The 47,434-nt window shown below is 68.6% G+C and carries 46 protein-coding genes, 1 tRNA gene and 1 pseudogene (1 of these 48 running past the window's edge); 21 read left to right on the forward strand and 27 right to left on the reverse strand.

From position 1 onward, the window contains the following. Positions 1 to 1,508: the 5' end (the start) of a Hint domain-containing protein gene (locus BW949_RS16550; protein ID WP_083947738.1), read on the reverse strand. The gene continues 3,157 nt to the left of window position 1, outside the view; 1,508 of the gene's 4,665 nt are visible here — the first part of the coding sequence; its start codon is at positions 1,506 to 1,508; its stop codon lies beyond the left edge, outside the window. 1,041 nt (positions 1,509 to 2,549) lie between these two features. Here BW949_RS16550 and ilvD point away from each other — a divergent pair. Continuing rightward, positions 2,550 to 4,388, forward strand: a complete 1,839-nt coding sequence (gene ilvD / locus BW949_RS11490) for a dihydroxy-acid dehydratase (RefSeq protein ID WP_076366192.1) — start codon at positions 2,550 to 2,552, stop codon at positions 4,386 to 4,388. A gap of 222 nt (positions 4,389 to 4,610) precedes the next feature. Here ilvD and BW949_RS11495 read toward each other — a convergent pair whose 3' ends face one another. Then, entirely contained in the window at positions 4,611 to 5,150 is a 540-nt protein-coding gene (locus tag BW949_RS11495; protein WP_076366194.1) for a biotin transporter BioY, read from the reverse strand. Positions 5,151 to 5,267: 117 nt separating this feature from the next. Here BW949_RS11495 and BW949_RS11500 point away from each other — a divergent pair, with 117 nt between their 5' ends. Next, entirely contained in the window at positions 5,268 to 5,993 is a 726-nt protein-coding gene (locus tag BW949_RS11500; protein WP_083947739.1) for an SDR family NAD(P)-dependent oxidoreductase, read from the forward strand. Between the two features lie 192 nt (positions 5,994 to 6,185). Here BW949_RS11500 and BW949_RS11505 read toward each other — a convergent pair whose 3' ends face one another. From BW949_RS11505 to surE, 3 genes are read right to left on the reverse strand one after another with little or no spacing between them, the layout of a single operon-like run. Then, on the reverse strand, positions 6,186 to 7,418 hold the full coding sequence (locus BW949_RS11505; protein ID WP_083947740.1) for a peptidoglycan DD-metalloendopeptidase family protein: 1,233 nt from the start codon (positions 7,416 to 7,418) through the stop codon (positions 6,186 to 6,188). 54 nt (positions 7,419 to 7,472) lie between these two features. Beyond that, on the reverse strand, positions 7,473 to 8,165 hold the full coding sequence (locus tag BW949_RS11510) for a protein-L-isoaspartate(D-aspartate) O-methyltransferase (protein ID WP_076366196.1): 693 nt from the start codon (positions 8,163 to 8,165) through the stop codon (positions 7,473 to 7,475). Then, entirely contained in the window at positions 8,162 to 9,004 is an 843-nt protein-coding gene (surE, locus tag BW949_RS11515; protein ID WP_076366198.1) for a 5'/3'-nucleotidase SurE, read from the reverse strand. The genes BW949_RS11510 and surE overlap by 4 nt, the downstream gene beginning before the upstream one ends. Before the next feature lie 399 nt (positions 9,005 to 9,403). Here surE and eda point away from each other — a divergent pair, with 399 nt between their 5' ends. Continuing rightward, entirely contained in the window at positions 9,404 to 10,060 is a 657-nt protein-coding gene (gene eda / locus BW949_RS11520; RefSeq protein WP_235816284.1) for a bifunctional 4-hydroxy-2-oxoglutarate aldolase/2-dehydro-3-deoxy-phosphogluconate aldolase, read from the forward strand. A gap of 513 nt (positions 10,061 to 10,573) precedes the next feature. Then, complete coding sequence (locus tag BW949_RS11525; RefSeq protein WP_076366202.1) at positions 10,574 to 12,133, forward strand: 2-isopropylmalate synthase; 1,560 nt, start codon at positions 10,574 to 10,576, stop codon at positions 12,131 to 12,133. Positions 12,134 to 12,480: 347 nt separating this feature from the next. Here BW949_RS11525 and BW949_RS11530 read toward each other — a convergent pair whose 3' ends face one another. The 3 genes from BW949_RS11530 to BW949_RS11540 all read right to left on the reverse strand — a co-directional run bounded on the left by BW949_RS11530 (position 12,481) and on the right by BW949_RS11540 (position 15,665). Then, positions 12,481 to 13,875: a PucC family protein gene (locus BW949_RS11530; RefSeq protein ID WP_076366204.1), complete on the reverse strand. Its 1,395-nt coding sequence runs from the start codon at positions 13,873 to 13,875 to the stop codon at positions 12,481 to 12,483. A 294-nt stretch (positions 13,876 to 14,169) separates the two neighbouring features. Then, a complete protein-coding gene (locus BW949_RS11535; RefSeq protein ID WP_076366206.1) occupies positions 14,170 to 14,523 on the reverse strand; it encodes a cyclophilin-like fold protein in 354 nt (117 codons plus the stop codon). 293 nt (positions 14,524 to 14,816) lie between these two features. Next, on the reverse strand, positions 14,817 to 15,665 hold the full coding sequence (locus BW949_RS11540; protein WP_076366208.1) for an NAD(P)-dependent alcohol dehydrogenase: 849 nt from the start codon (positions 15,663 to 15,665) through the stop codon (positions 14,817 to 14,819). Positions 15,666 to 15,667: 2 nt separating this feature from the next. On the opposite strand from BW949_RS11540, the pseudogene BW949_RS11545 reads away from it, so the two are divergent. Beyond that, positions 15,668 to 15,946: pseudogene (locus BW949_RS11545) on the forward strand ((R)-mandelonitrile lyase); the annotation flags it as partial. A gap of 405 nt (positions 15,947 to 16,351) precedes the next feature. Here BW949_RS11545 and BW949_RS11550 read toward each other — a convergent pair. The 3 genes from BW949_RS11550 to BW949_RS11560 form a co-directional block, all read right to left on the reverse strand. Further along, positions 16,352 to 16,537 (reverse strand): light-harvesting protein, encoded by a 186-nt coding sequence (locus BW949_RS11550; RefSeq protein WP_076366210.1) that lies wholly within the window; start codon positions 16,535 to 16,537, stop codon positions 16,352 to 16,354. Positions 16,538 to 16,549: 12 nt separating this feature from the next. Beyond that, positions 16,550 to 16,705, reverse strand: a complete 156-nt coding sequence (locus BW949_RS11555; RefSeq protein ID WP_076365019.1) for a light-harvesting protein — start codon at positions 16,703 to 16,705, stop codon at positions 16,550 to 16,552. A gap of 463 nt (positions 16,706 to 17,168) precedes the next feature. Further along, a complete protein-coding gene (locus tag BW949_RS11560) occupies positions 17,169 to 18,161 on the reverse strand; it encodes a helix-turn-helix domain-containing protein (RefSeq protein WP_143524448.1) in 993 nt (330 codons plus the stop codon). Positions 18,162 to 18,444: 283 nt separating this feature from the next. Between BW949_RS11560 and BW949_RS11565 the strand changes: the two genes are divergently transcribed. Continuing rightward, positions 18,445 to 18,732, forward strand: a complete 288-nt coding sequence (locus BW949_RS11565; protein ID WP_076366214.1) for a hypothetical protein — start codon at positions 18,445 to 18,447, stop codon at positions 18,730 to 18,732. 137 nt (positions 18,733 to 18,869) lie between these two features. Here BW949_RS11565 and ilvN read toward each other — a convergent pair whose 3' ends face one another. Together ilvN and BW949_RS11575 are read right to left on the reverse strand one after the other, a co-directional pair. Next, positions 18,870 to 19,430: an acetolactate synthase small subunit gene (gene ilvN, locus BW949_RS11570; RefSeq protein ID WP_076366216.1), complete on the reverse strand. Its 561-nt coding sequence runs from the start codon at positions 19,428 to 19,430 to the stop codon at positions 18,870 to 18,872. 12 nt (positions 19,431 to 19,442) lie between these two features. Next, a complete protein-coding gene (locus tag BW949_RS11575; protein WP_076366318.1) occupies positions 19,443 to 21,188 on the reverse strand; it encodes an acetolactate synthase 3 large subunit in 1,746 nt (581 codons plus the stop codon). A gap of 515 nt (positions 21,189 to 21,703) precedes the next feature. On the opposite strand from BW949_RS11575, the gene BW949_RS11580 reads away from it, so the two are divergent. Next, a complete protein-coding gene (locus tag BW949_RS11580) occupies positions 21,704 to 22,288 on the forward strand; it encodes a TRAP transporter small permease subunit (protein ID WP_076366218.1) in 585 nt (194 codons plus the stop codon). After that, positions 22,285 to 24,162, forward strand: coding sequence for a TRAP transporter large permease (locus BW949_RS11585; RefSeq protein ID WP_076366220.1), 1,878 nt, complete (start codon positions 22,285 to 22,287; stop codon positions 24,160 to 24,162). The genes BW949_RS11580 and BW949_RS11585 overlap by 4 nt, the downstream gene beginning before the upstream one ends. Positions 24,163 to 24,293: 131 nt before the next feature. On the opposite strand, the gene BW949_RS11590 is transcribed toward BW949_RS11585, so the two are convergent. Continuing rightward, positions 24,294 to 24,722 carry a metallopeptidase family protein gene (locus BW949_RS11590; RefSeq protein WP_076366320.1) on the reverse strand — a complete coding sequence of 143 codons (429 nt, stop codon included), beginning with the start codon at positions 24,720 to 24,722 and terminating at the stop codon, positions 24,294 to 24,296. Between the two features lie 78 nt (positions 24,723 to 24,800). Between BW949_RS11590 and gltX the strand changes: the two genes are divergently transcribed. Then, positions 24,801 to 26,129, forward strand: coding sequence for a glutamate--tRNA ligase (gltX, locus tag BW949_RS11595; protein ID WP_076366222.1), 1,329 nt, complete (start codon positions 24,801 to 24,803; stop codon positions 26,127 to 26,129). 127 nt (positions 26,130 to 26,256) lie between these two features. After that, a complete protein-coding gene (locus tag BW949_RS11600) occupies positions 26,257 to 27,117 on the forward strand; it encodes a hypothetical protein (RefSeq protein ID WP_076366224.1) in 861 nt (286 codons plus the stop codon). A 14-nt stretch (positions 27,118 to 27,131) separates the two neighbouring features. On the opposite strand, the gene BW949_RS11605 is transcribed toward BW949_RS11600, so the two are convergent. The 4 genes from BW949_RS11605 to rpsD form a co-directional block, all read right to left on the reverse strand. Further along, a complete protein-coding gene (locus BW949_RS11605) occupies positions 27,132 to 27,932 on the reverse strand; it encodes an extensin-like domain-containing protein (RefSeq protein ID WP_083947742.1) in 801 nt (266 codons plus the stop codon). A 125-nt stretch (positions 27,933 to 28,057) separates the two neighbouring features. Further along, complete coding sequence (locus tag BW949_RS11610) at positions 28,058 to 29,011, reverse strand: prephenate/arogenate dehydrogenase family protein (protein ID WP_076366226.1); 954 nt, start codon at positions 29,009 to 29,011, stop codon at positions 28,058 to 28,060. Continuing rightward, positions 29,008 to 30,093 (reverse strand): histidinol-phosphate transaminase, encoded by a 1,086-nt coding sequence (gene hisC / locus BW949_RS11615; protein ID WP_076366324.1) that lies wholly within the window; start codon positions 30,091 to 30,093, stop codon positions 29,008 to 29,010. Before hisC ends, BW949_RS11610 begins: the two co-directional genes overlap by 4 nt. A gap of 247 nt (positions 30,094 to 30,340) precedes the next feature. Beyond that, complete coding sequence (rpsD, locus tag BW949_RS11620; RefSeq protein WP_076366228.1) at positions 30,341 to 30,961, reverse strand: 30S ribosomal protein S4; 621 nt, start codon at positions 30,959 to 30,961, stop codon at positions 30,341 to 30,343. Between the two features lie 348 nt (positions 30,962 to 31,309). Here rpsD and BW949_RS11625 point away from each other — a divergent pair, with 348 nt between their 5' ends. After that, on the forward strand, positions 31,310 to 32,146 hold the full coding sequence (locus tag BW949_RS11625; RefSeq protein WP_076366230.1) for an alpha/beta fold hydrolase: 837 nt from the start codon (positions 31,310 to 31,312) through the stop codon (positions 32,144 to 32,146). A 45-nt stretch (positions 32,147 to 32,191) separates the two neighbouring features. On the opposite strand, the gene mntR is transcribed toward BW949_RS11625, so the two are convergent. Further along, complete coding sequence (mntR, locus tag BW949_RS11630) at positions 32,192 to 32,686, reverse strand: manganese-binding transcriptional regulator MntR (RefSeq protein ID WP_083947743.1); 495 nt, start codon at positions 32,684 to 32,686, stop codon at positions 32,192 to 32,194. Positions 32,687 to 32,897: 211 nt separating this feature from the next. Between mntR and BW949_RS11635 the strand changes: the two genes are divergently transcribed. From BW949_RS11635 to BW949_RS17065, 8 genes are all read left to right on the forward strand, one after another. Further along, a complete protein-coding gene (locus BW949_RS11635) occupies positions 32,898 to 34,226 on the forward strand; it encodes an Nramp family divalent metal transporter (RefSeq protein ID WP_076366232.1) in 1,329 nt (442 codons plus the stop codon). A 309-nt stretch (positions 34,227 to 34,535) separates the two neighbouring features. Then, a complete protein-coding gene (locus BW949_RS11640; RefSeq protein ID WP_076366234.1) occupies positions 34,536 to 35,180 on the forward strand; it encodes a sulfotransferase family 2 domain-containing protein in 645 nt (214 codons plus the stop codon). Between the two features lie 317 nt (positions 35,181 to 35,497). Beyond that, positions 35,498 to 36,160 carry a Hint domain-containing protein gene (locus BW949_RS11645; protein ID WP_076366236.1) on the forward strand — a complete coding sequence of 221 codons (663 nt, stop codon included), beginning with the start codon at positions 35,498 to 35,500 and terminating at the stop codon, positions 36,158 to 36,160. Between the two features lie 304 nt (positions 36,161 to 36,464). Continuing rightward, entirely contained in the window at positions 36,465 to 38,192 is a 1,728-nt protein-coding gene (locus BW949_RS17660; RefSeq protein WP_076366238.1) for a pseudouridine synthase, read from the forward strand. A 294-nt stretch (positions 38,193 to 38,486) separates the two neighbouring features. Further along, positions 38,487 to 39,515: a 5-bromo-4-chloroindolyl phosphate hydrolysis family protein gene (locus BW949_RS11655; RefSeq protein ID WP_076366240.1), complete on the forward strand. Its 1,029-nt coding sequence runs from the start codon at positions 38,487 to 38,489 to the stop codon at positions 39,513 to 39,515. After that, entirely contained in the window at positions 39,512 to 40,714 is a 1,203-nt protein-coding gene (locus BW949_RS11660) for a toxic anion resistance protein (protein ID WP_076366242.1), read from the forward strand. Before BW949_RS11655 ends, BW949_RS11660 begins: the two co-directional genes overlap by 4 nt. A 64-nt stretch (positions 40,715 to 40,778) precedes the next feature. Next, positions 40,779 to 41,771, forward strand: coding sequence for a DUF2927 domain-containing protein (locus BW949_RS11665; RefSeq protein ID WP_235816285.1), 993 nt, complete (start codon positions 40,779 to 40,781; stop codon positions 41,769 to 41,771). A 241-nt stretch (positions 41,772 to 42,012) separates the two neighbouring features. Next, positions 42,013 to 42,189: a hypothetical protein gene (locus BW949_RS17065; protein ID WP_159440066.1), complete on the forward strand. Its 177-nt coding sequence runs from the start codon at positions 42,013 to 42,015 to the stop codon at positions 42,187 to 42,189. Between the two features lie 319 nt (positions 42,190 to 42,508). Here BW949_RS17065 and BW949_RS11670 read toward each other — a convergent pair whose 3' ends face one another. Further along, positions 42,509 to 42,700 carry a hypothetical protein gene (locus BW949_RS11670; RefSeq protein ID WP_076366244.1) on the reverse strand — a complete coding sequence of 64 codons (192 nt, stop codon included), beginning with the start codon at positions 42,698 to 42,700 and terminating at the stop codon, positions 42,509 to 42,511. Then, positions 42,697 to 43,458 carry a gamma-glutamyl-gamma-aminobutyrate hydrolase family protein gene (locus tag BW949_RS11675; protein ID WP_076366246.1) on the reverse strand — a complete coding sequence of 254 codons (762 nt, stop codon included), beginning with the start codon at positions 43,456 to 43,458 and terminating at the stop codon, positions 42,697 to 42,699. Before BW949_RS11675 ends, BW949_RS11670 begins: the two co-directional genes overlap by 4 nt. 159 nt (positions 43,459 to 43,617) lie before the next feature. On the opposite strand from BW949_RS11675, the gene BW949_RS11680 reads away from it, so the two are divergent. Next, positions 43,618 to 43,691 (forward strand) — tRNA-Cys (locus BW949_RS11680). A gap of 81 nt (positions 43,692 to 43,772) precedes the next feature. Here BW949_RS11680 and BW949_RS11685 read toward each other — a convergent pair. The 6 genes from BW949_RS11685 to BW949_RS11710 all read right to left on the reverse strand — a co-directional run bounded on the left by BW949_RS11685 (position 43,773) and on the right by BW949_RS11710 (position 46,505). Beyond that, positions 43,773 to 44,768 (reverse strand): site-specific integrase, encoded by a 996-nt coding sequence (locus BW949_RS11685; RefSeq protein ID WP_235816286.1) that lies wholly within the window; start codon positions 44,766 to 44,768, stop codon positions 43,773 to 43,775. Continuing rightward, a complete protein-coding gene (locus tag BW949_RS11690) occupies positions 44,765 to 44,974 on the reverse strand; it encodes a hypothetical protein (RefSeq protein ID WP_076366250.1) in 210 nt (69 codons plus the stop codon). Before BW949_RS11690 ends, BW949_RS11685 begins: the two co-directional genes overlap by 4 nt. 34 nt (positions 44,975 to 45,008) lie before the next feature. After that, the gene (locus BW949_RS11695; RefSeq protein ID WP_076366252.1) at positions 45,009 to 45,617 is read right to left on the reverse strand and encodes a hypothetical protein; all 609 of its coding nucleotides are present in this window, start codon (positions 45,615 to 45,617) and stop codon (positions 45,009 to 45,011) included. Positions 45,618 to 45,778: 161 nt separating this feature from the next. Beyond that, positions 45,779 to 46,063 carry a hypothetical protein gene (locus BW949_RS11700; RefSeq protein ID WP_076366254.1) on the reverse strand — a complete coding sequence of 95 codons (285 nt, stop codon included), beginning with the start codon at positions 46,061 to 46,063 and terminating at the stop codon, positions 45,779 to 45,781. Further along, positions 46,060 to 46,314: a hypothetical protein gene (locus tag BW949_RS11705; protein WP_076366256.1), complete on the reverse strand. Its 255-nt coding sequence runs from the start codon at positions 46,312 to 46,314 to the stop codon at positions 46,060 to 46,062. Before BW949_RS11705 ends, BW949_RS11700 begins: the two co-directional genes overlap by 4 nt. Continuing rightward, positions 46,311 to 46,505, reverse strand: a complete 195-nt coding sequence (locus BW949_RS11710; protein ID WP_076366258.1) for a hypothetical protein — start codon at positions 46,503 to 46,505, stop codon at positions 46,311 to 46,313. Before BW949_RS11710 ends, BW949_RS11705 begins: the two co-directional genes overlap by 4 nt. Positions 46,506 to 46,588: 83 nt before the next feature. Here BW949_RS11710 and BW949_RS11715 point away from each other — a divergent pair, with 83 nt between their 5' ends. Next, complete coding sequence (locus BW949_RS11715; RefSeq protein WP_076366260.1) at positions 46,589 to 46,813, forward strand: helix-turn-helix domain-containing protein; 225 nt, start codon at positions 46,589 to 46,591, stop codon at positions 46,811 to 46,813. Positions 46,814 to 47,434 lie beyond the last annotated feature (621 nt).

A 47,434-nucleotide genomic window follows, 5' to 3' on the forward strand; every position in this document is an offset into this window, starting at 1 on the left:
GAATAGCCCGCGGCCGACAGGATCACCTGTTCGGCGGTGGCGGTCTGGTCCAGATCGCCGAAGGTGGCGATCGAGGAAATGTCGATCGCTTGGCCGGTCGCCTGGTCATAGAATTCCAGGCGGAAGGTGGCCGATTTGCCCGCGTCGGAGGCATCGTTGTTGCCGTTGAGCAGGATCTCGGAGCCCGCGCCCCCGGTCAGGTCCACCGCAAGTCCGCTGTCGGCGTCAACCAGCACCAGCTTGGCCATGACGGTGCGGCCGTCCTCGGTGGTGGCCACGTTGAGATAGGTGGCGCTGTCACCGGCGCGCGCACAGCCGTCGGCGCCGGTCTGCGAGCCCGCCAGCACGTTCGAGGCCGACAGCACCAGGGGCGTGGCCGCATTCGGGTCGGTGGTCGTGCTTGCGCCGGCATTGCCGCCGTAGATCACGTCGTCGCCGGCCCCGCCCGAGATGGTGTCGTCGTCCGAGCCGCCATAGAGGCTGTCATCCCCACCGGCACCCGAGATCAGGTCATCGCCGCCGTTGCCGTGGAAGACGTTGGTGTAGACATCCGACGCGTCGGTGCCCTGATGGTCGAACCCGGTCAGCGTGTCGTCGTAATCCGAGCCGATCACGCCGTCGATGCCGCCCTCGATCACGTCGCCGGTGGCCTCGCCGCCCGACAGGGTGCCGGTCGACAGATCCACGTTCACGCCCGCGTCCGAGTTGGAATAATCGATCACGTCCAGACCGGCATTGCCCTGGAAGGTGTCGTTGCCGGCCCCGCCCAGAAGCGTGTCGTCGCCGGCCCCGCCGATCAGGTAATCGTCACCGTCGCCACCCGACAGGTAATCGTCGCCGTCCTCGCCGTGGATCTCGTCGTCGCCCGCGCCGGCCAGGACCGTGTCGTCGCCCGCGCCCGCCAGCACGATGTCATCGTCGGGGCCCTCGCCGGCCAGCACCGCATCGCCCGCGTCGATCATGTCGCCTTCGGGGTCGCCGGTATAGGCGGCGTCGATCAGGTCGTCGCCGGTCGTGCCCTCGACATAGCCGTCGCCGTCGTCATAGGTGGCCAGGGAATCATAGGGCACCGAGGGGCAATTGTAGGTGTAGGAGATGACCTCATAGATCACGCCGGGGGTCAGCGCCGCGCTGGAGACGATACCCACGACATCGTTGTCCGACATCTCGAAGGCATAGACGTTGATGAAATCACCGGGGTCGGTCGATCCCAAGGGGCGCACGACATAGGCATATTCGGGGGCCATGCGGCCGTCGGAGGGGGTGTAGCTGCTGCCTTCGAGGGTCTCGCTTGAATTCAGCGTCTGGCTGTTGTCGCCGTCGTTGAAAGAGGCGTCGTTGTCCCGAACGGTGATCTCGTTGACGCGGGCGCCCGTGGCGATGGTGAAGGTCTGCCCGCGCGGATCGGACATGCCCGTCGCGCTGTCACGAAAGAGGCTGCTCGAGGATGCGGAGATGTCCGACAGATCCCACGCGTAGATCGCGTAATCCTGATACGAATAGGTCATAGCAGCCTCTCATTGCACCACCCGGAGAGCTGTCCCCCCGGGGATTTCCCCTCGACCGGCGCGCGCACCAGCCGCAAACAGACCGACAGGATGCCGACCTGCAGAAAACGCGGCGATCCGCAGCCCGCACGTTGCGCGTCGATCAGGGTGCACGAAGCAATCCGCCTGAGGGCGGTTATCCGTTCCAATGGTCCGTAAACGCGATGGGACAGCAGTCGTCCCGCTTACGGCAGCACCCGTCTCATACTTCCGCGCATCCGCAGATGCCGAAGATCACCGGCCACCCCCATGGCCAATTTGCCCCAGTCGGGCCCTCATAGAGATACTCTCCCGAACCGGGCTGCGGAAGGAAAATCTGGCCAGATTGCGGCCGAAACCGGGCACAAGGCACGGGGGGATCGCCCGGGAAATCGGGCCGCACCGGTGGCGCGGGAGCGCGATTGTTTCCGTTTATGCCTGGCCGGCAGGGCAGGCCGGCCTTAACGATTTCTCAATATTACCTGACGAAACGTTACCTTTCTGCCGGCGCGTGAACAGGAACACGCCTCGGCTCTGCCGCGCCATTATTGACACAAGGGTAACAATCTCGCGTGCCGCGCCGCCGTTAACCAAACAACAAAGCCTTGGGCAGAACGAAGGCTGCATTATGCCTGCCAGCGGCAACAAAACCCGCTGGGCGGGCAAACTGTTCGCGCCGATCAACGTCTTGCGCCGAATCAAGCCGCACCGGCCCGGCGCCCCGCCCCGCAGGCCATATCGCCGCAGCCCCCGGGTGATGCCTCGCAACCGGCAAGATCCCGCGCGCACCCGAACGGCGGGGCGGCTGCGAGGAAACGGCACAAGCGCCCCCGGACCGGACGCCCCCCGCCCCCCCGCGCGCCCCCCCCGCGCGCGCCGCGCAGACGCCCCCAACGCAATTGCGTTGTTTCCGCCCCCTCCGCTGGGATAACAAGACGCCATCGGAGCCGCGCCCTGCCGGGCCGGTTCGGCCATCCACGCGCGCCACCGTCCAGCGCCGCCAGACAGAGGGAAACCCCGCCGATGCCTCATTACCGTTCCCGCAAATCCACCCACGGCCGCAACATGGCCGGCGCCCGCGGCCTGTGGCGCGCCACCGGCATGAAGGACGGCGACTTCGGCAAGCCGATCATCGCGGTGGTCAATTCCTTCACCCAATTCGTGCCCGGCCACGTCCACCTGAAGGATTACGGCCAGATGATCGCCGCCGAGATCGAAGCCGCGGGCGGTGTCGCCAAGGAATTCAACACCATCGCCATCGACGACGGCATCGCCATGGGCCATGACGGCATGCTCTATTCGCTGCCCTCGCGCGATCTGATCGCCGACAGCGTGGAATACATGGTCAACGCCCATTGCGCCGATGCGATGATCTGCATCTCGAATTGCGACAAGATCACCCCCGGCATGATGATGGCGGCGATGCGGCTCGACATTCCCACCATCTTCGTCTCGGGCGGGCCGATGGAGGCGGGCAAGGTCAAGCTGGGCGAGACCGAACGCGCGCTCGATCTGGTGGATGCGATGGTCGTGGCCGCCGACGACAGCTATTCGGATGCCGACGTGGACGCCATCGAGAAGGCCGCCTGCCCCACCTGCGGTTCGTGCTCGGGCATGTTCACGGCCAATTCGATGAACTGCCTGGCCGAGGCGCTGGGGCTGGCGCTGCCGGGCAATGGCTCGATGCTGGCCACCCATGCCGACCGCAAGGCGCTTTTCCTCGAGGCCGGGCGGCGCATCGTCGACATCACGCGGCGCCATTACGAGGCCGAGGAACCCGGCCTGACCCCGCGCCAGATCGCCACCTTCGAGGCCTTCGAGAACGCGATGAGCCTCGATATCGCCATGGGCGGCTCGACCAACACGGTGCTGCACCTGCTGGCCATCGCCTACGAGGGCGGGGTGGATTTCACCATGGACGACATCGACCGGCTCAGCCGCAAGGTGCCGGTCCTGTGCAAGGTCGCCCCGGCCAAGAACGATGTCCACATGGAGGACGTGCACCGCGCCGGCGGTATCATGGGCATTCTGGGCGAGATGCTGCGCGGCGGGCTGCTTCACCCCGAGGTGCGCACCGTGCACAGCGCCACCCTGGCCGAGGCTATCGCCAAATGGGACGTGATGACCGCCAATGACCCCGCGGTCGAGACCTTCTATCGCGCCGCGCCGGGGGGCGTGCGCACGACCGAGGGCTTCTCGCAATCCAACCGTTATCTTGAACTGGACCGCGACCGCACCGCGGGCGTCATCCGCTCGGTCGAGGGGGCGTTCTCGCGCGATGGCGGGCTGGCGGTTCTCTTCGGCAACATCGCCCGGAACGGCTGCATCGTGAAGACCGCGGGCGTCGACGAATCGATCCTGAAATTCACCGGCCCCGCGCGCGTCTTCGAAAGCCAGGACGACGCGGTCTCGGGCATCCTGACCGGCAAGGTCCAGGCCGGCGATGTGGTGGTGATCCGCTACGAGGGGCCGCAGGGCGGGCCCGGCATGCAGGAGATGCTCTATCCGACCTCGTATCTGAAATCGAAAGGGCTGGGGAAGGCCTGCGCGCTGCTGACCGACGGGCGCTTCTCGGGCGGCACCTCGGGCCTTTCGATCGGGCATGTCTCGCCCGAGGCGGCCGAGGGCGGGCTGATCGGTCTGGTCGAGACCGGCGATCCGATCGAGATCGACATCCCCGGCCGCACGATCAACCTGGCGGTGGATGAGGCCACGCTCGAGGCGCGCCGGGCCGCGCGCGGGCCGCTGCCCTGGGGGCCGGCCGCACCGCGCCCGCGCCATGTCTCCACCGCGCTCAAGGCCTATGCCATGCTGGCCTCGAGCGCCGCGAAGGGCGGCGTGCGGATCCTGCCGCAGGACTGAGCCGGCTTTCCCGAAGACCGACACCGCCCGCGGGGGAGCCCCTTCCCCGCGGGCGTTTTCATGCGGTGGACCTGTCTTGGGGCGCCCCGTCCCGTGGTGGGCGTGTCCTGCGGAGGGGCGACCGGGCCCTTGCGGCCCGGCCCAGCCCCCAAAAGAAAACGGGCGGACCTTTCGGCCCGCCCGTATCTAATAGGATCGTATCGGATCAGATCGGAACGCCGATCAGCGGCGCAGGGCTTTCCACGCGCCCGAGATCAGCATCGCGGCGATGACCGACTTGACCATGTCGCCGGCCAGGAAGGGCAGCATGCCCTTTTCGATGGCGCCGGTCATGTTCAGCCCGGTCGCGGCGTCGAGCCACAGCACGCCCGGCACATAGAGCACGAGGCTGGCCGCCACCGCGCCCATCAGCGCCGGCACGAAGCGGCGCGCGCCCAGATCGGCGGCCAGGCCCGCCACCGCGGCCATCGGCACGAAGCCCAGAACGAAGCCCAGCGTCGGGCCGCCGAAGACGGAACCCGGCGCCAGCACCGGCAGGCCGGCCGCAGCCTCGGCCACGTAAAGGGCGGTGGCCACCGCGCCGGCGCGCGCGCCCAGCGTCATGCCGACCAGCATCACCGCCAGCGTCTGCAGCGTCATGGGGACGGGGAACATCGGCACCGAGATCTTGGCGGCAACGGCAATCAGCGCCGAGCCGGCCAGCGCAAGAAGCGCCTGGACGGCCAGCGAACGGGTCGGCAGCAGGGCCTGGGACAGCGTCATGGGGCGAACCTTTCGGAATTCGGACTACGGTAAATTCGGCGTGCAATTTCGCCGCGCCGGGCCCGGATGTCAACGCCGCCTCTTGCGGCGTGGCGCCCTCGGGCCTAATCGGGCGGCATGAGCACCGAACAGATCCCCCCCGCCTCCACCCCGGCTGACGCGGCCGCGCCCGCGCATGATCCTTCGGCCGGAAAACCCATTGCCCTTGTCACCGGCGCCTCGCGCGGGCTGGGCTTTGCCATGGCCGAGGCACTGGCCCGCGAGGGCTGGCACGTCCTGGCCGTGGCACGCACCCAAGGCGGCCTCGAGGGGCTCGACGACCGCATCCAGGCCGCGGGCGGCAGCGCCACGCTGGCCCCGATGGACATCTGCGAACAGGGCGCGATGGAACATCTGGTCAATGCCACCGGCACGCGCTGGGGCGGGATCGGCGCCTGGGTCCATGCCGCGATCCACGCCGCCCCCCTGACCCCCACGGGCCATTTCGACCCCGAGGATCTCGAGACCTCGACCAAGACCAACGTGATCGCCACCGCGAAGCTGATCGCGCTGATCGAGCCGCTCCTGCGCGCGCGCGAGGGCAAGGCGATGTTCTTCGACGATCCGCGCGCGGGCCAGCCGTTCTTCTCGCTCTATGGCGCGACCAAGGCCGGCCAGATCGCCTATGCGCAGAGCTGGGCCGCCGAGAGCGCCAAGATCGGCCCGCGGGTCGAGATCGTCACGCCGCCGCCGATGCCGACCGCGGTGCGCGCGCGCTTCTTCCCCGGCGAGGATCGCGCGCCGCTGACCGACCCGCATGCGGTCGCGCGCGATCTGGTTGCGGCGCATTTCGCCCTGGGCTGAGCCAAACCGCGCCCCGACCGCGCGCCCCACCTTCGGCCCCGTCTGGCCCCCTTCCCGGCCCGTCGCCTCCCGCGGCGGGCCGTTTGCATCACGGCCCCACCGCGAACGCCCCAAGCCCCCGAACGCAAGACGCCGCCCCAAGGGGCGGCGTCGCGGCAAGACAGAGGCGCCGGGCCACAGGGCCCGGCCGGATCATTGCAGATAGGGCATCGGGTCGACGCTCTCGAAGCCCTGGCGGACCTCGAAATGGACAAAGCCCGGCGTGCCGGCGCGCACCCGCGCAATGGTCTGCCCGCGCGAGACCTTGGCGCCCTTGGCCACGGCCACATTGTCGATATTGGCATAGACCGTCAGCAGGTTGCCGTCGTGGCGGATGACGAGGATCGGCACCTGATCGGTGTCCTTGGTGATCGCGGCCACGGTCCCGTCGGCGGCGGCCTGCACCGCGGTGCCGGGCTTGGCGGCGATGTCGATGCCTTCGTTCTTCTTCTTCTGATAGGGGCGGATGATCGCGCCCTGGACCGGCATCTGCATGCGCGCCGAATTGGACGCCGCGGTGCGGTTGGCGGCCAGGTTCTCGCGGGGGGGGGTGGCACGTTCGGCGGCGGCCCGGCTTTCAGCGGCGGTCGGCGGCTTCTCGGCGGGCAGGGGCATCGCCGCCGAGGGCGGCACCGGCGTCGCGCTGCCCTGCCCCGGCGCCGAGGTCGGCGCGGTGCTCGTGGCGGCGGCCTCGCGGCGCGCGGTCGCGGCCACCGGGATCATCAGATATTGCCCCTCGCGCACGCCCAGATCGCTGGGCAGCCCGTTCCATTCGGCCAGCGCGCGCACCGGCACGTCATAATAGCGCGCGATGGAATAGGCGGTCTCGCCGCGGGTGACCTTGTGGCGAATGGGCTCGGGGCCGGCGGCGGGCGTGGCAGGCGCCGCGGGCGCGCTGGTCTGGCCCGCCGAGGCTCGGTCGATCGCACCCGAGGCCAGCGTGGTGATGTCCACCCGCTCGGCGCCTGCCGGGGCCGGCGCCACACGCCGCGGCAGCGCCAGCACCTCGCCCTTGCCCAGCACGGTGTCGGGGTCCAGCGCGTTGTAACGGGCCAGCTCGCCCGCCTCGACGCCCACCCGCGCGGCCACATCGGCCACCTTGTCGCCCCGCCGCGACACCACGACCTGGTAATTGGGATAGGAGATCACGCCGCGCGCATCGGGCGCGGGACGGTCGGCGGTGGCATGACGCGCCGCATCGGTGGTGCTGAAATTGCTGCGCGACAGGCGCCGCAGATCGGGGTCGAAATTCCCGGCCTCGTCACAGGCGGCCAGCCCGACCGCCGCGGCCGAGACAAGAAGAACCCCCCGCAGCCCGCGCAGGCGGGGACGGGTTCGGAGCAGGGCGGCATCGGCGGTGCGGTCAAGGCGCGGCAAGGCGGTCATCGGCTCGTGTCCTCATGTCTTGCGGGGGGCGCGTCACGGGCGGCCCCCTTCGGATTATCCAGCATCGTCCTGGCCCAGCCCCTCGATCAGCGGGACGAAGCGAACCGGGCGCAATTCCTCGTAGTCGAACCCCGTTTCCAGCCGGCGCACACGGATCAGGCTTTGAACCGTGTCCGACTGGCCCACCGGGACGATCATGATACCGCCGATCTTGAGCTGGGCCAAGAGCGGCCCCGGCGGGTCTTCGGCGGCGGCGGTGACCATGATGCGGTCGAAGGGCGCCTGTTCGGGCAGCCCGAACGAGCCGTCGCCCGTCATCGCGGTGATATTGGCCAGGCCCAGATCGGCAAAGACGGCCTCGGCCTCGCGCACCAGACGGCGGTGGCGGTCGACGGTGTAGACCCGGCGCGCCAGGCACGCCAGGATCGCCGCCTGATAGCCCGAGCCGGTCCCCACCTCGAGCACCTTGTCGCGCGGGCCCACCTCGGCGGCCTGCGTCATCAGCCCCACCACCGAGGGCTGCGAGATCGTCTGCCCGCAGGCGATGGGCAGCGGCATGTCCTCGTAGGCGCGTTCGGCAAAGAGCCCGCGCACGAAGCGGCCGCGGTCGACATGTTCCATGGCCGCCAGCACGCGCGCGTCGATCACCCCCTTCGAGCGCACGGCATAGAGAAAGCGCATCTTGCGCTCGGCCAGCGCCTCGGCCGTGAGCGGTGGCGGCGTCTGGGAAGGCGGCGCTTCGGTCATTCGGGCGCGTCCCCCGCCGCCGTGCTCCCCGCCGCCTTGTCCGTCGCCGCCGTGCCGCCCAGCGCCTCATCCAGCCGTGCCAGCGCGTCATGCGCGGTCAGATCGGCGCGCATCGGCGTGACCGAGATGTAGCCGTCAAGGTTGGCCGCCACATCGGTGCCGGGCGCGGTGGGCAGATGCTGCGGCCCGCCGGTGATCCACAGGAACTTGCGCCCCGAGGGCGAGACATGCGGTTCGACCCCGAAGAAGGTGTCGGTGCGGTAGCCCTGCGCCGCGGCCTTCATGCCCTTGACGTTGCGCGCGGCCACGGGCGGGAAATTGACGTTGTAGAAGATGCGGTAATCGCCCCCGTCCCAGGGCGCGCGCGCGAGCAGGGCGCGCACCACCGCCTCGCCATGCACCCGCGCGGCCTCGAACGGGTCGTCCAGATCGTCGGTCTCGGGGCCGAGAAACTGCGACAGCGCGATCGCCGGCAGGCCCTGGAGGGCCGCCTCGAGCGCACCGCCCACGGTGCCCGAATAGAGCGCGTTCTCGGCGGCGTTGTTGCCCCGGTTCACCCCCGACAGCACCAGATCGGGCCGCCCGCCCTGAAGCACGTCGTAAAGGCCCGCCAGCACGCAATCGGCCGGGCTGCCCTCGGCGGCATAGCGGCGCGGGCCCATGCGCGCGATCATCATCGGATGGGTGTAGGAGATGCAATGCCCTACCCCCGATTGCTCGAAGGCGGGCGCGACGGTCCAGACCTCGCCGTCGGGGCCCGCGACCGCCTCGGCAATGGCGGTCAGAACCTCGAGCCCCGGTGCGTTGATGCCGTCGTCGTTGGTGATCAGAATCCGCATGGTGCACCCCCAGATTGCCCCCTGATTAGCTTGGCCGGCCCCGCGCAGCAAGCAACGCCCACGCGACAGGGGCGTGAAATTCCGTTCCCTTGCACGGGCGGCGCGCGATTGCACCGCCAAAGGCGGCACGCGGGCGGGATAAGGGCGCGCGCGGAACCCGCGCCTTGAGGGGGGACGGGGAAACGCGCGGGGGGACGGGGGGGGGACGGGGGGGGACGCGGCCGAAACCGGGCCGCAGACCCGCCGCGATGGACAAGCGCGCCCCCGCGCGCTACCACGGCAGGGACGTTTCGCCGCACCAGGGCGGGGGCCCGTCTGCGCCGAAACCGCGCCGGCCCCGTTCCGTAGCACCCCCGCGAGCACCCCCGCGCGCGCGTCCCAACCCCCGGAGGTTTCCCGATGTCCCCCCACCCAATGCCCCCCACCGAGCAAAGCGCCCGCCTGCGCGAGATGGCCGCGGCCGCGCCCGTGGTGCCGGTTCTGGTGATCGCGCCGGGGGTCGATGCGCGCGCGCTGGGGGCGGCGCTGGTTTCGGGCGGGCTGCCCATGCTCGAGGTGACGCTACGCACGCCCGCCGCACTTGAGGCCATTGCCGCCATGGCCGATCTGCCCGGCGCGATCCCCGGTGCGGGCACGCTGCTGACGCCCGCAGATGTGCGCGCCGCGCGTCAGGCGGGCGCGCGGTTCGGGGTCTCGCCGGGGGCCACGCCCGACCTTCTGGCCGCGGCCGAGGCCGAGGGCTTGCCGCTCCTGCCCGGCGCGGCCACCGCCTCCGAGGTCATGGCGCTGTTGGCGCGCGGGCATGATGCGATGAAGCTCTTTCCGGCCGCGGCGGCGGGCGGGACAGCGCTGCTGAAGTCGCTGGCGGGGCCACTGCCGCAGGCGGGCTTTTGCCCCACCGGCGGGATCGGGCCCGAGAACGCGGCCGAATATCTGCGCCTGCCGAACGTGATGTGCGTGGGCGGAAGCTGGGTGGCCCCGCCCGATCTTCTGGCGCGCGGCGACTGGGCGGGGGTCGAGGCCCTGGCGCGCGCGGCCGCCGCCCTGCCGCGCTGAGCCCCCTGCCGCGCAGTGCCCCACCCCGCCGCGCGGATCCGCACCGGGCGTGCACCCCACGTCCCCCCCCCGGCACCGGCCGTCCCCGCCGGCAGGGGGCAAGGGCGCGCGGGCAGATCACCGCCAACCGGGATCGGCACACCGGCCCCGCCAGCGTGGGGCGCGGGCCCGGCGCCCCGCCCCCGAGGAGGTGCGGCCTTGCCCCCCCGTCGTCCGGGCGTGTCGGGGCGCGCGGTGTCGGGTGGGGTCGGGGAATTTGCGCTTTTCTTTTCCGGAGGCTTGCCTATAGTCGCCGCCATGACCCGGACCCTGCATATTCCCGCGACCCTCGGCGCCCGCTGCGCCGGGTCGGCGCATGTGCTCAACCTCCGCGGTCTGCTGCTGCTTAGCTGCCTCTGAGCGTGCCCTTGGGCGCGAACGCTCAGAGGTGACCAGCGCGCCCTTCCCCACCCAAGATCATTCACGGCGCGCATCCCCGCGCCATCCAAGGGCCGCGACCGGCAAGGAACACCCATGACCGACGAGAACCGCGTATTCATCTTCGACACCACCCTGCGCGACGGCGAGCAATCACCCGGCGCGACCATGACCCATACCGAGAAGCTGGAGATCGCCGCCCTTCTCGACGAGATGGGCGTGGACATCATCGAGGCGGGCTTCCCCATCGCCTCGGAAGGCGATTTCGAGGCCGTCAGCGACATCGCCCGGCAGACGAAGAACGCCGTGATCTGCGGCCTGGCGCGCGCCAATTTCAAGGATATCGACCGCTGCTGGGAGGCGGTGCGCCATGCCGTGCGGCCGCGCATCCACACCTTCATCGGCACCTCGCCGCTGCATCGCGGGATCACCAATCTCGATCAGGACCAGATGGTCGAGCGCATCCACGAGACCGTCAGCCACGCCCGCAACCTGTGCGACAACGTGCAATGGTCGCCCATGGATGCCATCCGCACCGAGCGTGACTATCTGGCCCGCGTGGTCGAGGTGGCGATCAAGGCCGGCGCCACCACGATCAACATCCCCGACACGGTGGGCTACACCCTGCCCAGCGAAAGCGCCGAGATCATCCGCGAGCTGATCGAGCGCGTCCCCGGCGCCGACGAGGTGATCTTTGCCACCCATTGTCACAACGACCTCGGCATGGCCACGGCCAACGCGCTGGCGGCCGTGTCGGCGGGCGCGCGCCAGATCGAATGCACGATCAACGGCCTGGGCGAACGCGCCGGCAACACCGCGCTTGAGGAAGTGGTGATGGCGCTCAAGGTGCGGCGCGACCTGATGCCCTATCAGACCGGGATCGACACGACCAAGATCATGAACCTGTCGCGGCGCGTGGCGCAGGTCTCGGGCTTCCCGGTGCAGTTCAACAAGGCCATCGTCGGCAAGAACGCCTTCCTGCACGAATCGGGCATCCACCAGGATGGCGTGCTGAAGAACGTCGAGACCTTCGAGATCATGAAGCCCGCCGATATCGGGATCACCGAGACCAATATCGCCATGGGCAAGCATTCGGGGCGTGCGGCGCTGCGCAGCAAGCTGGCCGATCTGGGCTTCGATCTGGCCGACAACCAGCTCAATGACGTGTTCGTGCGCTTCAAGGCGCTGGCCGACCGCAAGAAGGAAATCTACGACGACGACCTGATCGCGCTGATGTCCGACAGCGCCGCCAATACCGACAGCGACTACATTCAGGTGAAATGGCTGCGCGTGATCTGCGGCTCGGACGGGCAGGAAGCCGAGCTGAAGCTGCTTGTCGACGGGATCGAGAAATCGGCCAGCATGACGGGTGACGGGCCGGTGGATGCCTGCTTCAAGGCGGTGAAGGCGATCTATCCGACGCAGGCGCATCTGAAGCTCTATCAGGTCCATGCCGTGACCGAAGGCACCGACGCCCAGGCCACCGTCTCGGTGCGCCTCGAGGAAGAGGGGCGTATCGTCACCGGCTCGGCGGCCGATACCGACACCATCCTGGCCAGCGTGAAGGCCTATGTCGGCGCGCTCAACCGGCTGCGGGTGCGCAGCCAGAAGACCGCCCCCGACGCGGATGTGAAGTCGATCAGCTACAAGCTCTGAGCCCCACACCGCGCCATGCCCCGGAACGCGCCTTCCCACCCTGGGGGGGGGCGCGTTTCTTCTTTGTGGGGGCGGCGGCGCGCGGTTCCCGGAAACGCGCCCCTGCCCTTTCCGCACCACCCCGCACCCGTGCCCACCCGAACACGCGCGCTGATGACGACACGACCGGCAGGCCGCGCGCCCCTTCCCGTCCCCTACCCGCGCGGGAGGGGTGCGGACATCGGGCGGGACGCGGACACCGGGCGGGGTGCGGATAGGGGGCGGGGTGCGGATAGGGGGGCGGGGCGCGCGCATGAAAAGACGCGCCCCCGAAGGGACGCGTTGCAAGGAATGTCCTGGCGGAGGGGTCAGACGCGCTCGGCGGCCAGCGTCTTGTTGCGCACGAGCGGCGCCATCACCAGAAGCCCCGCGATCAGGAAGGCCACCTCGATCACATAGGCGGCCAGATAGGGCGTCGCCTCGCCGTAGATATGGCCCTCGGGCAGGCTCAGGATCACGTCGCGCACGATGCCGCCCGCGGCCACCGCGACCCCGGCCGAGGTCGCCTGCACCGCCCCCCAGGCCCCCAGCGCCAGCCCGACCTGTTCGCGCGGGGCCAGGCGCATGGTCGCGGTCAGCGTGCCGTGGCCGAAGAGACCACCGCCAAAGCCCACGATCAGCGTGCCCAGAAGGAACAGCGGCGTCATCCCCAGAGGCGCGGCCGCGATCACCGCGGCAAAGCCCGGCACCCCGAAGGCCGCCCCCCAGGCCGCCATGCGCAGCGGGTCATAGCCGCGGCTCAGCACCCGGCTGGCCCAGGCAAAGCCGACCAGCCCGCCACCGGCGAAGATGGCCGTCAGCTTGGTGGTTGCGGACACGGTCATGCCCAGCACCTGCCCGCCATAGGGTTCCAGCAGCACATCGGCCATGCCAAAGCCCATCGTGCCCAGCCCGATCACGATCAGCCCGCGCAAGGCATAGGGCCGGCGGATGAACTCGCGCCAGCAGTCGGAAAACTCGGGCGTGTCGTCGCGCTTGACGGTGCGCGAGCGGTCCCGCGCCTCCTGTTTCCACAGCGCGATCACGTTCAGCACCAGCGTCGCCACGGCGGCACCCTGGATCACCTTGATCAGCTGCGCCGGGTAATAGGGGTCGAGCAGCCAGCCGAACAGAAGCGCCGAGATGATCATGCCCACCAGCATCATCACATACATCAGCCCCACGACCTTGGGCTGATCCTCGCGCGGGGCCAGATCGGTGGCCAGCGCGAGCCCCACGGTCTGGATCGTGTGCACCCCCGCCCCCACCAGCAGGAAGGCAATGCCGGCGCTGGCCTGCCCGATCCATTCCGGCGTGCCCTCGGCGTAATCCTTGCCCGACAGCACCAGAAGCGCAAAGGGCATGATGGCAAAGCCGCCCCATTGCAGCAGCGTGCCCTTCCAGATGTAGGGCACCCGTCGCCATCCCAGCGCCGAGACATGGGTGTCGGACTTGAACCCGATCAGCGCGCGGAAGGGCGCAAACAGGAGCGGCAGCGAGATCATGATCGCCACCAGCGAGGCCGGCACGTCGAGTTCGACGATCATCACCCGGTTGAGCGTGCCGACCAGCAGCACGAGCGCCATGCCGACCGACACCTGGAACAGCGACAGACGCAGCAGGCGGCTGAGCGGCAGATCCTCGGACGCGGCATCGGCAAAGGGCAGGAAACGCGGCCCGATCGAGATCAGGGCGTGGCTGGCCATGTTGCGCAGGCGAGACATGAGTTCTTCCCGTTCTGCGCGCCCGACCAGCCCCCCGTGACCGGCGGCGCGCAACTTTCCTGTCGGGACCGGACCCCGTTGCGGGGCGGCACGCGGGCCGAAGGGTCCGGAGCGTGAGACCAAGCCCAAGTTGCATGCGCTCCCCCGGAAGGCAAGCGCCGTGATGTCCCGCCCCCGCGCCATGCGTCGCATCTCGCGCAAACGGGCCGCGCAAACGGCCCCAAAATTGCGCAACGCGCGCCCCGATCCGCCCGCGCGCGCGCTTTGCCGGGGTCAGGCGGGATCAGGAGAAGATCACTCGACGGTCTCGATGCGCACGGGCAGGCCGCCTTCGCGGCGCAAGGGCGCGATCGGGCCGTCAAAGGCCCCCAGCCGCACCAGCCCCGCAGAACTCGAGAACGGCTTGAGAAAGATCGCCAGGTTCCCCCAGGGGGCATAGAGCGTGATATCGCCGGTCTCGGGCTTGTAGGCCCGCGGCGCGCCGCTCGTGTCCAGCTTGCGCGGAAGATCGGCGATCTTCTCGATCCCGTGATAATCGTTCAGCGTCAGATCGAGCGGCAGCAGGGCTGCGAAATCCCGCCCTGCGGGGGTGTCGTCCAGCGTGGCCGACAGCGTGGTGTCGGCAACGATCACGCGGATCCGGGTCATGGTCTTGTCCTTTCCTGCACCTGATCGGGCGTCTTGCGCCCCCGCGGGCGAAGCCCGCAACAGGGTCAACGCGGGCGAAGCCCGCAAAAGCGACAACACGGGCGAAGCCCGCAACAAGGCCCCCGCGGGTGCGGCCAGCGCAATTCTCAAGATCTTGCGGCGGTCCATGGCGCCTTCCTTTCCATCATGAGACGCGCGAGGGGGGCATCAAGAGAGCGCGCACCCGGAACAGCAGGGGCGATCCCGCGCGCCCCGCCCCCAAGCCCCTGTCGCCCCCCTTTCGCGCAGCCCGCTCAGGCCCGCGTCATGTCGATGACATAGCGGTAGCGGGCCTCCTTGTTCACCACCTTCTCGCAGGCCGCGCTGATCTGATCCGGCGTGATCAGCTCATAGGTCGCGGCGATACCGTGATGGGCGGCAAAGTCGATCACCGCCCGGCTCTCGGCAATGCCGCCGATCATCGAACCCGCCAGGCTCTGGCGGCCAAAGCCCATCAGCATGCCCTGCGCCCCCTCGATCGGGAACAGCGCGCCCACATTGACCAGCGTCTTGTCGAGCTTGAGCAGGTTCAGGAAAAGCTGCATCGGACAGGCCACCGGCACCGTCGACACCATCAGATCAAAGCTGGCGCGGTTGCGGGCCATGGCCGCCTCGTCCGACCACAGATAGGCCTCGGCGGTGCCAAAGGCCCCGGCATCGGCGATCTTGCCCTCGGAGGTGGTGAAGACCACGACCTCGGCGCCCTTGGCCGCGGCCAGCTTGACCGCCATGTGGCCCAGCCCCCCCATGCCGATCACGCCGAAACGTTCGCCCGGCTTCAGATCCCGGTGGTTGATCGGCGAGAAGGTGGTGATGCCCGCGCACAGAAGCGGCGCGAAACCGGGCAGATCCACCCCCGGCGGAATGCGCAGGGCGAAGTCCTCCTTGACGACGATCCGCTTGGAATAGCCGCCATAGGTCACACCACCCGACACCTTGTCGGGGGAATTATAGGTGAAGGTGGTGCCGTTGAGACAATTCTGTTCGCGGTCGGCCAGGCAGTTCTCGCATTCCCCGCAGCTGTCGACCATGCAGCCGACGCCGGCATGATCGCCCTCGCGGAACGTGACCACCTCGGCGCCCACGCCGACGACGCGGCCCACGCAGCCATGTGACCTTCGAACCCGGCGCGCGCACGGCCTGGCACACCCACCCGGCCGGCCAGACCATCATCATCACCTTCGGGCGCGGCCGCGTGCAGCGCGAGGGCGGCCCGGTCGAGGAAGTGACCGCCGGCGACGTGGTCTGGTTCCCGGCCGGCGAGAAACATTGGCACGGCGCGTCGGGCGACACCGCGATGAGCCATATCGCCATCCAGGAAAGCATCGACGGCGCGCCGGTGACCTGGCTCGAGAAGGTGGCCGACGCCGATTACAACGGCTGAGCACGCAGGCCCTGCGCCCGGATCGGGCGCGCGACCCATCACATCGGCCCGCGCCCGAGGGAATCGCCCCGACGCGGGCCGTTCTTCATTGGCGCATGGGAAGGGGGGACGCGTCAGGACCAGCCGCCGGGATCGGCGACGATGCGGGACGCGACGGAGGGAGATGCCGGCCAGATCCGCGGCCAGATCCGCGGCGGAGCACGGACAGGCGCGACGCCATAAGACCGGCCAGAAATTGGAGGCCGGAACTTGGGGGCCAGAAATTGGGGCCCGAAATCACGAGACCTCGAACCGCGTGGACCCGGATCACGTGGGGGGCCGGAATCACACAGGCCGACCCCTAGGGGCCGGCCTGCGCAAGGGAACCGGGGTCAAGCCGGATTGGGTTGACCCCGGTCAAAGACCTTAGGAAGCAGCGACTTCCACCGGGGCTTCCACAGCGGCAGCCGAGCCGTTGTAGTATTTGCCCAGCCAGGTCGTGTTGGTCACGATCATGTAGTGGACCGCGAACGAGGACACCGCAACGGCGGCCAGGAACAGCGGAACACCAACGGTCGGTTTGACCACGAGCCACATTTTCGCGTTATTCATGACAGTATCTCCTTACCCGAGCCACGGAGTGGCGATGGCCGCCAGGAAGTGGGCCAGCAGCGCGATGCCGCCGAAAACGCGGGTGCCGAGCACCAGTTGCGCTTGCACTTCTTCGGCTTCCGCCAGGGTCAGGCCCGTCGGCCAGACTTTGTTCGGATCATCAGTCATTGTCGTCTCCCAACTTGGTTTCGACTACTATGCGTGTAGGGCCTGCACGCGGGCTTCGATAACGTTGGAGCTTTCGAGGTTTCCCTTGCGGGCTTCCGTCCCGCTCCGTTTCGTTACAAGGAGAAAGTCTCACAAGTCCGTGACAATCGCAACGCCCTCATTGCCCCGAAATGGCCCTTTGGGGTGCGACTTATTGGCCTCCGCGGGCGATCAAATCTGCCAACCGCGCGCATTCAGCGCATTGGAAGCACAAAAGATTTCCGCGCAGAGGCCAGAATCGAGCCCCCCCGGCACAGCATGTCGCAGCAAAGCGCGCGCAGGGTTGCCGATTGCAACATTCGCGCGATTCCCCGCCCCCGCCTTCACATTCAGTTCAAGCGCTTCGGGGCAGTTCAAGCGCTTCGGGCCATTCAAGCACCTCGGGGCCGGTCAGCGTCCGCGGCGCCCGCGAGATCCGCGCCGGTCACGCAATCCCCGGCGTGGACAGGTAATCCTGCAAGGCCTCGGGCGGGGTCCGGCGCAGGGCCGGCGCCTCGGCACGGCGCCAGGCCCGCAGCCCGGCCGCGTCATCGCCGGCGAATTGCAGCGCGCAGGTCGACACCCGGACATGACCGGCCACCTGTTCGCGCGCCAGCACCGACAGCCCGGAATACACCCCTGACAATCCGGCGAATCCCGCGCGCAGATAGATCATGCGCACCAGACGGCTGTGGCGGTTGCCGCACAACAGCACGACGCCATCCTCGACCCGCATCATCACCCCCGACACCAGCGTCGAGCGCAGCCCCCCCGCGCGCGGGGCCCCGGCGGCCAGAACCTCGGGCTCGCGCGTGCGAAACAGCGTCACCACCCCCTCGCGCCAGACACGGGCCATGCCGACCAGCATGCGGTCGGGGTGCAGGCTGGCGCGGCGCCAGAAGCGATAGACGCCGGGGCGCAGCATCTCTTCAGGCACGGCGAAGCGTTCGGACGGGGCCTGGAGACGGTCGGCCGTGGCGCCCAGCGCGGTGAAGAAACCCGCCGGGCGCTCGCGCTGCGCCTCGAGCGGTTCGAGCAGCACACGGGCATCCACGTCGAAATAGCGGCAGATGCGCCACAGGATATCGGGGCGCGGAAAGGCGCTGCCCGACAGGTAACGGTTGAACTGGGTGCGGTTGATGCCCAGCCGGCGGCACAATTCGGCCACCGGCGGCCCACCCTCGCAGAGCGCGCGCAGGTTGCGCCCGAACATGGCCCGCAGCGCGGCCGGCGAGGGTTCGGCCCGCGGGTCGCGGATCTCGCGCCGGGGACGCGCGGCGGGCGTCTGGGCTCCGGCCTCACGCGGCCCCTGGGCCCTGGCCGCAAGGGCGGCAAGCGGGCGCGTCTGGGCCGACCCGCTCTCGCGCCGGTCGGCCGATGCGGACGGATCGGGGCGCGCCGCAGCACCCGCCGCCCGCCGGTCCATCAGATCTGACATGTTTCCTCCATACGCTCGGAATAGCCTTGCCGCAGGGTCTGCACCGCGCCCGCCACGAAAAGCCTGCGCCGAACATGCCCTGACGCCACGTTCCCGAGGTTCGCCCCTATCTCTGGGTAAATGATGCTAACGTGCGACATTGTGTCCTGTCCAGAACCCGAAACGGGCAGACCCGACACAAGTCCACAACTTGCCGTGAGGATGATATGACCCTACCCACGATCAACCCAAGGGAGAAGCCCCGCGGGGGGATCATGCACACAACGACACTGACAGGGACGCGATGCTGGGGGTGATCGTCTGGAGCAACCGGGAACGGCAGGCCGCCGCGATCTGGTGCGAGGATCTTGCGCAGCTGGCGCATCTGAACGGCGCCGCCAGCCTGCATCCGGGCCAGCGCCCGCATTGGCCGCAGACGGGCGACCTGGCCGAATTCGACATCGCCGAAACCGACGGGCTGCGCCGCGCGGCGCGGCTGCGGGTGCTGCCGCAGGAGGCCGACGACGCCGGCCAGGACCGCCAGAGCGGTTTCGGGGGTGGTTTCAGGCGGGGCGGGCGCTGCGGCGGCTGACAGCGTCCGGCCCCGGCAAGAGGCCCCAGCCCCGCGCCACTGAGGAAAGCGCCCATGAAAACGGGCGGACCCGGCGGCCCGCCCCTCATCCTGTCAAAGCCACCATATGGTCCCCATATGGCCCCGACGCGCGCCCCTCAGGCGCCGCGCGACAGCGCCGCGACGCCGGTGCGCGCCACATCCGCAAGACCCAAGGGCCGCATCAGCTCGGCAAAGGCGTCGATCTTCTCGGAGGTGCCAGTGATCTCGAAGACAAAGCTCTCGAGCGTCGAATCGACCACATTGGCGCGGAAGATATCGGCCAGCCGCAGGGCCTCGACGCGCTTGTCGCCGCCGCCCACCACCTTGAACAGCGCCAGCTCGCGCTCGACCGCGGCGCTTTCGACGGTCAGGTCGTGAACCTCGTGCACCGGCACGATGCGGCCCAGCTGCGCCTTGATCTGCTCGATCACGGCCTCGGTGCCGCGGGTCACGATGGTGATGCGCGAGCGATGTCCCTTGTGGTCGGTCTCGGCCACGGTCAGGCTGTCGATGTTGTAGCCGCGCCCCGAGAACAGACCGATCACGCGGGCCAGGACACCGGCCTCGTTGTCGACGATCAGGGCCAGCGTGTGGCTGCGTTCGGCCTGCGAATGAAAGTCGCGCAGGTCGTAGGCGGAATGGCTCGACGAGCCTTTCTTGATGTTGAGTGCCGCCATCTTCTCCCCTCCTCAGACCAGGGCCGCGCCGGATTTGAACGCCTCGGCGTCCGCGGCCAGAAGCATCTCGTTGTGCGGCTTGCCGCTCGGGATCATCGGGAAGCAGTTCTCGTGCTTCTCGACCAGGCAGTCGAAGATCACCGGCCCGTCATACTCGATCATCTCCATGATCGCATCGTCAAGCTGGGCCGGGTCCGAACATTGGATGCCCTTGGCCCCGAAGGCTTCGGCCAGTTTCACGAAATCGGGCAGGCTTTCGGACCAGCTCTGCGAATAGCGCCCGCCATGCAGCAGATCCTGCCACTGGCGCACCATGCCCAGGCGTTCGTTGTTCAGGATGAACTGCTTGACCGGGGCGCGGAACTGCATTGCCGTGCCGATCTCCTGCATGTTCATCAGGAAGGACGCCTCGCCCGCGATATTGATGACCAGGCTTTCGGGATGGGCGATCTGCACCCCGATCGAGGCCGGGAAGCCATAGCCCATGGTGCCCAGCCCGCCCGAGGTCATCCAGCGGTTCGGCGCCTCGAAGCCCAGGAATTGCGCCGCCCACATCTGGTGCTGACCCACTTCGGTGGTCACGTAGCGGTCGCGCCCCTTGGTCAGCGCCTCCAGCCGCTCAAGCGCATATTGCGGCTTGATGACCGTCTCGGAGGGCGCGTAGCTCAGGCACTTGACCTCTTTCCAGGCGTCGATCTGCTTCCACCAGCCCGCCAGCGCGGCGCGGTTGGTCTTGCGCCCGCGCGACTTCCAGATCATCAGCAGATCTTCGAGCACATGGCCCACATCGCCCAGGATCGGCAGGTCGACATGCACGATCTTGTTGATCGAGGAGGCGTCGATGTCGATCTGCGCCTTGGTCGAGTCGGGCGAGAAATCCGACACCCGCCCGGTGATGCGGTCGTCGAAGCGCGCGCCGATGGCGATCATCAGGTCGCAGCCGTGCATGGCCAGGTTGGCCTCGTAGAGACCATGCATCCCCAGCATGCCCAGCCAGGACTTGCCCGAGGCCGGATAGGCCCCGAGCCCCATCAGCGTCGAGGTGATCGGAAAGCCCGTGGCATCGACCAGCTCGCGCAGAAGCTGGCTGGCGCCCGGCCCCGAGTTGATGACACCGCCGCCGGTGTAGAAGATCGGCCGCTCGGCGCTCTCCATCAGTTCGACCAGCCGGGTGATCGCCTCGATGTCGCCCTTGAGCCGCGGCTTGTAGTGATCGACGCGGGCCTGGCGGGGCTCGGTATAGGTGCCGGTGGCGAATTGCACGTCCTTGGGAATGTCGATCAGCACCGGACCCGGACGGCCCGAGGTGGCGACATGGAAGGCCTCGTGGATGATGCCGGCCAGACGGTCGGTATCCTTGGCCAGCCAGTTGTGCTTGGTGCAGGGGCGGGTGATGCCGACGGTATCGGCTTCCTGGAAGCCGTCGGTGCCGATCATGAAGGTGGGCACCTGGCCAGTGAAGACCACGATCGGGATCGAATCCATCAGCGCATCGACCATGCCGGTGACGGCGTTCGTCGCCCCCGGCCCCGAGGTCACCAGCACGACGCCGGGCTTGCCGGTCGAGCGGGCATAGCCCTCGGCCATGTGCACCGCCGCCTGTTCGTGACGCACGAGAACGTGGCGAATGTCGTTTTGCTGGAAGATCTCGTCATAGATCGGCAGCACGGCGCCGCCGGGGTAGCCAAAGACCACCTCGACCCCCTGATCCTTGAGGGCCTGAACCACCATTTTCGCGCCGGTCATCGTCCGAGACATCATCCACTCCATCAGCCCGTCTGGCCAAGAAAAAGCCCCCGGAATTCGGGGGCGCATGGGAAACCACCTGGGTCAGCCGCTAGCGGCCCATGCGCATCTTTCCGCGATTTACGACAGATACGGCCACCTTGGCCTCCGCTGTTTCCTGACTTGGGCCTGTTTAGGGCGGCCACATCGGGGCGTCAACGCAAAAAGCGTGAATATTCTGTCGCAGCAGGGCCGCCGATGTTTTCAATAGTTGCGCAATTGAGGCCAGCCCCCGCAATATCGCAAAATCCGCACAGCCCCGGCGGCAGGAAACACCCCCGCCGGGGGCGATCGCGCAGGCCGGCCCGCCCCCGCCCCCGCGCCTTCTGCCCCCAAACGCCGCAGTGGCCCTGCAAGGGGGCGGTTTTCCCTTGCGTCGCGGGATCGTGGGCGATTGACGCTGGGGGCCGGGCCGGGGCATAGCTGAACCCCAAGCTCCGGCAAACGGACACCGGCAAACGGACAGAGGAAATCTAGGGGAGGAACGGATGGGCGCATTACTGGCCCTGTCGCGCGCAATCGACAGGATGAACGAGTTCATCGGCAAATCGGTCTCATGGCTCATCCTTGTCGCGGTCCTGGTCTCGGCCACGAACGCGATCATCCGCAAGACGCTCAACATGTCGTCGAACGCCTGGCTCGAACTGCAATGGTATCTGTTCGGCGCGGCCTTCCTGGGCGCTGCGGCCTACACGCTCAAGCAAAACGAGCATATCCGCATCGACATCATCTATGGCGCGCTGTCGCGGCGCGTGCAGCACTGGATCGACCTGCTGGGGCATCTGTTCTTCCTGATGCCCTTCGTGACGATCATGCTCTATCTTCTCTTTCCCTATGTCATGCTGTCGGTGCGGTCGGGCGAGATGTCCACCAATGCCGGCGGGCTGGTCATCTGGCCGGCCAAGATGCTGCTGCTGGTAGGCTTCATCCTGCTGTTCCTTCAGGGCATCTCGGAGATCATCAAGAAGATCGCGGTGATGACCGGGCGGATCGAGGATCCCACGCCCTTCGTCTCCTCGCATGAGGCGGCCGAGCGCGAGGGCGAGGAACTGGCCGGGGAGATCTCCAAATGATGGAGCTTATCGCACAGAACATGGCGCCGATCATGTTCGCCTCGCTGGTGATGTTCCTGCTGCTGGGCTATCCGGCGGCCTTCGCACTGGCGGCCAATGGTCTTCTGTTCTTCCTGATCGGGGTGGAGCTGGCGCCGCTGTCCGAGGGCACGATCACGCTGTCCTGGCCGCTGCTCAACGCCATGCCCGAACGGTTCTGGGGGGTGTTGTCCAACGAGACATTGCTGGCCATTCCCTTCTTCACCTTCATGGGGATCGTGCTCGAACGATCCGGCATGGCCGAGGATCTTCTCGACACGATCGGGCAGCTTTTCGGACCGGTGCGCGGCGGGCTGGCCTATGCGGTCATCATCGTGGGGGCGCTGCTGGCGGCCACGACGGGGGTCGTCGCGGCTTCGGTCATCGCCATGGGACTGATCTCGCTGCCGATCATGCTGCGCTATGGCTATGACCGGCGCGTGGCCTCGGGGGTGATCGCGGCCTCGGGGACGCTGGCGCAGATCATCCCGCCGTCGCTGGTGCTGATCGTGCTGGCCGACCAGCTGGGCCGGTCGGTGGGCGACATGTACAAGGGCGCGCTGATCCCCGGCCTCGTGCTGACGGGGATCTATCTCAGCTATGTGCTGATCGTGTCGATCGTGCGCCCGCAAGCCATGCCCGCCCTGCCCAAGGAGGCCCGCACGCTGGGCTCGGGGGTGACCTCGCTTGTCGTGGCGATCGCCGCGGCGCTGGGGATCTTCCTCTGGGCCAAGGGCTGGCTGGCCGAAAGCCACGGCAACAACGCCGGCATCCTGGCGGCAGCGCTGGCGGTGGTGGTGGTCTATCTTGCCGCCGTGCTCGACCGGGTGCTGAAGCTCAAACTGATGTCGCGGCTGGCCTCGCAGGTGGTGATCGTGCTGATCCCGCCGCTGGCGCTGATCTTCCTGGTGCTGGGCACGATCTTCCTTGGCATCGCCACCCCGACCGAGGGCGGCGCCATGGGCGCGGTGGGCGCGCTGGCGCTGGCCGCGATCAAGCGCCGGCTCAGCCTCGAGGTGGTGCGCTCGGCGCTGGCCTCGACCACGCGGCTGTCGGCCTTCGTGCTGTTCATCCTGCTGGGCGCGCGGGTCTTCTCGCTGACCTTCTACGGCGTCAACGGGCACCTGTGGGTCGAGCATCTGCTGACCTCGCTGCCGGGCGGCGAGATGGGCTTCCTGATCGTGGTCTCGGTGCTGGTCTTCTTGCTGGCCTTCTTCCTGGACTTCTTCGAGCTGGCCTTCATCATCGTGCCGCTTCTGGCCCCCGCGGCCGAGAAGCTGGGCATCGACCTGATCTGGTTCGGGGTGATCCTGGGGGTGAACATGCAGACCTCGTTCATGCACCCGCCCTTCGGCTTCGCGCTGTTCTACCTGCGCTCGGTGGCGCCGCGCGTGCCTTATCTCGACAAGGTGACGGGCAAGCTGACCGAGCCGGTGAAGACCTCGCAGATCTACTGGGGGGCGGTGCCCTTCGTGGGGATCCAGATCCTGATGATCGGCCTGGTGATCGCCTTCCCGCAGATGGTGATGCACTACAAGGGCCCGGCCATCGACCCGTCCAAGATCCAGATGGAGCTTCCGGCGATGCCGGGGCTGGGCGGCGGTCTGGGCGGTCTGACCCCGCTGGGCGCACCGGGCGGCGATCTGGGGGGCGGCATGGGGATGGGCCTGCCCCCGATCGGATCGCCCGGCGCACCGGGCGGCGCGCCCGCGGCTCCGGCTCCGGCCTTCGGACTGCCGCCGATCGGCAGCCCCGGCGCCCCGCAGCCCGCGGCGCCCGCCCCCGATGCCGGGGCCAACACGCCGGGCGTTCCCGCGCCGATGGGTCTGGGCGGGTTGCCCCCGGCGGGCAACTAGCGCCCCGCGCGCGCTCCACGTGACAAGTTGAAAGGCCCCCGCATCGGCGGGGGCCTTTTTCGTGGTGCCCGTGTTTCCTGGAGACCGTTCTTCATGGGAACCGCGCACCTTTCGGGGCCGCAGCCAAGGCGCTATTCCCACCAGCGGTCAATGCTGGCGATGTCATCGTCGGACCAGCCGAAATGATGCGCCATCTCGTGGATCACCACATGCGCCACCAGATCGGCCAGCGCCACATCCCCCCGGTCCACCCATTCATCCAGGATCGGCCGCCGGAAAAGCCAGATCACATCCGGCCCGCCGGCCTGATCCATCACCGATTTCTCGGTCAGCGGCACGCCTTCATAAAGCCCGGTCAGCTCGTAGGCATCCTCGATCCCCATCTCGTCCAGCATGGCGTCGTCGGGCCAGTCCTCGACCCGCAGCACCACCGCCCGCGCCGGCCCCGCAAACGCCTGCGGCAGACGCGCAAGTGCTGCGCGCGCCAGATCCTCGAGCAGCGCCAGCGACGGCGCCGGACCTTGGGCGAAACTGCCCCCCTGCTTGCCCGTTTCGTCCATGCAGATCTCCTTCATCCCTGCCCTGATATGGACAAACGCCCCGCCTTGTGAAAGAGCGTGTCCCAACAGGAGAGACCCATGACCACCGTCACCCGCTTTGCCCCCTCGCCCACGGGGTTCATTCATGTGGGCAACCTGCGCACCGCGCTCTTCAACTATCTGATCGCCCGGAAATCGGGGGGCACGTTCATCCTGCGCCTCGATGACACCGATCAGGAGCGCTCGCGCCAGGAATATATCGACGCGCTGATGGAAGATCTCGAATGGCTGGGCCTCGAATGGGACCGTCTCGAGCGCCAATCCGCGCGCATCGACCGCTACGAGGCCGCCGCCGAGAGCCTGCGCGCGACGGGGCGCCTTTATGAATGCTTCGAGAGCCCGACCGAGCTGGACCTCAAGCGCAAGAAGCTGCTCAACATGCACAAGCCGCCGGTCTATGACCGCAGCGCGCTGAGCCTGTCGGAGGCCGACAAGGAAAGCCTGCGCGCGACGGGCCGCGAGGGCTATTGGCGCTTCCTGCTCGATCAGGAGCGCATCGAATGGACCGACGGCATCCTGGGCGATCTGTCGATCGACGCGGCCTCGGTGTCCGACCCGGTGCTGATCCGCGCCGACGGGCAGGTGCTCTATACCTTCGCCTCCTCGGTCGATGACATCCAGATGGGCGTGACCCATATCGTGCGCGGTGCCGACCACGTCACCAACACCGCCACCCAGATCCAGATCATGCGCGCGCTGGGCGGCACGCCGCCGGCCTTTGCCCACCATTCGCTGCTGACGGGCGCGCAGGGCGAGGAACTCTCCAAGCGGCTGGGCGCGCTCTCGCTGCGCGATCTGCGGGCCTCGGGCGTGGCCCCCGAAGCGCTGCTGTCGCTGATGGCGCGGCTCGGCTCGGGGCTGCCGGTCGAGCTGAAGATCAGCCTCGACGAGCTGGCGGACGCGTTCGATCTGTCGCAATTCGGCGCCGCCCCCACCCGCTTCGACCCCGAGGATCTGTGGCCGCTCACCCGCGAGCGCAACCAGAACCTGCCCTACGAGGCGGTGCACACCCATATCCGCATGCTGGGCATCCCCGAGGACATGGCCGCCGACTTCTGGGAGGTCGCGCGCCACAACATCACCCGGATCTCGGATCTCGATCAATGGGCGGCGCTGGTGCTTGAAGGCGCCGAACCCGTGATCGCGCCCGAGGATGCCGAATTCATCGCCCAGGCGCTGGAGATGCTGCCCGCGGGGCCGTTCGATCAGACCACCTGGAAGGCCTGGACCGATGCGGTCAAGGCCGCCACCGGGCGCAAGGGGCGCGGGCTGTTCATGCCGCTGCGCCGGGCGCTGACCGGGATGGACCACGGCCCCGAGATGGCGGGCCTGCTGCCGCTGTTGCAGAAGATCCCCGGCCGGGGCTGAGCCCCCCTTCCGTTTTCCGAAAAGGCCGGCGTACCCCGCCGGCCTTTTGCATGGACGGCAGTCTTCATTTGGCAATCGGCGCTCCCGCGGTCATCATGGCCCCCCGCCGCCCAAGCTTGCGTGCCCGATGACCGACCGCCTGACCTCGACCTCGAACGGAACCCACGCCCACGGCGACTGGATGGCCGAGGGTCGCGGCCTTCTGGCCAGCGCCGAGGAGACGCGCGCGCTCTGGGAACGGCGGCGGAGCGCATTCAGCGCGGAGCTGAAGGCCGCCGGTCGCTTCGATTCGCGCCGCCACGCAGAGCTTTACACCCAGGTCTACGCCCTGCCCCGCGCGGCGATGCTGCTTCTGGGCCAAGCCGCCGAGATGTTCGCCAAGGCGGGGCTGACCCGCGCCTATGCGCAATGTCCCGGTGCGCTGTTCGACCGCGACCTGAAGACATTCGGCCACGACCTGCCCAAGCTGGCGCGCGAGATCGCCTTTCCCGCCCGAGGCGCAGATCCCGCGAACCTCACGCAGCTTCATCGCATGGTTCTGGTCGATGCGCGCTATCCGCTGGCGCCCGCCGCCCGGCCGGAATGGGCCGCGCAGGCGAATGCCCGCACCGACGCAATCTGGCCCGAAGCGCAATGGGCCGCGCTGCGCGATCTGGTCGCGCGGTTGCAGGCCCATGCCGGGCGCATCGACCATGACCCCGCCTGCCCCGCCAGCATCCGCCGTCACGACCTGGCCGACGGCGGTTATGTCGTCTTTCGCACGGGCGGCCACCTCCCCGACCGCATCACCTTCCGCATGGAGGCCGCGCAGCGCCAGCCCGGCAAGGCCAGCCCTGCGGCCATCGCGGCCCTTCTGGCGCGACTGGACCCCGCAGACGGCGGCCCCCCGTTCGACCGGGCCGCATTCCGCGCGCGCGCCCGCCTGATCGAGGACGGGCTGAATGACCGGGGGCAGGCCCGGACCTGGCGCCACCCCCCGGCACGCTGACGGGCTGAGCGCCCCTAGCGGCAATAGGGCCCGCTGCGAGAGCGCGCGGTGTCGACGTGGATATGGTCCTGGTGGAAACGGTCCGATTTCGGGCCCAGCACCGTGCCGAAGGGGCCGCAGGCCGCGCGGTGCACTGCCTTCAGGATCCGCGGCTCGGATCGCCAGCCGCGCAAGACGGTGATCACCTGACCATTGGCCAGCCGCAGCCCCGAGACATCAATCGCCCGCCCGCGCCCATGTTCCGACACCTTGGCGCCGGGCTGGTTGTTGCGGGTCCGGCAGGCGTAATGCGCCGCGATCTCGAGGCCCGCCAGCCCGCCGCCGCGCCGGCCCACCGCCGGCACGATGCCCCGGTCGACCCAGGTCTTGAGCGCCCTGGCCGTGCGGCAATCCATGATCGCGGCCGGCGCGAGCCGGATCCCCGAGACGGCGCTGACCTTGACGCCATCGACCAGGCCACAGCCCCGGATCTTGCCGGGAATGGCCGGCACGCGGACGCCCTCGATCCCGGCCGTGCCACACAGGACCCCGGCCGAGCGGGCCGCGCGGGGCGGTCGGGCCGGCGGATGCGGAGAGCTGGGCGGCGCATCCCCCACCCCCGATCCGGGATCGCGCAGTCCCGCGCGCGCAGGGCGGTCCTGCCCCGCCACAAGGGGCACCGGGTCCGGCAAGAGGAGCGGGCGGGCCACGGGAAAGGGCGATTGGCTCGGCGCCCGCGCCGCGGCCCCGTCGGCAAGAAGAAGCGCGCCGCAAAGGCCCAGAAGCCAGGGCTGCCAGAGGCGCCGCCGCCCACCTGTCTGATCACGCGGACCCATGCCCCCCCCTGCCCCCAACGGCCCGCAGGCCCAACGGCGGGCGGGTCTTTCGTCTCATCGGTGGCCGCCAAGATGCGCGCGCCCCGAACCTGCGCACACCCCAAAGCCCGCCCGCGGGGCAGCGCCTAGCTGTCCGCCTCGGCGGGCGGCGGCACCGCGGCCCCGCGCCCGAAATCGGGGGCGGCCGTGTCCTGGCCCGCCTCGATGATGCCGCGGCGGATCGCGCGGGTGCGGGTGAAGTAGTCGTGCAGCAACTGGCCGTCGCCCATGCGGATGGCACGTTGCAGCACGAAGAGTTCCTCGGTGAAGCGGCCCAGGATATCGAGCGTGGCCTCGCGGTTGGTCAGGAAGACGTCGCGCCACATGGTCGGGTCCGAGGCCGCGATCCGGGTGAAGTCGCGGAACCCCGCGGCCGAATATTTCACGATCTCGCTTTCGGTGACGCGGCGCAGGTGGTCGGCCACCCCCACCATCGTATAGGCGATCAGGTGCGGCGTATGCGAGGTGACGGCCAACACCAGGTCGTGATGGGCGGGCTCCATGCTGTCGACATTGGCGCCAAGGCCGCGCAACAGATCCTCGAGCCGCGCGACGGCCTGCGCGTTCGCCTCGGGCAGCGGCGTGAGCAGCCACCAGCGGTTGACGAACAGCGTGGCAAAGCCTGCGCGCGGGCCCGAATGCTCGGTCCCGGCCAGCGGGTGACCGGGGATGAAATGCACATGCGCCGGCACATGCGGCGCCACGGCCTCGATCACCGCCTGCTTGACCGAGCCCACATCCGTCAGCGTGGCGCCGGGCGCCAGATGCGGGGCGATTTCCGCGGCGATGGCGCCCATCGCGCCCACGGGCACGGCCAGCACCACCAGATCGGCGTCGCGCACGGCCTCGGCGGCGGTGTCGAAGACCGCATCCACCACCCCGATCTCAAGCGCGGTGGCCCGCGTCTCGGCCGAGCGCGCATGACCGACGATGGAACCCGCCAGCCCCTTGTCGCGCATCGCATGCGCCATGGACGCCGCGATCAGCCCCAGCCCGATCAGCGCCACGCGGGCATAGACCGGTGCCGCCGCCCCGGTCACAGCCGCGCCTTGAACTGGCCGATCACATGGGCCACGCGCCGGCACGAGGGTTCGTCGCCCACGGTGATGCGCAGGCAATGCGGCAGGCCATAGCCCTTGACCTGACGCACGATCAGCCCTTCGGCCCGCAGCGCGGCGTCACAGGCCGCGGCCTCGGCTTCGTCGGCAAAGCGCGCCAGGATGAAGTTCGCCGTCGACGTATCGGACGGCACGCCCTTTTCGGCCAGCGCCTCGGCCAGCCAGGCGCGCATGCGGGCGTTTTCCGTGCGGCAGCGGTCGATGTGATCGCGGTCGCGCACGGCGGCTTCGGCGGTCTCGAGCTGGGCGGTCGACAGGTTGAAGGGGCCGCGGATGCGGTTGAGCACGTCGATGATGGCGCGCGGGCCATAGCCCCAGCCGATGCGCAGCCCGCCCAGACCGTAGATCTTGGAGAAGGTGCGGGTCATCACCACATTGGGCAGCCGCGTGGCCAGATCCGCGCCGCCGTCGTAATCCTCGACATATTCGGCATAGGCGCCGTCGATCACCAGGATCGCCTGCGGCGGCAGGCCGTTGGCCAGGCGCTCCAACTCGGACAGCCCGATCATCGTGCCGGTCGGGTTGTTGGGGTTGGCCACGAAGACCAGCTTCGTGCGCTCGGTCGTGCCGGCCAGAAGCGCATCGACATCGGTCGTGCGCTCGCGCTCGCGGACCGCGACCGGGGTTGCCCCCGCCGCCATGGCCGAGATGCGATACATCAGGAAGCCGTGTTCGGTGAACAGCACCTCGTCGCCCGGCCCGGCATAGGCCTGGCAGAGGAAGTGGATGATCTCGTCCGAGCCCGCGCCGCAGATGATGCGGTCGGGGTCGAGACCATGCACCTCGCCGATGGCCGTGCGCAGCCCGCGGTGGTCGGTATTGGGATAGCGGTGCAGGAAATGCACGGCGCGGGAAAAGGCCTCGCGGGCGCGATCGGACGGGCCGAACGGGTTTTCGTTCGACGACAGCTTGATGGCGTCGGTCAGCCCGGCCACATGCGCCGCGCCGCCCTCGTAAAGCGCGATATCGAGAATGCCCGGCTGGGGCCGGATGGCGTCGTTCATCTTGTCATCCCTCATCTGCCGCCCTTCTAGCCGCAGCGCTGCGCCATTGCCAGCACGATCATGGCCCGCAGGCCCGCGTCCGGGGCCGGCTGTGGCCGCGCCGCGTCGCCGGGGCGGATATCACGCACAGGCTGCATGGCCGCCATGCGCGCACACCCTGCACCGCCGCCCGCCCAAAGAGCGCGCGACATGGAAAAGGGCCGCCCCCGAAGGCGCGGCCCCACATATCCGGAACGATCCGAAGGGATCAATTCTTGGCGTAGAATTCGACGACGAGGTTCGGTTCCATGACCACGGCATAGGGCACGTCGGCCAGCGCCGGGGTGCGCACGAAGGTGGCGGTCATCTTGGAATGATCGACCTCGAGGTAATCCGGAACGTCGCGCTCGGTCAGCTGCACCGATTCCAGCACGATCGCCAGTTGCTTCGAGCGGTCACGCACCGCGATCACGTCGCCTTCCTTGACGCGATAGGAAGCGATGTTCACGCGGGCCCCGTTCACGGTGATATGGCCGTGGTTCACGAACTGGCGGGCGGCGAAGATGGTCGGCACGAACTTGGCGCGGTAGATGACCGCATCCAGACGGCGCTCGAGCAGGCCGATCAGGTTTTCCGAGGTATCGCCGCGCACACGTTCGGCTTCGGCGTAGATGCGGCGGAACTGCTTTTCGGTCAGGTCGCCGTAATAGCCCTTCAGCTTCTGCTTGGCGCGCAGCTGGGTGCCGAAGTCGGACATCTTGCCCTTGCGGCGCTGACCGTGCTGGCCGGGGCCGTATTCGCGGCGGTTGACCGGGGACTTGGCGCGACCCCAGATGTTTTCGCCCATGCGGCGGTCGATCTTGTACTTGGCAGACGTGCGTTTGGTCACGGCTGATCTCCTTCTCGAAGGGCCCTTGCGGGCCGGAAGGGCGTTGTCCTTTGGCTTGCGCCCGACAGGCATCCCCTTGCGGGGGCCACCAACACCAATGAAAACCCCGGACCTTTCGGATCCGGGATGGCGCCTTATAGCGGCCCCGCCGGCCCTGTCAACCGCCATCGCCCGCGCCCCGCCCCCGTCCCCGTTGGCGGGGGGATTGGCGGGGCCCATCGGCGTCGCCCGTGGCCGCAACGTCAGCCCGCCGCCGCCCGCCCCGCGGGCTATGCCGGGCGCGCGGGCCGTGGCACCTTGGCCCTGCGCGGCCCCTTGCGGGCGGCCACGAGGGAGGAGAGGACCGACATGAGCATCCGTCATTTCATCGCGCCCGACGGCGCGCAACTGGCCTTTCGGGACGAAGGCACGGGGCTGCCGCTGCTGGCGCTGGCCGGGCTGACGCGCGACGGGCGCGACTTCGACTATCTGGCCGCCCGGCTGGATCTGGACCGCGTGCGGCTGATCCGGCCCGATTACCGCGGCCGCGGCGCCTCGCAGCATACCGGCGCCGACAGCTATACCGTCCCGCAGGAGGCCCGCGACGCCTGCGCGCTGCTCGACCATCTGGGCGTTGCGCGCGCGGCGGTTCTGGGAACCTCGCGCGGGGGGATCGTGGGGATGATGCTGGCGGCGACGGCGCACGACCGGCTGGCGGGGCTGTGCCTGAACGATGTCGGCCCCGAGCTGGACCCCGCGGGGCTTGCGCGGATCATCGACGTGCTGGGCCGCCGCCCCGCCGCGCGCTCGGCCGCCGAGATGACCGCGCTTCTGCCCGCGCTGATGCCGGGGTTCGAGAACGTGCCCGCTGCGCGCTGGCAGGCCGAGGTCGAGCGCCATTATGTCGAAACACCCGAGGGGCTGGATCTGCCCTATGACCCGGCGCTGCGCGAGGCCTTCCTGGCCGCCTTCGCGGGCAAGACGCCGGATCTGTGGCCGCTCTTTGACGCCTGCGCGGGGCTGCCGCTGGCGCTGATCCGCGGCGCCAATTCCGACCTTCTGAGCCCCGAAAGCGCGGCCGAGATGCGCCGGCGGCGGCCCGACATGATCTTTGCCGAAGTGCCGGGCCGGGCGCATATCCCGTTCCTGGACGAGCCCGAATCCCTGGACGCGGTCACGGCCTGGCTGGCCCGGATCGAGATCTGAGCGCGCCTGCGCCCCCGCCGCGCCTGGCGCCCGGGCGCGGCCCCGTCAGGGGCGGTCGAGAAAGGTCTCGAAGGCGCGCAGGGTCGCGTCCGAGACATGGTGCTCGATACCCTCGGCGTCGATCTCGGCGGCCGCGCGCGGCACCCCGATGGCCACCAGCAGGTCAACCACCGTGCGGTGGCGCGCGCGCACCCGCGCGGCCAGCTCATGGCCGTCCTCGGTCAGAAACACCCCCCTGTAGGGGCGCGAGACCGCCAGCCCCTCGCGCTTGAGCCGCCCCACCGCCTTGGTTGCGGTGGGATGGGTCACCCCCATGCGCTGGGCGATATCGGTGATGCGGGCCTCGCCATGTTCGGCGATCAGGTCGTCGATCATCTCGGCGTAATCTTCAAGAAGCGCGCGCGACTGGGCCGCCCGCGCCTGCGAGAAGCGCGCGGGCTGGGCCTGATCCTCGTCCGCTCCCGGCCCCTGCCCCGGTTCATGCCCCGGTTCGTGTCCCGGCTCCTGCCCCGCCCCCTGCGGCCCGGCGTCTTGTGTCATGCGCGCCCTCCAATCGAGCATTCATATTACAGCCGAGGCTACAAAGTGCAATCTGGCGGAAAAGGCGGTCTGCGCGGCGGCAGGATCGGGTCCGGGCTTGACTTGGGCGCCAAACCACCAATGTCATGCCTGTTGACGTAAGTGTAGCCAAGGCTTTACTTGAGGGGAAACCCGGTCGAGGACCGGCATCGGAACAGGCGGGATCAGGGGAATGACGAAACAGGCGGTGCACCGCACGGGGGATCGACACGAACGGCACGGGCGTTCGACCCGCCGGGTGCGGGCGGGGATGAGCGAGGTGCTGGCGGGCCGGCTGAAGGGGCCGCGCGCCGCGCTTCTCTTTGCCGGGCCGGCGGTGATCGCCTCGGTCGCCTATATGGACCCCGGCAATTACGCCACCAACATCCAGGCCGGTGCGGGCTATGGCTATGCGCTTTTGTGGGTGGTGGTGCTGGCCAATGTCATCGCCATCCTGTTCCAGGCGCTGTCGGCCAAGCTGGGCATCGTCACCGGGCGCAACCTGGCCGAGATGTGCCGCGAGCGGTTTCCGGGGCCGGTGGTCTTCGTGATGTGGGTGGTCAGCGAGATCGCCGCCATGGCCACCGATCTGGCCGAATTCCTGGGCGGCGCGATCGGGCTGGCGCTGCTGTTCAACATGCCGCTGATCTGGGGGATGGGGGTCACGGCCATCGTCACCTATGCGATCCTGATGTTCGAGGCGCGCGGCTTCCGGCCGATGGAAATGATCATCGGCGCCTTCGTGGCGCTGATCGGGGCGTGCTATCTGGTCGAGCTGGCGATCGCGCCGGTGGATTGGGGGGCCGCGGCGGGCGGCATCCTGGGCCCCGAGCTGCCCGATGCGACGGCGCTGACCATCGCCGTGGGGATCATCGGCGCGACGGTCATGCCGCATGCGATCTATCTGCATTCGGGGCTGACGCAGAACCGCGCCATCGCGCGCACCGATGCCGAGCGGCGCATCGTGCTGCGCTATTCCAACCGCGAGGTGGTGGTGGCGCTGGCGCTGGCGGGGCTGATCAACATGGCCATGGTGATCATGGCGGCAGGGGCGTTTCATTCGGGCCACCCCGAGGTCGCCGAGATCGAGACCGCCTATCACATGCTGACCCCGCTTCTGGGGGGCGCGGCGGCGGCGGTGTTCCTGGTGTCGCTGATCGCCTCGGGGGTGTCCTCGTCGGTGGTGGGCACGATGTCGGGGCAGATGATCATGCAAGGGTTCCTGCGCTGGCATATTCCGATCTGGCTGCGCCGGCTGGTGACGATGGTGCCGGCCTTTGCCGTGGTGGCGGCGGGGGTGGATGCGACGCGGGCGCTGGTGCTGAGCCAGGTGATCCTGTCGATCGCGCTGCCGGTGCCGATGATTGCGCTCTTGATCTTCACCTCGAGCCGGGCGGTGATGGGCGATTTCGTCAACAGCCCGGTGATCCGCGCGGGCGCGCTTCTGGGGGCGGCGGTGGTGCTGACGCTGAACACGGTGCTTCTGGCCGAGGCCTTCGGGATCGACCTGGGTCTGTTCTGAGGGCCTCCGGGCGGTCACCCGAGCGCGCGCGGGAGGGGGCTTCTTGGCGATCTCTTGCCGCTTGTCGGCGTCGGTCACCCAAGCGCGCGTGGGAGGGGGCGCTGCCCCCTCTTTGCGTGCGGGTTCCCCGCCCGCAAATTCACCCCCGGGATATTTGGGCCAGCTCGAAAGGGGGGGGCTCGAAGGGGGCAGGATCGGACGGGACTGCGGCGGCGGGGGCGGGACGGGGCTGGCCATCACGTCGGGGCTGGCCATCGCGGCCGGGCCCCGGCATGATGGCCGCGCAGGGCGCTGAACAGTTCGAAGCCGATGATCGTCTCGCATGGCCGCCGCTATATCTTTGTCCATGTCCCCAAGACCGGGGGCACGGCGCTGGCCGTAGCGCTGGAGGCGCGGGCGATGGCCGATGATATCCTGGTAGGGGACACACCCAAGGCCCGGCGGCGCAAGCGCCGGCTGGAGGGGGTCGAGACCCGCGGGCGGCTGTGGAAGCATTCCACCTTGAGCGACGGGATCGGTCTTTACACCGAGGCGCAGGCGCGGGGCTATTTCGTCTTCACGCTGGTGCGCAACCCCTGGGACCGGCTGGTCAGCTATTATCATTGGCTGCGCGATCAGCGCTTCACCCATCCGGCGGTGGATCTGGCGCGGGCGCTGCCCTTTCCCGCCTTTCTCAACGCCTTTGACACGCGCGCGGCGATCGCGGCCAATCCCTATACCTCGTATGTCCGGCTGGGCCGCGAGGCGTGCTGCAACCTGTTCATCCGGCTCGAGCATCTGGAGGAGGATCTCGAACCGCTGGCCGCGCATCTGGGCTTCAGGCCCGGTCCGATCGAGCGGATCAACGCCTCGGCGCGCGGGCGCGACTGGCGTCCGTATTATTCGGACAAGGACGCCGAGATGGTGGGCCTTCTGTGCGGCGGCGATATCGCCCGCTTCGGGTATCAATTCTGACCTGATCGTGCCGCATTCGCGGCGCTGAGCCCCTTGCGCGCGCCTTGAGGCCGGGGTGGCGGCGGCAGATCCGCCCCGAAACCGTCAAATTCGAATTAACGACTCATTGGGGAAACCCCTGGCGCGCGGGCGGTTTTCCGCGGTTTCGAGAAACAATGCCAAGGCGCCCGGACACCCGCCGCATCGGCGGAAACAATGCCGTTTTTGTGCCCGAAACCGGCCCCTGAATCAGACCGGGAATCACAAGAAATGGTTTCAGCAAGACAAACACGGCCCCGACGCTGGCAGGCGAGGCGGGCTCTGGAAGGGGGAACACCATGTTCGGTCTGAATTCTGCGCGCGTCCGGGGCCAAGACGAAGACACCACGGGCCTTTGGCCCGGCACCGGCACGGACCATCAGAGCGGCGCGGGCCATGCCGAAGGGTTCATCGTCGGCACCCGCATCGCCACGGCCCAGGGTTGGCGCGCGGTCGAGGCGATCGCGCCGGGCGATCTGGTGATGACCTTCGATCACGGCCTGGCGCCGGTGCAGGCGATCACCCGCGCCGCGCTGTGGTCGGGCCAGGGGCGCTGCCCGCGCTCGGTGATGCCGCTGGCCGTGCCCGCGGGCGCGCTGGGCAATGCCGCGGCCCTTCTGCTGCTGCCCGAACAGAGCATCCTGCTCGAGAGCGATCTGGCCGAGGCCGTCTTCGGCGCCCCCTTCGTGCTGGTCCCCGCCGCCGCCCTTGCCGGCTATCGCGGGATCGAACCGATCACGCCGCACCAGAAGATCGAGGTCATCCAGCTGCGCTTTGCCGAGGACGAGGTCGTCTATGCCAATGGCTCGGGGCTGATGCGCTGTGCGGGCTCGGCGGCGGGGGGGCTTGAGCGGCTGCTGGCGGGCGAACGGCTGGAAAGCTATTCCGTCCTGCCGCTGAACATGGCCCGCGTGATCGTCAAGGCCATGATCGAGGACGCGCGCGCGCATCAGCCGGGCTGATCCCGACCCACCGGCCCAACCCACCGGCCCGGCGCGGTGCCGTTCTCGCGGGGCGCGGCGTCCAGAAGGGGGCCGCGCCCGAAATCTGTCCGCCGGGGGGGGGCAACGCGCCCCCTGCCCGGCACATCCGCCCCGCGCGACAGACCCCGTTTCGCGGGGCGGCGCGTTTTCCCTTTCTCTGCGTCGCATTTGGCCCTAGACAGGCGCCTTGCGAATCTGTTCGCAGGCCGCGCGCGCGCCGCGCCGCCCCACCCCGGACGCCTGTCCGCCCCCTGCCCCTTCTGGACGACCCCGAGGAACGCCCATGTCCGATCCTGACACCCCCGACGCCCCTTCGGGCGACCGCATCGCCAAGGTGATCGCCCGCGCCGGCCTTGCCTCGCGCCGCGATGCCGAACGCATGATCCTGGACGGCCGCGTGGCGGTGAACGGGACCAAGGTGAGCAGCCCCGCGCTGGACGTCACGCCCGCGGATCGGATCACGGTCGACGGCACGCCCATCGACGCGCCCCAGCCCACGCGGCTGTGGCTTTACTACAAGCCGCTGGGCCTGGTGACGACCGAGCGCGACGAGAAGGGCCGGCGCACCATCTTCGACGAGATGCCCGAGGGCATGCCGCGGGTGATGACGGTCGGACGGCTTGACCTCAATTCCGAAGGCCTGCTGCTGCTGACCAACGACGGCGGGCTGAAACGGCGGCTCGAGCTGCCCGAGACCGGCTGGCTGCGCAAGTATCGCGTGCGGGTGAACGGCCGTCCGGGCGATCACACCTTTGACCCGCTGCGCGCGGGTATCACCCTCGACGGCGAGGATTTCGCCCCGATGGAGATCACGCTGGACCGCCAGCAGGGCGCCAACGCCTGGGCCACCGTCGGCATCCGCGAAGGCCGCAACCGCGAGGTGCGCCGCGCCATGGCCGCGGTGGGGCTGATCGTGAACCGGCTGATCCGGGTCAGCTATGGCCCCTTCCGCCTGAACGAGATGAAGCCCGGCGACGTGATCGAGATCAAGCGCCGGGTGCTGCGCGACCAGCTGGGCAGCCTGCTCGATGAGGGCGGCGAGAGCGACGCGCGGCCGCGGCGCGACGACCGCGGCGCCCGGCCCGAACGGGCCGATCGCGGCCCCCGGCCCTTCCGCGAGGATCGCCCCGATCGCTCTGGGCCCGAACGCTCTGGGCCCGAACGCTCGGGGTCCGATCGCGGCGCGGGTCCGCCCCGTCCGCGCTCGGCCGGGTTCAAGTCCCACGGCCCCCGCGATGGCGGCCGCACCGAGGGGTTCAAGTCGCACAAGGGCGCGGCCATGGGCAAGGCGCGCCGCGCCTGGGGCGAAACCGAGGGCGACGACAGCCGCCGTCCGTTCCGCGGCCCCCGGCCGGAACGTGGCCCCAGACCTGAACGCGGCCCTGAACGCAGCGCCGAACGCGGCCCCGGCCCCGGCCCCGGCCGGGCCGAGCGCGGTCCCCGCCCCGAAGGCAAGGCGCGATTTGACGGCAAGCCGCGCGCCGACGGCAAGTCCTGGTCCGCGCGCGGCCCCCGCCCCGAGCGCGACACCACCGACGGCACACAGAAGCCCTATGGCCCGCGCAAAGGGGCCGACGGCGACGGCTTCCGCCCCCGCCGCACCGAGGGCGGCGACCGCCCCGAACGCGGCGCGGATCGGTATTCCGACCGGCCCGCGGGCGGCCCCGGCAACCCCCGCGCGCCGCGCTCCCAGGGCGGGACGTCCGATCGCTGGGGCGCGGATCGCGGGACAGCAGATCGTGGCGCGCGCGGCCCCGGCAAGCCGCGGGCCAGCACCGACGGCGCCGCCGCCGGGGGCGAGCGCCGCACGGGCGGCTTCGGGGCCAAGGGCGGTTTCGGGTCCAAGGGGCCGGGCCGCAAGGGCCCGGGCGGCGGTGCGCCCTTCTCCAAGGGGCCGGGCGGAAAAGGTCCGGGCAGCCGGGGTCCGGCAAGCAAGGGACCGGGTGGCAAATCCGGCAGTCGTCCCTCGGGCAACAAGGGGCCGGGCGGGCCGCGCAAACCGCGCGGCTGACGCCACTCCCGACGCCGCCCCCCCCCGGCCCGCAGCGCGCGCGCAGGTTTTCCGGCGCGCGCGCCTTTCGCTGATCGCCCCCCGCAGGCCCCGACGCGCGAAATTTCGCATCCCTCCGCGCGTGCCTCTGGTCGCGGTGCGGGCGGGTGCTTATAGTCCCTCCCGTGGGGTTCCGAGCGATCCGGGCCCGGAGGGACGGTATGTCGGTCAAGGCGTTTCAACGCATTGCATTTATCCTGTTGCTGATCCTGATCGTGTCGGTCGGGTTCGGCCATGGCATCTGAGGGGGCGCCGATGGCCGAACGCTACCGCGCCCGCTACAGCCCCCAGGGCGCCGATCCCCCCCCGCGCATCAGCGAATCCGACACCGCCGCCCGCGCCCGCCAGAAGGCCGCCGCCAAGCGGGCCAAGGCCCGGCGCAAGCGCGAACGCCGGCCCTTCTGGCTGGTCTGGATGGCCACGCCCTATCTCTTCGGCATCTTCTCCGACAGCCCGGTGTGGATAGCCGCCGATCTGGGCACCTTCGGCCTGTATCTGGGCGCCGCCGCCCTGACCCGCGAGGGGCTGCGCGCCGAAGCCGCCTTTGACGCCCGCCGCATCGCCCGCCCGCCGATCCTGCCGCGCAAGATCCTGGGCGCGGTGCTGACCGGGGGGGCCACGGCCCTGGGCGCGCTGGACCCCGGCATGACCGATCCCTTGGGCGCCGCGGTGCTGGGCGGCGTCGCCATGGCGCTGCATCTGGCCGCCTTTGGCCTTGATCCCTTGCGCGGCAAGGGCACCGAAGGCATAGACCCGATCGCGCAGGATCGCGTGGCGCGCGTGATCACCCAGGCGGAAACCTATCTGGCCGAGATCCGCGGCGCCATCCTGCGCGCCGGCGATGACCGCCTGGCCGCCCGCGTCGAGGCCTTTGCCGCCGCCGCGCAGGATCTTTTCCGCGCGGTCGAGAACAACCCCGAAGACCTGAACGCCACCCGCCGCTATCTGGGCGTCTATCTGATGGGCGCGCGCGACGCGACGGTCAAGTTCGCCGACCTGTGGCGCCAGAACCGCGACGGCAGCGCCCGGCGCGACTATGAGGAATTGATCTCCGATCTCGAGGCCAATTTCGCCGCCCGCGCCGCGCATCTGCGCCAGGGCGGGCGCGAGGATCTCGACATCGAGATCGAGGTCTTGCGCGAACGCCTGTCCCGCGAGGGGCAATTGCCCCCGCGCCCCGAGATCGCCGCGCTGAGCGACCGGCCCGACGCCCCCCTTGCGGCCCCCGCGCCCGCGGCGCCGCCTTCATCCCGAGCCATTGACCAGAAAGGGCAAATCCGATGAGCGAGAGCAAGCGCGAGAAGGCCGCCGCGGCGCTGGCCGAGATCGAGACGGTGACGCGCGCGGAACTGCCCGTGCCGTCGGGCGAGCTGGTCACGCTGACCGAGGCGCCCGCGCCGCTTGCCGCCGACATCCGCGCCCGCATGGCCGAGATCGACATCACCGACACCGGCTCGATCGTGGGCTTCGGCAGCCGCGCGCAGACCGAGCTTCAGACCATCAGCCAGGAGATGCTGGCCGATGTGAAGAACAAGGACGCAGGCCCCGCCGGCGACAGCCTGAACGCCATGGTGACCGCGCTGCGCGGCTTTTCGGTGTCGGAACTGGACGTGCGGCGCGAACGCTCGTGGCTGGAACGGCTGATGGGCCGCGCCGCCCCCTTCGCCAGCTTCCTGGCGCGGTTCGAGCAGATCCAGTCGCAGGTCGACACGATCACCGACGATCTGCTGACCCACGAGCACAGGCTGATGAAGGACATCAAGTCGCTCGACAAGCTCTACGAGAAGACGCTGGGCTTTTATGACGAGCTTGGCCTCTATATCGCCGCGGGCGAGGCGCGCCTGGCCGAGATCGACCGCACCGACATTCCTGCGAAGGCCGCCGCGGTCGAGGCCGCCGCCCCTGCCGATCAGGTGATGGCCGCGCAGGAGCTGCGCGACCTGCGCGCCGCGCGCGACGATCTGGAACGGCGCGTGCATGACCTCAAGCTGACGCGGCAGGTCACGATGCAGGCGCTGCCCTCGATCCGGCTGGTGCAGGAAAACGACAAGAGCCTGGTCACCAAGATCAATTCGACGATCATGAACACCGTGCCGCTGTGGGAGACGCAGCTGGCGCAGGCGGTGACGATCCAGCGGTCGTCCGAAGCCGCGAAGGCGGTGCGCGCGGCCAATGACCTGACCAACGATCTGCTGCGCGCCAATGCCGACAACCTGCGCAGCGCCAATCGCATCGTGCGCGAGGAAATGGAGCGCGGTGTCTTCGACATCGAGGCGGTCAAGGCGGCCAATGCCCAGCTGATCGCCACGATCGAGGATTCGCTGCGCATCGCCGACGAGGGGCGCAGCAAGCGCGCGGCGGCCGAACAGGATCTGGCCAAGCTCGAGATCGATCTGCGCGACACCCTGGCCTCGGCCCGCGCGCGCGCCGACGGCGCGACCGGCGCGAATGGGGGCGCGCCTGGCGTGGGGGGCACCCGCTAGAATGCCCGCGCGCGCGCCTGCCCCCACCTGCCCTCCCCCCACCAACCCTGCCCCCTCCGGCCCTGTGGCGCCTCGGTCCCGGCCGGCGGCGGCGCAGCTGCGTGGCGGGGTCGCGCTGGCGGCGGTGGCGGCGCTGGTCTCGGCCTGCGTGATCCCCGGCGCGGGCGTGCGCCAGTCGCCCGCCCCCCCCGCGCCGCGCCCTGCGGCGCTGGCCGATCCCACCGCCGGGCTGCCGCATCCGCCCTCGGCGGCCAGCCAGGCCGTGCGCGCCTATTATGCGCAGGTGGCGCAGATGCTGCTGGATCAGGGCTTGCTGCGCCAGGAGCGCGCCCCCGCCGACGCCCCCTTCACCGACCGCCAGCTGGTGGACAATTTCGTGCGTATCGCGCTTTACGACGAATATGCCCGCGAGGGCGGCGATATCGTCGCGCGCCAGCATGTGTCGCGTCTGCGCCGCTGGGAGGTGCCGGTGCGCATGTCGGTGGAATTCGGCGCCTCGGTGCCGGGCTCGCAGCAGCGCGTGGACCGCGGCAATGTCACGGCCTATGCCGGGCGGCTGGCGCGGGCGACGGGGCATCCGGTGGGCATGGTCGACGACCCCGCGCGCGCCAATTTCAACGTGCTGATCCTGAACGAGGACGAACGCCAGGCGATCGCGCCGCGCCTGCGCGCGATGGTGCCGGGGATCGACGCGGCGGCGGTGCGCACGGTCACCAACCTGACGCCCGCGACCTTCTGCGTGGTCTTCGCCTTCTCGCAGGGGCAGAGCGCGGCCTATTCGCATGCCGTCGCCGTCATCCGGGGCGAGCATCCCGACATCCTGCGCCTGTCGTGCATCCACGAGGAACTGGCCCAGGGCATGGGCCTGGCCAATGACAGCCCCGCCGCGCGGCCCTCGATCTTCAACGACGACGAGGAATTCGCGCTGCTGACGCGCCATGACGAGATGCTGTTGCGCATCCTCTACGACCGGCGCCTGCACCCCGGCATGACCGAGGCCGAGGCCCGCCCCATCGTCGCGCGCATCGCCGCCGAGCTGATGGGAACGCTGGACTGACCCTTCCCCCGTTGCGGGCGTTCCGTCGCGCCGCCGCCTGCGTGCATCTGACACGGCGGCGGGCTGCTCACACCGGCGGCGGGCATGGGCGGCTTCCGGCCGAATCCCGTGGGTTAGCGCCACCAATGCGTTGCAAGTCGTTTACCCTCGTCATAAATTTTTCGCATTCGATGCTATCGCCAAAAGGGAATGCGGCGTAAGGTAGCAGGGTGGTGGCGCAAGATGTGCCCAAGGTGAAGGAATGGGAAAGATGATGGCCGAGAACCGGCAAATGGGCGATGCCCAGACGCGTGACGACGACTACATGCACCAGCAGCCGGTGGCCAAGGCGCCGCAGCGTAGCGACGATCCGTCCCGCGAAACGCGCCAGATGGGCGACAGCCGCACGCATCGGCTGACCGATTGGGCCTCGATCTGACCGGCCCGCTTCGGGGCTGAGACGGGCGGGCCCGCACGCCGCTGTCCTGCGGCCCTACACACGGGGGGCTTTCCGGGATCTTTCGTCGGCAGACCGGCCGCAATCCGGCCCTTTTACCCGAGTCTGGCCCGGATTCTGGCACCGCGGACCATGACACCTTCGGTCATGACACCGATCTGGCGCGCCGCAGGTTCTGCGGCGCTTTTATTTTGCGCGCGATCCCGTCGGATACCACGTTCCGGCGCAACGCTCTGACGCGCGAACGTTCACGACCGTGTTACAAGAAGATGTCAGCGCGCCCCGTCTGCGCGCCGCCGGTCTAGGGCCGCGCCGACGTGACCGGGACCGCAGGCGCGCCCGACAGCGTTTCAACAGGCGGCGCCTCACCGGCGGGCGTCTCGACCGACACCGCTTCGACGGGCCGCATCAGCCACAGCCCGCCCAGGCCCAGCACCACCAGCACCGCCCCCAGAAGCGGCGCATGCGGCGGCGGACGGCGCTGCCCGATCATCGGCGTGTCGCCGCGAAGGCGCGCACCGCATCCCCGAAGGCCTGGAACAGGGGCCGCGACACCGGATCCATGCCGGCCTGCCATTCGGGATGCCATTGCACCGACAGCGTGAAGCCCGGCGCGTCGCGCACGTAAAGCGCCTCGGGCGTGCCATCGGGGGCGTGGCCCTCGATCACGATGCGCTGGCCGGGATCCTTGATGCCCTGGCCATGCAGCGAATTGACCATCACTTCGGTCGCGCCCAGCAACTTGTGGAAGCGTCCGCCCGGTGTGAGGCTGATCTTGTGGCGCAGCGCGAAACGTTCCTCGAGCGTGCCATCGGGCGGCATGCGGTGGTTCATCCGCCCCGGCAGGTCGCGGATTTCCGGGTAAAGCGTGCCGCCCATGGCCACGTTGACCTCCTGAAACCCGCGGCAGACACCGAAGAAGGGCTGGCCGCGCGCCACGCATTCGCGCACCAGCGGCAGCGTGATCGCGTCGCGGCAGCGGTCGAATTCGCCATGCGCCGGGGTCGGGTCTTCGCCATATTCGGCGGGGTGGACATTGGGCCGCCCGCCCGTCAGCAGGAAGCCGTCGCAGACCGCCAGCAGCTCCTCGACCGCGACATAGCGCGGATCGGCCGGGATCAGGAGCGGCAGGCAATCGGCCACCTGAGCCACCGCCGCCGAATTCATGGTGCCCCCCGAATGGGCCGGGTAATGGCCCTGAATCAGGGTGGAATTGCCGATGATGCCGACGACCGGCCGCGCGGTGGACATGAGGGCCCTTTCTCTGCCGTGAACGCCCCCAACCTAGGGCCGCCATCCCCCTTCGGAAAGGGCCAAACCCGGATTTTCCCCGGCACGACGGCACCGGCACGCACCTGCCCCCTTGCACAGCCCGCGACCATCGACTAGTTGAGGGGACACCTCGACGGCGGCGGGTTGGCGGAGAGGTTACGCAGCGGATTGCAAATCCGTGTAGACCGGTTCGATTCCGGTACCCGCCTCCAAAGATTTCAAGGACTTATCGTCACCCCCTGCCCCGATGGTATCACGCAGGGTATCACGTTGCCGTTCCGGCCTTGTTCCGTTCACTGGCGTTTCTCCCGCGCCTGGCGCGCTTGCATCTCTTGGCGAGCCTCCCCGGCGTATTTCTCAATCATCTCTTTCGTGGCATGACCCGAATACGCCGCGATCTGGTCATCGTTACAGCCAGCCCACGCCAGTTCCTTCACACCGCGATAGCGGATGGCGTGCAGGTCATAGGCTTCAAGGCCGAGCCGTTTGCGTTCTTTCAGCATCAAATCAGCCATATAGCGGTAGCTGATCGGGTTGCCGTCCCGCTTGATCAGGATCGGACGGGCGGCAATCGGCACCACGCCAAGTGCGGCCTTGGTGCGGTCGAGTGTGTCCTTCAACCGATCAGTGCAGGGCAGAACCAGCGGCTTGCCGGTCTTGTTCTGGCGCATGGTCAGCGAATCGCCGTCATAGTCGCCCCAGCGGAAGCCGACCCAATCGCCCGGACGCTGGACGGTGCCCACGCCAATCTCGAAGATGAGGCGGCAAAGCTCGCTCGCCTCGGCCCGGAATTTCTCCACCGCCCAATCCGGCCAGGGCAGGTGCTCCTGGCGCCGCTCGGCCGGGGTCTTGAGCGCCCGCACCCCTTTCGCCGGATTGTGCTTGATCCAGCCAAGATCAATCGCATGCTCGCAGAGGATCACCAGCATCTGGGGGATGTAGTTCGCAAAACGGGTGCGGTGCGCATTCGCCTTCTGAGCCGCGATCACATCCGCCCGCGTCAGCGCCTTCACATCCCGGCTGCCGATCCTCTCGCGCAGGTATTCCATCACCTTGTCATAGTCCGCGCGCGTCCGCGGCTTGAGCGAGGTCCAGCGGTCCGAGGTCCGATAATCGTCCATGAGGGCGGCCCACGAGGTCTTCGCCTCGAAATGCCTGCCCGTCATGATTTCCCAATACTGCCGGTCGAACGCCTCGGTGCCTTCCGGCGCCGTGATGCGGATCAGCTTCATCCCCGCCTTGCGGAAATAGATACGGCCCGAGGGGTGCTTCCAGAGATACCGCTTCACCACTCCACCCCCTGCATGCCCTCAACCGCGGCCCCCCGGCCGATCATGCGCAGAGACTCCGCATCCCACCGCAAGAGGCCCGGAACGATCTCCTGGCCACGCGGAAGATGCCCCGCCTTCACATGCGCGCGAAATTCGCTAACACCCATGTCCAGCAAGGCGGCTGCGTTCTTCTCGTTCACATAGAAGGGAGTGATGCGGCTCATTTCAGATACCCCACTTGATCGGGACGGGCGGCCATCAGTTACCCCCTTCCGCTGTATCAGCGAAGCCATCCGCGATTTTGGCGATGACCTCCTGATTGACGAAGCACAGGCTTTGCCGACCAAGGCGGAAGCGTTCGTCGTTTTCCAGCGCGCTGTTGACGGCGCTTTTAAACTCCCCGAATTGATACTGCATCGGTCCCATGTCGATCTGGGCCCAGAGATCGGGGGGCGAGACCTCAACGCGGCACAACGGCTTGAGCCAACCCTCGCGCTTTCGCGTCCCCGCGCGGATCATCCGGTCATCCTCGCGGAACTCCGCGAAAACCTTGATCAGAGCGGCCAGGGCACGCTCGAAAGTCTCGATATTCTCGCCGGGCAGCATCACATGCAGGGAAAACGGCTCATCATCCCTGAGCGACGCCTTGTTCTGCAAGGGCAGCGAACCGATTTCCGAAACATGGCGGAGTGCGCGCCGCCCTGGGTTCTCTTCAACGATTTGGGCGATCAGAGTTCTGGCCGCATCAACATAAGTAAGATCGGGAGCGTTCACACCGCGCGCACCTGTGGTCATCATACCGCCCTCACGGATATTGCGCATCGTGACTTCGGCGGTCTGCGCGGAGATGAGCATCGCATCGGCCATCGTCTGTCTGAGCTTTCCCGGTTTCACTTTTCTGCCCTGTTCGGAGGAGTAAGGAACCTTAGACCCTCATTTTTCCTCCGATCAACCTCTATTCGTAAGTGTTTCGGAAACGGATAGACTTTCCGCATCTCGGGACCAGTTCAGCGGCCCGGCGTGGCCGATCAGCCTGACAACATTCCACCCCACCCGGCCGGGGCCATGCTCACGCCGAGGCTCTGGGGGTGGCGCAGTCCTCGCGCTGCATCGTCTCGATGCCATCCCCGATGGGCGTGCGACAGGCCCTCGGCCAGCTCCAGGACCAGGGCGACACTGACCGCCGCTTCCTCGTTGCCCGGATGGCTCTCAAGGGCGAGCCGCGCCGTCCGGATCAGCGCCGGAAGGGCATAGGACAGCGGATCGACCAGATCCCGCGGATCGGCCGTGCGCAGTTGTGCCAGCGTAATCATTGCGCACCGCCTTTCAGCAGCTCTCTGACATTATCGAGATACACGGCCATTTCATCGAGGCTCAGAAGCGCGCGCTCGCATCCCGCGGCCATGGCCTCGCCCTTCGGGTCGCGTTCCGACATGCAGCCGCAGGACGCATAGAAGACCAGATCAACGAAACGGCGGGCTTCGGCAAGCTCCTGAACCGCCCGCATGATCTCGGGCAGGATTGCTTCTTTCGCGGGGGCGGGCTGGGGGTTCGGCGCGTTCATGCGCGGATCTCCAGCAGCTTGCAGACGCGGCGCAGGGCGGTGCGCATGTAGCTGCGGGCCTCGCGTTCGGAACGGGTGTAGCCGGACGGGCGCTCGGTCGCGTCGAGGGCGAGCGCGAGGCAGTCGTGGATTTCAGAAAGGGTTTCACCGGGCAAGCCGGGGGTGTTCGCGCAGGCGCGTTCGTTGGTCATTGTCAGTGCTTCCAGATTAGGTTACGCCAATATGGCAACGCTGCATCTTTAGCGCAGGTTGCACTATTGATGCAAGGTGAAAAATGACGCCCTCACAATGTCGCGCTGCTCGTGCCCTCGTGGCCATGTCTCAAGATCGGCTGGCCGAGGCCTCTGGTGTAGCGAAGCGGACCATCGCAAGTTTTGAAAAAGAGGATCGTCAGCCCTATGATCGGACCATCGCGGCACTACGCAATGCCCTGGAAGCGGCAGGAGTCGAATTCATCCCCGAGAACGGTGGCGGTGCAGGGGTGAGGTTACGGAAATAAACCTCCCTTGGATTCAGAAGCAAATGCAGACCTAAATCAGATGGAGAAGAAAATTGCATGAATTCAGCGGAACGCTCGAGGAAGTCATAGACTTCCTAAATAAAAAAATAGATAACAAAATCGCAAGCCTTGAAAAGGAGATTTTCGCGCAGCAACTTCTTTTCGCCTCCCTTCTGGCTTACATTGATATTGCATGCGCTGATTGCAACCGGAGCGCGCGAGACATAATATTCGATGCATTCATGAGGACGCTTCGAAACGACAATATAGATTGCACACCAGAACAAATATCTGATCTCACCGAAATAGCCAAAAAAATTTGCGATCAAAAAGGATCTGCCTCGATCATCTCTTTCCCAACGGAATAGAATGCGGCCTTACCAGAGGGTGAGGCCGTTGTGGCCGAGCGCCGCGCCCGGAAGGTAGGGCCGGGCCGCGCTCTCTCGGGGTTTACCCACTCGCCGAGTAACGGGAACGGTTTGGCGTGAACATCGAAGCGCGCCGGGGCGTTCTCCCCTATTCGTTGGCCCAGTCGATGAAGGACAGCGCGTCTTGCAGGGTGGCGCCGTCGATCCCGGCTTCCCTGGCCTGCGCCAGCGCGCCCACCATCGTGGCCAGCGC

The organism is Phaeovulum vinaykumarii (genome assembly GCF_900156695.1).
GTDB classification, from domain to species: domain Bacteria; phylum Pseudomonadota; class Alphaproteobacteria; order Rhodobacterales; family Rhodobacteraceae; genus Bieblia_A; species Bieblia_A vinaykumarii.

Bases quoted from the DNA above. Each gene is read 5' to 3' on its own strand.
- ilvD (WP_076366192.1), top strand. From the start codon at position 2,550: ATGCCTCATTACCGTTCCCGCAAATCCACCCACGGCCGCAACATGGCC.
- BW949_RS11495 (WP_076366194.1), bottom strand. From the start codon at position 5,150: ATGACGCTGTCCCAGGCCCTGCTGCCGACCCGTTCGCTGGCCGTCCAG.
- BW949_RS11500 (WP_083947739.1), top strand. From the start codon at position 5,268: ATGAGCACCGAACAGATCCCCCCCGCCTCCACCCCGGCTGACGCGGCC.
- BW949_RS11505 (WP_083947740.1), bottom strand. From the start codon at position 7,418: ATGACCGCCTTGCCGCGCCTTGACCGCACCGCCGATGCCGCCCTGCTC.
- BW949_RS11510 (WP_076366196.1), bottom strand. From the start codon at position 8,165: ATGACCGAAGCGCCGCCTTCCCAGACGCCGCCACCGCTCACGGCCGAG.
- surE (WP_076366198.1), bottom strand. From the start codon at position 9,004: ATGCGGATTCTGATCACCAACGACGACGGCATCAACGCACCGGGGCTC.
- eda (WP_235816284.1), top strand. From the start codon at position 9,404: ATGTCCCCCCACCCAATGCCCCCCACCGAGCAAAGCGCCCGCCTGCGC.
- BW949_RS11525 (WP_076366202.1), top strand. From the start codon at position 10,574: ATGACCGACGAGAACCGCGTATTCATCTTCGACACCACCCTGCGCGAC.
- BW949_RS11530 (WP_076366204.1), bottom strand. From the start codon at position 13,875: ATGTCTCGCCTGCGCAACATGGCCAGCCACGCCCTGATCTCGATCGGG.
- BW949_RS11535 (WP_076366206.1), bottom strand. From the start codon at position 14,523: ATGACCCGGATCCGCGTGATCGTTGCCGACACCACGCTGTCGGCCACG.
- BW949_RS11550 (WP_076366210.1), bottom strand. From the start codon at position 16,537: ATGAATAACGCGAAAATGTGGCTCGTGGTCAAACCGACCGTTGGTGTT.
- BW949_RS11555 (WP_076365019.1), bottom strand. From the start codon at position 16,705: ATGACTGATGATCCGAACAAAGTCTGGCCGACGGGCCTGACCCTGGCG.
- BW949_RS11560 (WP_143524448.1), bottom strand. From the start codon at position 18,161: ATGTCAGATCTGATGGACCGGCGGGCGGCGGGTGCTGCGGCGCGCCCC.
- BW949_RS11565 (WP_076366214.1), top strand. From the start codon at position 18,445: ATGCTGGGGGTGATCGTCTGGAGCAACCGGGAACGGCAGGCCGCCGCG.
- ilvN (WP_076366216.1), bottom strand. From the start codon at position 19,430: ATGGCGGCACTCAACATCAAGAAAGGCTCGTCGAGCCATTCCGCCTAC.
- BW949_RS11575 (WP_076366318.1), bottom strand. From the start codon at position 21,188: ATGTCTCGGACGATGACCGGCGCGAAAATGGTGGTTCAGGCCCTCAAG.
- BW949_RS11580 (WP_076366218.1), top strand. From the start codon at position 21,704: ATGGGCGCATTACTGGCCCTGTCGCGCGCAATCGACAGGATGAACGAG.
- BW949_RS11585 (WP_076366220.1), top strand. From the start codon at position 22,285: ATGATGGAGCTTATCGCACAGAACATGGCGCCGATCATGTTCGCCTCG.
- BW949_RS11590 (WP_076366320.1), bottom strand. From the start codon at position 24,722: ATGGACGAAACGGGCAAGCAGGGGGGCAGTTTCGCCCAAGGTCCGGCG.
- gltX (WP_076366222.1), top strand. From the start codon at position 24,801: ATGACCACCGTCACCCGCTTTGCCCCCTCGCCCACGGGGTTCATTCAT.
- BW949_RS11600 (WP_076366224.1), top strand. From the start codon at position 26,257: ATGACCGACCGCCTGACCTCGACCTCGAACGGAACCCACGCCCACGGC.
- BW949_RS11605 (WP_083947742.1), bottom strand. From the start codon at position 27,932: ATGGGTCCGCGTGATCAGACAGGTGGGCGGCGGCGCCTCTGGCAGCCC.
- hisC (WP_076366324.1), bottom strand. From the start codon at position 30,093: ATGAACGACGCCATCCGGCCCCAGCCGGGCATTCTCGATATCGCGCTT.
- BW949_RS11625 (WP_076366230.1), top strand. From the start codon at position 31,310: ATGAGCATCCGTCATTTCATCGCGCCCGACGGCGCGCAACTGGCCTTT.
- mntR (WP_083947743.1), bottom strand. From the start codon at position 32,686: ATGACACAAGACGCCGGGCCGCAGGGGGCGGGGCAGGAGCCGGGACAC.
- BW949_RS11635 (WP_076366232.1), top strand. From the start codon at position 32,898: ATGACGAAACAGGCGGTGCACCGCACGGGGGATCGACACGAACGGCAC.
- BW949_RS11640 (WP_076366234.1), top strand. From the start codon at position 34,536: ATGATCGTCTCGCATGGCCGCCGCTATATCTTTGTCCATGTCCCCAAG.
- BW949_RS11645 (WP_076366236.1), top strand. From the start codon at position 35,498: ATGTTCGGTCTGAATTCTGCGCGCGTCCGGGGCCAAGACGAAGACACC.
- BW949_RS17660 (WP_076366238.1), top strand. From the start codon at position 36,465: ATGTCCGATCCTGACACCCCCGACGCCCCTTCGGGCGACCGCATCGCC.
- BW949_RS11655 (WP_076366240.1), top strand. From the start codon at position 38,487: ATGGCCGAACGCTACCGCGCCCGCTACAGCCCCCAGGGCGCCGATCCC.
- BW949_RS11660 (WP_076366242.1), top strand. From the start codon at position 39,512: ATGAGCGAGAGCAAGCGCGAGAAGGCCGCCGCGGCGCTGGCCGAGATC.
- BW949_RS17065 (WP_159440066.1), top strand. From the start codon at position 42,013: ATGGGAAAGATGATGGCCGAGAACCGGCAAATGGGCGATGCCCAGACG.
- BW949_RS11670 (WP_076366244.1), bottom strand. From the start codon at position 42,700: ATGATCGGGCAGCGCCGTCCGCCGCCGCATGCGCCGCTTCTGGGGGCG.
- BW949_RS11675 (WP_076366246.1), bottom strand. From the start codon at position 43,458: ATGTCCACCGCGCGGCCGGTCGTCGGCATCATCGGCAATTCCACCCTG.
- BW949_RS11690 (WP_076366250.1), bottom strand. From the start codon at position 44,974: ATGAGCCGCATCACTCCCTTCTATGTGAACGAGAAGAACGCAGCCGCC.
- BW949_RS11695 (WP_076366252.1), bottom strand. From the start codon at position 45,617: ATGGCCGATGCGATGCTCATCTCCGCGCAGACCGCCGAAGTCACGATG.
- BW949_RS11700 (WP_076366254.1), bottom strand. From the start codon at position 46,063: ATGATTACGCTGGCACAACTGCGCACGGCCGATCCGCGGGATCTGGTC.
- BW949_RS11705 (WP_076366256.1), bottom strand. From the start codon at position 46,314: ATGAACGCGCCGAACCCCCAGCCCGCCCCCGCGAAAGAAGCAATCCTG.
- BW949_RS11710 (WP_076366258.1), bottom strand. From the start codon at position 46,505: ATGACCAACGAACGCGCCTGCGCGAACACCCCCGGCTTGCCCGGTGAA.
- BW949_RS11715 (WP_076366260.1), top strand. From the start codon at position 46,589: ATGACGCCCTCACAATGTCGCGCTGCTCGTGCCCTCGTGGCCATGTCT.